Origin of the sequence: Modicisalibacter coralii, from assembly GCF_004117855.1 — a bacterium.
GTDB classification, from domain to species: domain Bacteria; phylum Pseudomonadota; class Gammaproteobacteria; order Pseudomonadales; family Halomonadaceae; genus Modicisalibacter; species Modicisalibacter coralii.
Genome location: NZ_QWBW01000006.1, coordinates 225,349 through 281,326, shown reverse-complemented (window position 1 = coordinate 281,326; position 55,978 = coordinate 225,349). Strand labels below are relative to the sequence as shown.

Genomic DNA, 55,978 nt, shown 5'->3' with positions numbered 1-55,978 from the left:
TGAAAGCCGCGTGGCCGGGCCTTGAGAGCGATTTCCTGCTGCATCCACATGCTCGACTCCCGTTGGGATGAGTGTCGTCTTTCTCGGGGTGACCGGGCGCGTTTTCAAGCCGCTCGGAGCTGGCGATCGCCGCTGCCTGGCATCGCGTCATGTGGCGAGTCGCGAACGCCCGTGCACCGGCGGGCGACCGAGATCGACATGCCGGCTCAAGGCAAGGGAGAGCGTGTCGCCGGCTTCCAGCCGGACGCGCCTGACGATCGCCTGTCGACGATGGTTGGCCCCCGGCAGGCTGACGCTGCCGGCCACGAAGTAATCGCCGGCGGGCAGGTCGCCGACCGTGAAGTAGCCGTCGTCGTCGGTTTCGGCATAACGGGTGTGTTGGCGGGCGCGCGGGTCGGGCGGCTCGATCGTCAGGCCGGCCTCGATGGCCCGGACCTCTTCTTCGGCGTAGCGCGTCGCCGGGGCGATGGCCACCGTCTCGCCGACGCTGGGCACGCACTTGCCACACGGGTGATGCAGGAACAGCCGGCCGCGCAGGACGCCATCGCCCCTCGTCGCCAGACGGGCGTATTCATCGGCGGGGAAGGGCTCCTTGCGGCGCAGTGTCGGGGTCTCGCCCTCCAGGGTGGTATCCACGTGCGCATCATCGGGGTCGCCTTCGGCGCGCAGGGTCTGGTGACTCGAGAGTACCAGGCCCAGCGTGACCGCCATCAACCATCTGAACATTGTTGTCTCCCTGGTCGTCGGGTTGCCGCGCGCGGTTTGCGATGCACCCTTAGAGGGCAATTGTCCGGCGAGGTTCGCTGCGAGCCTCCTTCAGGCGACGATTCGGGATCATGCGACGGCGTGGACCGGGTTCGGGGTTTGCTCCTATGCTTAGGCTCCGAACGGATTTTCCTTTTTTCATCAACGACTCGAGGTTGCCATGAGCGAGACCCGCATCGAGCGCGACAGCATGGGCGAGCTGGAAGTCCCGGCCAATGCCCTCTACGGTGCCCAGACCCAGCGTGCCGTGAACAATTTCCCGGTCAGCGGCCAGCCGATGCCGGCGGCCTTCATCCGGGCCGTGGCGCGGATCAAGCGCGCCGCCGCCGAGGTCAACCGCGACCTCGAGCTACTCGATGCCGAGCGCGCCGAGGCAATCGTCGTCGCGGCCCAGCAACTGATCGATGGCGAGCATGGCGATCAGTTCCCCATCGATATCTTCCAGACCGGCTCGGGCACCTCGTCGAACATGAACGTCAACGAGGTGATCTCGCACCTGGCCTCGCGGGACGGCCTCGAGGTCGGCCCCAACGACCACGTCAACATGGGCCAGTCGAGCAACGACGTGGTACCCACGGCGTTGCATCTCGCTGCGGCGCTGATGGTCAAGGAGCACCTGCTGCCGGCGATGGAGTATCTCAAGGCGACCATCGAGCGCAAGGCCGACGAGCTCGACGACGTGGTCAAGACCGGGCGTACCCATCTGATGGATGCCATGCCGGTGCGCATGAGTCAGGAACTGGGCGGCTGGGCGAACCAGGTCGGGCAGGCGATCGAGCGCCTGCACGACGTTCAGCAGCGGCTCGGCCGGCTGGCCCAGGGCGGCACCGCCGTGGGCACCGGGGTCAACGCTCATCCCGAGTTCGCCCGGCGCATGGCCGACGCGCTGGGCGCCCAGACCGGCCTGGATCTGCGTCCCAGCGACAGTTTCTTCGCCAGCCTCGGCTCGCAGGACACCGCGGTCGAGCTTTCCGGCCACCTCAAGAGCTACGCTTGCGCGGTGATGAAGATCAGCAACGATCTGCGCTGGATGAATTCCGGCCCGCTGGCCGGGCTCGGCGAGATCGAACTCGAGGCCCTGCAGCCGGGCAGCTCGATCATGCCCGGCAAGGTCAATCCGGTGATTCCCGAGTCGGCGGCGCAGGCGGCGGCGCAGGTGATCGGCCTGGACAGTGCGATCACCGTGGCGGGGCAGAGCGGCAACTTCCAGCTCAACGTGATGCTGCCGCTGATCGCCAGCAACCTGCTGACTTCGCTGACGCTGATGACCAATGTCAGCCGCTTGCTCGCCGACAAGGCCATCGCCACCTTCAACGTGCGCCGCGAGAGCGTCGCGGAGCCGCTGTCGCGCAACCCGATCCTGGTCACCGCGCTCAATTCGGTGATCGGTTACAACGCCGCGGCCCAGGTCGCCAAGAAGGCCTATCAGGCGGGGCGGCCGATCATCGATGTCGCCGAGGAGGAGACCGACCTGTCACGGGATGAGCTCCAGCGGCTGCTCGACCCGGCGAAGCTCACCGAGGGCGGGATCCCCGAATGATGTGAGCGCGCCGTCACGCCACGCGATCAAAGAGCCGGCGCTTGCGCCGGCTCTCTCGTGTCTGGCAACTGATAGCGCCGTCGGGCGTCAGCAGGCCTCGCCGTCGCCCTCGCGACGCGCTTTCTGGATGGTCTCGGCGGCCTGTTCGCGCTCCTCGCGGTCGGCCTCCGGGGTGTCGTTCTCGTCGGCGCGGCCCGGGCGGTAGCAGAGGGTGGCGAGGATCGGAAAGTGATCCGAACCGAAGGCTTCGAGGCGTCGCATCCCACGCAGGGTGAAGTGTTCGCTGACGAAGATGTGGTCGAGCGGCCAGCGCAGAAAGGGGTAATCGGCGTGGAAGGTGCTGTGCATGCCGCGCCCCCGGCGCGGGTCGAGCATCCCGCTGATATGGCAGAAACGCCGGGTGGTACCCGACCAGGCGACGTCGTTGAGATCGCCGAACAGCAGGGTGGGCTGCTCGTGCTGGTGGATGCCCTTGCCCACCAGCAGCAGTTCGGCATCCCGCCACAGCGACTCGTCGCTCTCGCTGGGTGCCGGCGGGCGCGGATGCACGGCATGGATGCGAATCTTCGCGCCGCAGGCCATCCGTAGCCAGGCATGGATCGACGGGATGTCGCTCTGTATCAGCCATTTGACCTCGACGTCCTCGAGCGGCTCGCGCGAGAACAGGTGCATGCCGTAGAGGTTGTCCAGCGGCACCTTGACGCTGTAGGGCCAGTCGCTGTCCAGCGAGTCGCCGAGCTGCTCGCCCCACCAGGCGTCGGATTCCAGCGTCAGTATCAGGTCGGGGCGTTCGGCCTGGATCTGGCGCAGCAGGCCTGCGGCGTTGCGATTGGGGGTGAGCACGTTGGCGACCAGCAGCGTGAGGTCGCGCCAATCACCGTCGTCGCTGGCATCGGTGACCTGCTTGCGCCACAGCGGCGTCCAGGGAAGGATATGCCTGACCTGGATGGCGATCACCAGCAGACAGGCGGCGATCGTGCCGATACGCCAACTTCCCGTGCTCAGCCAGAGCGCGAGCAGGCCGACCACGAGCCCCGCCACGGCCAGCTGCAGGCGTGGGAAATCGAAGCCCCGCACCCACCAGTGTCGCAGGTGCAGGAAGGGTATGAGCGTGGCGATCAGCAGTAGCGCGGCGACGATCGCCAGGCCGGCGTCGATCATGGTGGGCTCCCGGGCGGGCGTGACAGGGTTGGACGCTCACCAATAACACGAACGCCGGCGCGCTGTAACCGTCAGGCGACGCACGAAGCCTGCGGCTGCCGCTCGCTTCACTATTGGATGAAGGTCGAGGGGCGAGTCATGAAGTTCAAAGGGAACGGTTATTGAAGAGCAGACTCACGCTCCTCGGCGACACGTTCTTTGGCCCGGTCACGGGCGGCATTGAGTTCGTTAAGGAACTGCTGCCCCTGTTCACCGTAAGTGTCGATGTACCACTTGCGAATTGGCTCGGCGTAGCTGCGGAACTGCTCCATCTCTTCGTCGTTGGGCACGTACAGTTTGCCACCCGACTTCTTCCATGCCGCATAGGCTTCGAGCTCCTTGCGTGGCTGCATGCCGAACTGGACGACGCTCATAAGCGCAGACCCATCCACTACGATGCGCTGCTGTTCTGGGGTCAACGACTTGAATTTCTGATTGCCCATCAGCCACATCGAGGCCATATAGGCATGGCCGTCGAGGGTGATGTACTTGAGAACTTCCTGAAAGTTCATGTTTATGATGTCCGAAATGGAGTTCTTGGTGCCATCGACAACACCGGTCTGTAGTGCCGTGTATACATCAAGCCAAGGGATTGGCGTTGGTGAGCCACCCATATCCCGAACAAGACGTTGTTGGATTTCGGACTCTATGGTGCGGATGCGAAGCCCCTTGATATCTGCTGGTGAATGTATTTCATGATCGACGTTGGCAAAGTTCCGCCAGCCGCCGGTCTGAGTCATGGTCATCAGACGAATACCTTGGCCCGTTGCATCGAGAATTTCGCCACGTAGATAGTCAGTGAACTCCGGGTCCGACAACATGCCCATGGCTGTGCGGTCGTCGGGGAAAGTGTAGGGGATGTCCATGCCTTGGATCGGTGGATAAATACCGGCGACACCGCCTGCGGTTGCGGTGAATAGGTCGACGATACCGGCTTGCATGGCTTCGAAGCATTCATTCGCCGAGCCGCACAGTTGGGGGCCAACGAAGATGTTGACATTGACTTCGCCGCCGGTATGACTTTCCACGTAGTTCTCGAAGACCTGGGCGGCGTCGTACTCTTCATCCTGCTCATTGGCCAGCAAGACCACGTTGAGGTCCACGGCGTGAGCCATGGAGGCGGTACTCAGGGTAGAGCCCAACAGAACGGCGCTGGCGATTTTCTTCATCTTGTTGCTTGGTATTTTCATTATTGTGTCCTCTCATGCGGTTGGGGGGGATGCTTATGTGACGTAACCGAGAGATCGGGGGATGGCGAGCACCAGGTCCGGCACATAAACCAGGGTGAAAAGAATGCCGACTTCAACTAGAAAAAGAGGCATCATCTCCCAGGCAATCCTTTCAATTTTTTCGTTACTTATGCTGCCGACAACGAACAGTACCAGGCCCATTGGAGGTGTGATAAGGCCCATGATTAGTGTCACGCTCATGACGACTGCGAAATGAATGGGGTCAACGCCGACCCCGGTCATGACCGGGGCCAGGATAGGACCTAGGATCAAGATGGCGGGGCCAGCATCCATGATGGTACCGACGCCTAGCAGGAAGAGAACGACCAAGAAGAACAGCAGAGCGGGGTCGTCGGTGATACCTAGGATGAAACCGCTCACCAGTTGAGGTGTGCCCTTGAGGCTGACAAGTGAGGCGAAGGCGACTGCTGCACCGACCAATAGTAACACCACGGCCGAGCTGAGTGCTGCCTTGCCGAAAAGTTTCGGTAGATCACTTAACTTGAGGTCGCGTGTAACGAACAGGCCGAGAATCAAGGCATAGAAGGCTGCTATTGCGGCACCTTCCGTGGGAGTGAAGATACCGCCTACAATACCGCCAATGAGAATCACCGGCGTCAGAAGTGGCATAAAGGCGGCGATGAAAGCTTGCCATTTCTCGCTCCAGCTAGCCTTGGGCAACGGCTCGGGGAATTCCTTGAAGCGGGTCATCACGGAGATGGTGATCATCAGGCCCACTCCAATCAGGATCCCGGGCAAGATGCCGCCGGCGAACATGCCCGCGACCGACACATTCATGATGAAGGCATAGAGAATAAAGATGCCGCTTGGCGGAATTATGCTAGCAATCACCGCCGAGGCCGCTGTTACTGCCGCCGAGAAGCGGTTGGTGTAGCCCGACGACTTCATGGCCGGGATCATTACCGAGCCCAGTGCCGAGGCATCCGCCACCGCCGATCCTGAGCCGCCCGCCAGCATCAGCGAAGAGGTCACCGACACCTGGCCGAGGCCGGCGCGACGATGCCCGATCAGAGTCTCGGCGAAGCGCACGATGCGCGAGGTGACCCCGCCCGCCGTCATCAGTTCGCCGGCCAGGATGAAGAAGGGAAGCGCCATCAACGGGAAGCTATCGATGCCTGCGAACAGCCGTTGAAACAGCAGGTCGAGAAACACGACCCTGCCCTCCAGTACCAGACTGATGCCCGGGGCGATCAGCATTAGAAAGACGATCGGCATGCCGGCGATCAGCAGTCCTGCAAAGATCCAGAGATAGGCGAATGTCATGGTTCAGGCCTCCGCCTTCTGGTGATCGATATCCTGATCGCGTGATGCGAGCTTGGCTGCTATCTGGGGTGAGGTCAGGGAGAGCATCGCGCGCAGTAGCCGCTCAAGCGAGCACAGCGAGGTTAGGGTGAAACTGACTGGTAGTACGTAGTAGACCTGGGCCATGGGGATCCCGAGTGCCAGGCTATGGGTGGTGGCGCCGCGCTCGATACGGTCAAAACTGAGTTGAATGCACCAGATCAGAGTGACGAGGATGGCGGCCTCGAGCAGCAACTGCAGCAAGTACCATGGCCGCGAGCCCCGGAACCACTCGGTGCACAGGTCGAGGCTCACGTTGAGGCCTTTCTTGTGCGCTGTAGGAAAGAACAGGAAGGCCATCCATACCATCAGATAGCGCGATAGCTCCTCGGTCCAACCAAAGCTATGGCCGAAGGCATAGCGATAGACGACGTGAACGATCATCACGACCAGCATCGCGGCCAGCAGTAGCGTGGCTGTGCTACCGGCCCAGCGCGTCGTCTGTCGGTTGATGCGGTCAAGGAAGGTTACGAGGGTTGGCATGCATTGTCTCCGGGACTCGCCGTGGTCTAAGGGGCCAAGCCTAGCGGCGCTTGCGTTTTTGTTGTCAGGGAGCGGCGTCGCGGCATCTATTTCGTAGCGCTACGAAAATGCTAGATTTGTCGGTTGGGAAGTGTCAACCCGACCAAGGGACGATAAGTCGTCAAAAGCATTGTACTAAAGTCTTAATTTAGGGCGGTTCGTAGGTTTTAATTCCATTTGGATGTGAGCTTCGAGACTGACGTGTTGACAGTGATTGGTCGTTGGAACAATATTTTCGTAGCGCTACGATTTTGATTGTCATGTCTATCATGGCGGGTAACCGAGAGGCCAGGTAATGCACAGGGACCGACGCACCATTGACCAATTGCGCAGTCAGCGCTGGTACAGCGGCCAGGACATGCGGGGTTTCGCCCACCGGCAACGCACTCAGCAGATGGGGCTGCGTCGAGAGGAGTTCATGGACAAGCCGGTGGTCGGCATCCTCAACACTTGGAGCGATCTGAGTCCTTGTCATGCGCATCTGCGAGATCGCGCTGACGCCGTCAAGCGAGCGGTGTGGGCCGCTGGCGGTTTTCCGGTGGAATTGCCTGCAATGTCATTGGGCGAAGTGATGGTCAAGCCTACGACCATGCTGTATCGCAACTTCCTGGCGATGGAAGCCGAGGAGCTGTTGAGATCTCATCCGATCGATGGAGTGGTGCTGCTGGGCGGTTGCGACAAGACCACCCCGGGGTTGCTGATGGGTGCCATCAGCATGGATATTCCGACGATCTTCTGCCCGGCGGGGCCGATGCTCAACGGCAAGTGGAAGGGCAAGACCCTGGGCGCTGGTACCCATACACGCAAGTACTGGGATGAATTGCGCAGCGGTAATATCACGCAGGCGGAGTGGGTGGATCTAGAATCGCGCATGACCCGCTCCAACGGCACCTGTAACACCATGGGTACGGCCTCCACCATGACCTCCATCGTCGATGCCATGGGCCTGACCCTGCCCGGTGCCTCCAGCATCCCGGCGGCGGATTCCGGCCACACCCGCATGGCCTCCGAATGCGGCTCACGCATCGTCGAGATGATCTGGGAAAATCTCAGGCCCTCGGACTTCCTGACTCGCGAGAGCTTCCTCAATGGCGCCCGCTGCTACATGGCCATGGGTGGCTCTACCAACGCCGCCGTGCACCTGATCGCCCTCGCTCGTCGCGCCAATGTCGAACTCTCCCTCGATGATCTGGATGTCGTGGCTCGGGAGATCCCCGTACTCGCCAATATCTTTCCCTCGGGCGAGTACCTGATGGAAGATTTTTTCTATGCCGGTGGCCTGCCGGCGCTGCTCAAGCGTCTCGCGGGCCATCTTTCCCTCGAAGCTGGGGGCGTTTCCGGCAAGACGCTTGGTGAGTGGGTTGCGCCCGCGGAATGCTATGACGCGGACGTCATTCGCCCTTTCAATGAACCAGTCACGCCGGGCGCGGCGCTGGCCGTGCTACGCGGCAATCTGGCCCCCAACGGGGCGGTCATCAAGGCCAGCGCCGCCAATCCTGAGCTGGCCCGCCATCGCGGCCGCGCCGTGGTCTTCGACAACCACGCCGATCTGGTGGCGCGTATCGATGACCCGGCCCTGGAGATTACCGCCGACTCGGTGCTGGTATTGCGCAATGCCGGGCCCAAGGGAGCGCCCGGCATGCCCGAATGGGGCGCTCTGCCGATTCCCAAGAAACTCCTGGCCCAGGGCGTACGCGACATGTTGCGGATCTCTGATGCGCGCATGAGCGGCACCCATTACGGCACCTGCGTGCTTCACGTGTCGCCCGAGTCCTCGGTGGGCGGCCCGCTGGCATTAGTGCGCGATGGCGACGAGATCGAGCTGGACATCGAGGCCCGCCGGCTCGAACTCTGCGTCGCTCCTGGGGAGCTCGAGGCACGACGCGATGCCTGGCGGGCCCCGAGCCCGCGAATCGATCGCGGCTATACCGCGATCTTCCAGGAGCATGTGACCCAGGCCGATCAGGGATGCGATTTCGACATCCTTCAGGGCGGTCAACGACAAGACGAACCCGAAATCTTCTGAGGTGACGACATGACGCTTCCCGTGAATCATTTCAAACAGTGGCTGGACGCACCCAAGGTGCCGGTAGGAACCTGGCTGATGACCGCGAGCCCCAACGTGGCCGAGGCCATCGGGTTCGCCGGTTTCGATTATGTGGTGCTCGACATGGAGCACGTGCCAGTGGATGTGCCTCAGGCCATCGCCATTATGCAGGCCGTGGCCGGCACTCCGGCGGAACTGGTGGTGCGTCTGCCCTGGAATGACCCGGTGATGGTCAAGCGAGTCCTGGATAGCGGTGCTCAGACGCTGATGTTCCCCTATATCCAGAATAGTGAGGAGGCACGTCAGGCGGTAGCCTCTACCCGCTATCCTGGTCGCGGCTTTCGCGGCGTGGCGGCGGTGCATCGGGCCAGTCGTTATGGAACCGTCAAGCGTTACCTCCAAGAGGCCGACCGCGAGATCGGCGTCATCCTCCAGCTCGAAACGCCGGAAGCCGTGGCGGCTTTGCCGGAGATCGCCGAGGTGGAGGGGGTCGATGCACTGTTCATCGGCCCGGGCGACCTATCCGCCGCCATGGGGCACATCGGAGACATCCGTCATCCGGAAGTGCAGGGCGTGATCGGCGAGGTTGTTAAGGCCTGTCGGGGGCGCAACTTGCCCTGCGGCATCGTCGGGGCGGACCCCGAGCTGGTGAGCGAGTATATCGCCAAGGGATTCGCCTTCGTGGCCATCGGCTCCGACATGAGCCTGATGATGTCCCGGGCCCAAGAGTATCTCGCCGCTCTGCACGGTGAGACCGCCCCCGCCGAGAATAACGGCGTCTATTGAGCATGACCGAGCTTCTCACGCTGTCTTCGCCGACCTGGCAACTGGCCCTGACTCCCCCCCTCGGCGGGGGCGTGTCTCGGTTAGCCTTGGCCGGTCGGGATGTCCTGCGCCCCCTTGGGCCCGGCCTAGCGGGGGCGGAGGCGGAGGCGGTACGCCAGAGTGGCGGCTACATGCTGGCGCCGTATTCCAATCGTATTGCCGATGCCGTCTTTCCTTGGGAGGGTGAGACGGTGCGGCTGACACCCAATTTCGGCGATCATCCCCATAGTCTGCACGGGCTAGCCTGGCAGCGCGCTTGGGCGGTGGAATCCCGGGGAGCGTCTGAAGCTAGCTTGGTGTTCGACCATCCTGGCGATTCTGACTGGCCCTGGCGCTGCCGGCTGCGTCAGAGCTGGCGCATAGAAGGCCACTGCGTCCGCCTGATGCTCGAGGTCGAGAACCACGACGATCGGGATATGCCGGCGGGGCTAGGTTGGCACCCCTATTTTCTGCGCGACGGCCTAGAAATGGCGTTTTGCTGCGAGGGGGTATGGCTGAACGATTCCCGCCAGCTCCCCGAGCGGCATGTGCCCGTCCCCGCCGACTGGGACTTCAGCGTGCGGCGGCCGGTGGGGTCGCCAGGCCTGGATCACTGCTTCACCGGCTGGGCGCGGGAGGCGCGCCTGGCCTGGCCGGCTCGCGGCTTCGCCGTGACCCTGACGGCCTCGGAGGCGCTATCCCACCTGGTAGTCTTCACTCCCGAGGGCCGCGATGTCGTCGGCATCGAGCCGGTCAGCCACGCCAACGACGCCCTCAACATGGCCGATCCCGCCGCCGCCGGCATGCGTCGCCTGGCGCCCGGCGAACGGCTGGTCGGCCACATTCACCTGACAGCCGAGATCGTATCATGACCGCTTCCCCGTTCCGCTCCGTGCTGTCGGCCCGAGCCGCCCTCGGCGAGTGCCCGGTCTGGGCCGGCGACGAAGGAGTGCTCTACTGGGTGGACATCGAGGCGCCGAGCCTCAACCGCTTCGACCCCGCCAGCGGCGAGAACGCCGTCTACCCCATGCCCGAGCACATCGGCTGCATCGGCCGTCGCGAGCAGGGCGGCTTCATCGCCGGGCTGCGCTCGGGCCTGTGGCTGCTCGACGACGAGGCGCGCCCGCTGGAATGCCTGGCCCGGCCGGTGGCCGACACCGCCATCAGTCGCTTCAACGACGGCCGCGTCGATCCCTGGGGGCGTTTCTGGGCGGGCACGATCCACGAGCCCAGGGACGAACCCCTGGCCAGCCTCTTCCGGGTCGATGCCGACCTGAGCTGCCGGCGCCTCGCCGGCGAGGTTCTGGTGTCCAACGGCGTGGCCTTCAGCCCCGACCGCCGCTGGGCCTACCACTCCGACACGCCCAAACACGTGATCTACCGCTATCCACTGGATCCGGACAGCGGAGAGATCCTCGGCCCGCGCGAGGTCTTCCACCGCTTCCCGTTCGGCAACGGCCGCCCGGATGGCGCCGCCGTCGACAGCGAGGGCCATTACTGGTCGGCACTGTTCGAGGGCGGTCGCGTGGTCCGCCTGTCTCCCGCGGGCGAGATCGTCGCCGAGTATCCGGTCCCCGCCCGCTGCCCGACCATGTGCGCCTTCGGCGGCGAGGATCTCAAGACCCTCTATGTGACCAGCGCCCGCCATGGCCGTCCGGCCGAGGAACTCGCGGCCTATCCCCGGTCCGGGGATCTCTTCGCCATGCGCGTCGAGATCGCCGGGCGTCCCGAACCGCTGTTCGCCGGCTGAGGCCGGCCCGCTTTCATGACTCAACAGGAGCCCAACATGCTCAATCTCCAGGACAAGGACCTGCTGCGCCAGGCGTGCCTGATCGACGGCGACTGGGTGGGAGCCGACGAAGGCGCCACCGATGACGTCACCAACCCCGCCGACGGCGGCGTGATCGGTCGCGTGCCGCGCATGGGCGAGGCCGAGACCCTGCGCGCCATCGAGGCGGCCGAGCGCGCCATGGTCGAGTGGCGGGGAAAGACCGCCAAGGAGCGTGGCGTGCTGCTGCGCCGCTGGCACGATCTGATGCTCGAGCATCGTGAGGACCTGGCCGCGCTGATGACCGCCGAGCAGGGCAAGCCGTTGGCCGAGGCCCGAGGGGAGATCGGCTTCGCGGCGAGCTTCCTGGAATGGTTCGCCGAGGAGGGACGTCGTACCTACGGCGAAGTGATCCCCAGCCCCATGGGCGATCGTCGCATGCTGGTAGTCAAGCAGCCGATCGGGGTGTGTGCCGCCATCACCCCATGGAACTTCCCGGCCGCGATGATCGCCCGCAAGGCGGGCCCGGCGCTGGCCGCCGGCTGCAGCATCGTCATCAAGCCGGCGGGGCAGACGCCCTACTCGGCGCTGGCCATGGGCGAGCTGGCCCAGCGCGCCGGCATCCCGGCTGGTGTGGTCAACGTGGTCACCGGCGACGCCAGGGGGATCGGGGGCGCCATGACCGCGAGCCCCAAGGTCCGGAAGTTGACCTTCACCGGTTCCACCGGCGTCGGAAAACTGTTGCTGCGGCAGTGCGCGGACACCGTCAAGAAGGTATCCATGGAGCTTGGTGGCAACGCGCCCTTTATCGTTTTCGATGACGCCGATCTGGATCAGGCGGTCGAGGGCGCGATGCAGGCCAAATTCCGCAATGCCGGTCAGACCTGCGTTTGCGCCAACCGCCTCTTCGTCCAGGACGGTCTCTATGATGCCTTTGTTGAGCGCTTGTCCACCAAGGTCGCCGAACTCAAGGTCGGTCCGGGCCACGAGGCGGGGGTCACCGTTGGTCCGTTGATCGACACGGCGGCTGCAGACAAGGTCGAACAGCAGCTGCGTGATGCCTTGGCCAAGGGCGCAAAGTTGCATTATGGCGGCGAACGGCTGGCCGGCAACTTCCTCTCGCCGGCGGTGATTGCTGACGCCACCCCGGACATGGAGTGCTTTTCAGAAGAAACCTTCGGTCCTCTGGCGCCGGTGTTCCGTTTCCGCGATGAGGGCGAGGTATTGCGCTTGGCCAACGACACCGAGTACGGCCTGGCCGCCTACTGCTACACCCGTGATCTGGGCCGAGCCTGGCGTATGTCAGAGGAACTGGACTACGGCATGGTGGGTATCAATAACGGTCACGTCTCCACCTGCGAGGCCCCCTTCGGCGGCGTCAAGGAATCGGGCCTGGGGCGCGAGGGCGCCCGCCAGGGCATCGAGGACTACCTCGAGACCAAGTACGTCAACATGGCCATCTAGGAGGCGAGACCGTGAGCGAACAGCCCCAGGTTCACTACTATTCCCTGCGAGACAAGACGGTGTTCGTCTCCGGAGGCGGCTCCGGCATCGGGGCCGCCCTGGTGCGCGCCTTCGCCGGGCAGGGCGCCCGGGTCGCCTTCGTCGACATCGACGCCGATGCCTCCGAAGCGCTGGTGGCCGAGCTGGCCTCGGCCGAGGTGCGCTTCCACGAGTGCGACATCCGCGACATCGAGCGCCTCCAAGCGGTGATCGCCGAGGTGGAGCGCGAAATGGCGCCCATCGACGTGCTGATCAACAACGCCGGCCTCGACGATCGTCACTCCCTCGAGGAGCTGACCCCCGAGTACTGGGACAACTGCCAGGCCATCAACCTGCGCCACCACGTCTTCGCCACCCAGGCGGTGCTGCCCGCCATGAAACGGCGGGGCGAGGGCAGCATCATCAATCTCGGTTCGATCTCATGGATGCGCGGTCGTCCCGGCATGGTGGGCTACACCACCGCCAAGGCAGCCGTCAATGGGCTTACGCGGACCCTGGCCCAGGAAATCGGTATTCATGGGATCCGGGTCAACGCCCTGGTGCCGGGTGCCATTCAGACCGAGCGCCAGGAGAGGCTTTGGCTGACCCCGGAGCTCAACCAGCGCTTCCTTGATCAGCAAGCGCTGAAATTTCGCCTTCAGGTCGAGGACGTGGCGCGCATGGCGCTGTTCCTCGGTTCCGATGAGAGTCGCGGCTGTACCGGCCAGAACTTCGTGGTTGATGCGGGCCTGACGCTCAACTGAGCCTTTCCATTTCCGGCCGGTCGTAGATCTTACGGAAACCGCCTGTCTTCATTATTACCAACAGGAATTCATCATGATGCGCGTCATCACCGCGTCGCATGCTATCAGTGTCTACCACGGCGATACCCTGCTGTTCCGTCACGCCGAGGATGCACCGGCGATCTATGTCGGGCGTGGGCAGGCGACCTTCGACATGTACCGCGGCAACTTCGAGATCGCGGACTACCTGGAAGTCCGCGAGCCCCTGGTTCACCTGGACCTGTATGAGGAGAAGCGGGGATACCGGCTGGCCTTCCGCCGCCATGCAGGGGATGCGCTGCAGCTCGAGTTGTGGCTCGAGACGACGGCAGACGGCGCGACCCTGACCACCCGTTACGCTGCCGCGGGCATCAATCGCACCTGGTGGCGGTTGGTTGCCGAACCTGACGAGCGGGTTTGGGGCTGCGGCGAACAGATGTCCTACCTCGACCTGCGCGGTCGCCATTTTCCGCTGTGGACATCGGAACCCGGTGTCGGTCGCGACAAGAGCACCTATGTCACCTGGCGCTCCGACGTGGAGAATCGCGCCGGCGGGGACTACTACCACACCAACTATCCGCAGCCGACCTTCCTGTCGTCGCGCCATTACGCCTGCCATCTGGAGACCAGCAGCTACGCGGACTTCGACTTCCGGCACGACGACTTCCACGAGCTCCAGGTGTGGGACGTGCCGGTGCGTCTCGAGCTGTACGGCGCGACCCGCTACCTGTCACTGGTCGAGAGGCTCGGCGCACGATTCGGCCACCAGCCGCGGCTGCCTGAATGGGTCTACGACGGGGTCATTCTGGGCCTCAAACGAGGCAAGACTCATGCCCAGGAGCGGCTCGAGCAGGCGTTGGCCAGCGACATGGCCGTGTCCGCGCTTTGGTGCGAGGACTGGGCGGGAATTCGTGAAACCAGCTTCGGTGCCAGACTCTTTTGGGACTGGAAGGCCTCCGAGAGCCGCTATCCGGACCTGGCTGAATGGTGCCGAGAACTTGAATCGCGCGGGATTCGCTTCTTGGGCTACGTGAATCCCTATCTGTGCGTGGACGGTGAGCTCTACCCTGTGGCTCGCGATCACGGCTATCTCGCTACCACTGCGGGGGGCGAGACGGCTATCGTGGACTTCGGCGAGTTCGACTGCGGCGTCGTGGACTTCACCAATCCCGAGGCCTGTTCCTGGTTCAAGGACACTATCCTCAAGGCCAACATGCTCGACATCGGTCTGAGCGGGTGGATGGCGGATTTTGGTGAGTATCTGCCGGTGGGCGTGACGCTGGCCAACGGCGTCGCGGCGGAAGTCGAGCACAACCGCTGGCCGACCCGTTGGGCCCGGGTCAATGCCGAGGCCCTTGCCGAGCGTGGCAAGACCGCAGAGGCGACCTTCTTCATGCGCGCCGGCTACACGGGGGTTCAGGCTTTTTGTCCGTTGCTGTGGGGTGGTGATCAGTCGGTGGACTTCTCCCGCCATGACGGCATCGGCACGGTGATTACGGCGGCACTGTCCTCGGGGTTGCTGGGCAATGCGTTTCATCACAGTGACATCGGCGGTTACACGAGCCTGTTTGGAAACGTTCGTAGTGCTGAACTGTTCAAGCGCTGGGTTGATCTGGCGACTTTTACACCCGTCATGCGCACTCACGAGTGCAATCGCCCCGCCGACAACTTGCAGTGGTTCGACAGCGCCGAGTTGACTGAGCACTTGGCGCGCATGAGTCGTGTCTATCGCCACCTGTCTCCGTACCTCAAGGTGTTGGTCGAGGAGGGCGCCGAACGAGGCATCCCAGTACAGCGCCCGCTGTTCCTGCACTTCGAGGACGATCCCAAGGTCTATGGCATCCAGACTCAGTACCTATACGGGCCGGACCTTTTGGTGGCGCCGGTGATAGAGGCTGGTGTCGCGGCGCGCGATGTCTACCTGCCGGCTGGCGAGACATGGGTGCACCTCTGGAGCGGTACTGTCGAGTCGGGTGGCCGCCGGCTGGAGGTTGGTGCACCCGATGGGCGTCCTCCGGTGTTCTTTCGGCAGCGGAGCGCCTGGAGAACGCTTTTCGAGACCGTGCCGGGGCATGATTGATGGACATGCTGGAGCAACACCTGGCGTTGTTGCTGGTGGTGGCCCTGGCGACCTACGCTCAAACCATCACTGGCTTCGCCTTTGGTCTGATCTTCATGGCCGGCGTTGTATTGTTCGGCATCGCTCCGGTGACTCTAGGAGCCATCCTCATCAGCGTTCTGAGCCTGTTCAACTGTGTGGTGGCGCTATACGGCAAGCGTGCCACACTGGATCGTCGCGTCGTGCTGATCAGTGCTTTGAGCGGTATGGTCACTGTTTTCTTGGGTGTCTGGGCGTTGGAGTCTCTGAGCGGTGACTATGTAGGCTGGCTCGAGGTTATCCTGGGGGGCTCCATAATCACCAGCAGTCTGATGCTGGTGTATCACCCCAAGCCCCGGCGGCACCGCTCGCCGGATTGGAGCTTTGCGTTGTTCGGTGGGTTATCGGGCTTCATGGGGGGGATGTTCTCGACGTCGGGGCCGCCCATGGTTTTCCAGCTCTATCGGCAACCATTGGCGCCGGCCGTCATTCGTGACTGTCTCCTCATGGTCTTTGCCATCAATAGTCTCCAGCGTCTGACTATCGTTGCCTTTCAGGGGGCGCTCGATTTGCAGGTGCTCGGTGTTGCAATGGCAGCGATTCCGGTGGTGGTGTTCTTTACCTGGCTGGGCCGCCGCTACCCGCCTCCCTTATCGGCACGCAGCCTGAGACGACTGGCCTTCATCCTGCTATTGGGCTCCGGTGTCAGCCTATGTATCTCGGGCCTGAGATGATGAAGTCAGCCAGGAGCCAACATGTCCTCCCAAAAGGGGCGGGGCTCAAGGAATAGTGAGCCCGACGCGCCGGGTTGAACTTTCTCGCACCAGAAGCTCGAAGCCCAGGTCGACTGTCGTCTCGGCGGCTTTTCCTTGCAGGCTATCGAGTAGGCTCATCGCCACTCGGTCTCCAATTTCTTGGCGTGGCGGGCGTACGGTCGATATGGAAGGTAGACAACAATTGCTGAAGTCCATGTCGCCAAAGCCTACCAGTGCAATATCCTCGGGGATACGTATGCCTCTGGCCTGCGCCTCGGCAATGGCGCCCAGGGCCAGGACATCGTTCGAGAACACGATGCCGTCTATATCGGGTTGTTCGGCGAGTAGCGCTCTCAGCGCCTTGCGGGCGGCTTCGGCCATCCGATCAGTGCCGGTATCGATAATTTGGCAGTTGGAACTGCCGAGTAGATCCTGGCAGGCAGTTCTCAAGCCCGTTGCACGAAGCCGGGCGCGATTGTCGATGCTGAGGCGGGCGCCGATGAAAGCCAGGCGGCGGCACCCCGACTCGATGAGATGACGTGCTTGGGCTCGCCCGACATCTTCGTGGGAAAAGCCGACCATGGTGTCTAGGGCATTGGAGCCGAGTTCCCACATTTCCACCACAGGCAGTGCGGAACTGGTCAATATGCGACGAGTTTCCCGACTGTGTTGCAGCCCGGTCAGCACCATGGCACTAGGCGACCAGGACATGAAGGCCCGCACCAGCGACTCTTCCTGCTCTTCGGAATACTCGCTGTGACCAAGCAGTAGCTGGTAGCCATGATGGCTCAAGGCCATTTGCATGCGACTGACGGTCGAAGAGAACATCGAGTTGACCAGAGAAGGCACGACGACACCGATGACGCGAGTTTGTGCGGCGGCCAGGGCACCGGCCATCAGATTGGGGACATAGCCCAGCGTGTCGATAGCATTCTGGATACGCCGACCGAGGGCATCGGACACTTCGGCGGGGCGGCGCAGGTAGAGCGACACAGTGCTGGCCGAGACGCCGGATAATTTTGCGACGTCCGTCATGGTGACACGCTTGGTGCTGCGCCGGGAGCGCTGTTGGCTGCTCATGGTGGTTGCTCGATTGGAGTGGCCGGGTGTCGAGGACGACTTCCGGTTGAAATGTTTACTGTCTTTGGGGATGCTAGATGAATCCTACCATATCCCTGAGTGGCCACGTCCAAGGTAAGCCCGAGCTGAAAAAAGCCCCAAGGCTTCAGGAGCCATGGGGCAAAGATCGACATGTCAGCGAGTGGGGCGCCTGTGCCCCACCCTCATGCTGATATTCAGAACCAGGTTTCTGCTTGGACGCCGAAGCTCCATTGACCGCCGGTATAACCCTCCTGGCCGAAGGCATCATCGGTCGCGAATTCATTCAACTCGTCATCCCAATCCGTGTAGGAAGCGAAGACTCGCAACTCGGGGCGCTGCCAGAAGCCGCCCACCGCAGGCTTGAAGGTCGGGGCGATGGTGAATTTGGTAAAGTCACCGTCAACGGCGCGGCGTCCCTTGTAGCCTTGCGGATCGAGATCCATGGTCTGGTAACTGGCTTCATACTGCATTTCGAAGTTCTCGCTGATCTCGTTGGCGATGCGAGTGTTGAACGAGGCCCAGCGGTAGTCGTCACCGCGAACGAAGCGATCCTGGCTGACCTCGGTCAGCAGCGAGGGGGCGATGCGCCAGTGGGGCGCTAGATAAGTGGTGCCGTAAACCGCCAGTCGCGTGGCCTGCGCGTCATCTAGCAGCTCGCCGTTGGCGCCGATTTGCTTGACCTCTGCACCCAGTCCTTCACCGTGCAGCAAGGCGGCCATGAAGGTGCCCTTGCCGAGGCCGAAGAAGCTGTCACCACGGTAGGCCAGCATGCCGTGAACGCCGCTGTCTGCGGCAGTGCCAGGGCCATCGACGATACGCTTATCGTTATCATTGGCGGAGAGCGCGCTGAACATGAACTCCCAATTTCCGATGTAGTTGTTGGTGGTTAGCACCAGGCTATCGGTATCGGCACTGATCTCCGTGTTTTCGGGGTTGACGCTGAAATCATCGAAGCTGCGGCCATAGAGCGTGAAACTGCTCCGCCAGTCGTCAGCTAGCTGGACATCATAGATACCGCCGCCCAGGCCCGCCAGCTTGACCACATCGCTGTCGATCCAGTGTATATCGAATTTGTCGCGATCGAGGCGCTTGCCGGCCCACAGTGTGGCGTTTTCGAATGCCGTGCCCTTGAAGCTGGGCAGCGCGGAGAGTTCAACGAATACCTGCCGGACATTGAGATTGGATTCATTGGCGGTCCAGTCGTTGCTGGTGGTCACCGAGTCTGCGAGGGCGAACTGGAAGCGCTGCTTGGTGCCGTTCTCGTAAGTCTTGAGATGGTTAAAGCGGGCATGCACGTAGGTATCCGGCTCGTTGCCCAGGCGGCCCACGGCGCCTCCCACGGTGCCGGCGGGGGTCACATAGGGGCCGCCGGGCAGGCTTTTGCCGTCCTTCCCCAGCAGCAGACCAGAGCGCGCATAAGCGCTGAAGGTGAAGCCGTCGTCGCGACTGGATTGTTTCTCGAGAGCTGCGATTCTTGCGTCGTAGTTTTCGGCAGCGTCCTGTTCGTTGAGACGGTCTTCCGCGGCTTGGGCGCGCTGTTCAGCGTCTGCCACGCGTGCCTCTAGTGCTGCCAGTCGTGCTTCGAGATCATCATCATTGGCCAAGGCATAGGGGCTGATGGCGATCGAAGCGAGGGTAGCGGCTAGAGGAGCGAGGTAAAAGATTCTGGTCATGAGGGTGTTCCAGTGTGGCGAGTATTGTTGTCTTGTCGTGTTTCGAGCTTGTTTCGTAGCGCTACGAACACAGCCAATATCGTAGCGCTACGATATAGCCGGTACATGATACTTTAGTATTATAAATCAGGCATTTTAGGCTTCTTTGTAATCTATTTCTGGTTGGATTGTTCTGAATAATAGCGTTGCGAAATGGGTGGTTTTGTGAGGTGTCGTACTATCCGAATGGGGCGGGGGGTTCACAACGGGTCGTTTACATGGATCCAGCCGGGAAGACTGGAGGTGCGTACCAGCGCTCCAGGGGTGGGGCGAAAAGCATCAGGCTATGGGGCTCGCGCCATATGGCTGAGCCATGCTGGTCGCTCGTCTCATCGATCATTCCACGAAACCAAGAACGCTGACACAAGCTGAGGGTGCCAGTGTGAGAGCGATCACCCATGGGGGCATCGCTCCCGAGAGGAGGGTGCGTCGGTCTTTGCCGCTGTACGTTACGCACGCAACTTTATCGCGACAGGTGCCGGGGCTAGTGGGATGAATCAGCACGTAGCCCCTATGAGAGTTCGTCGCAGCGAGGCTAGAGCCTCCCGGCCTCACTGCACCGGTACAACCATCATAGTCCTGAGGCCAATCTGGACGAACTAACCTTCCATTCGTCGAGTGGGGAAACCTGATGGGTCAACACAATGAGCTAGCCAGAGCCGCATGGCTGGTGCCCATGTAGGAACGAAGTCGGTCAATCTGGCTCTGTGACAGCCGCAGGTAGAGCTTGCTGCGGCGCCAGAGCACGTCCTCGGCGCTGGCGGCCCATTCGCGATCGACCAGGTAGTCCACTTCCCGCTGGGTCAGGCCGGCACCGAAGTCCTCGCCGAGGTCTTCCTGCGACGTGCAGCCATCGAGGAATTCCCGGCACAGCGAGCCGTAACTGTGGGCGAAGCGCCGTGCGCGGGACTTGCCGAGGAAGGGGTAGTCGCGTTCCAGATGCGCCTGGAACGCGGCGGCGTCGCCGATGTCGCCGCCGGGCAGCGGTGCCTCGGCCGTCCAGGCCTTGCCCATGTGGGGCAGCGTGGTCTCCAGGGTGGCCAGCGCCGCCTCGGCCAGTCGGCGGTAGGTGGTGATCTTGCCGCCGTAGATCGACAGCAGCGGGGCACCCCGCTGGTCCAGGTCGAGCGTGTAGTCGCGGGTCATCGCCGAAGGCGAGGTGGACTCGTCGTCGCACAGCGGGCGCACCCCGGAGAAGTTGGCGATCACCTCGTCGCGGCTCAACTGACGCACGAAATGCCCGTTGACGACATCGAGCAGATAGTCGATCTCGTCGTCGGTGATCGAGACCTGGGCGGGATCGCCGCGATAGCGCACGTCGGTGGTGCCGATCAGGCTGAAATCCTCTTCGTAGGGCAGCACGAAGACGATGCGCCCGTCGCGGTTCTGCAGGATGTAGGCCCGTTCGTCGGTATTGATCCGCGGCACGACGATGTGGCTGCCCTGGATCATGCGAATGCCGTACTGCGATTGCCGCTGGGCGTTTTGCTTGACGAAGGACTCCACCCAGGGCCCGGCGGCGTTGATCAGCACCCGGGCATGGCGTTCGAAGCGGCGGCCGCTGGAGGTGTCCTCCAGGGTCAGCCGCCAGTGGCCGTCGACCTCGCGGGCCTCGACGCAGCGCGTGCGAACCAGTACCTCGGCGCCCTTGTCGCGGGCCTGCATGGCGTTGAGTACCACCAGACGGGCGTCGTCCACCCAGCAATCGGAGTATTCGAAACCGCGGCTGATCGACGGCTGGAGCGGGCTGGTCGCGCCGAAGCGCAGGCTGGTGGAGCCCGGCAGGCTGTCGCGCTTGCCCAGGTGATCGTAGAGGAACAACCCCGCTCGCAGCATCCACGCCGGGCGCAGGTGCGGGCGGTGGGGCAGGATGAAGCGCAGCGGCCAGATGATGTGCGGGGCCTTGGCGAGCAGGACTTCACGTTCGCGCAGGGCCTCGCGGACCAGCCGGAATTCGCGGTGCTCGAGATAGCGCAGGCCACCGTGAATCAGCTTGCTGCTCGCCGAGGACGTGGCCTGGGCCAGGTCGGCCTGTTCACAAAGTGACACGGACAGGCCGCGCCCGGCGGCGTCATTGGCGATGCCCGCCCCATTGATGCCGCCGCCGACGACGAAGACGTCGAGAAGTGGTTGTGAGGTGCCCATGATCGCTCCGCTTGAGTGAGGTGGCGGACGAGGCGCGTCCCGGCCTCGCTGTTGTTTTCGTTTATGAACTTATACTAGTCGAAAACGAACATCAATGCTCGCATGAGATCGGGCGGCGGCGGTAGGCCGCCGTCTGGGGTGGGGGACCGGGAAGCGAGGACGCGTCAGGCCAGGGCCGGGGCGTCGTCGACGCGGGGCGCGAGGGGGGCGTCGGCGATATGCAGCGCCACGTCGTGTGCCTCGATCAGGCGCAGGATCGGCTCGGGGGGCTGGCGATCGGTGAACAGGGCGTCGATCTGGCTGATATTGCCCTGGCGGACGACGGCATTGCGATGGAATTTCGAATGGTCGGCGGTCAGGAATACCTGACGCGAGTTGCGGATGATCGCCTGGGCGACGCGCACCTCCTGATAGTCGAACTCCAGCAGCGAGCCGTCCTCGTCGATGCCACTGATGCCGATGATGCCGAAGTCGACCTTGAACTGATTGATGAAGTCGATGGTCGCCTCGCCGATGATGCCGCCATCCCGGGAGCGCACCTGGCCGCCGGCGACGATCACGTTGAAATCCTCGTTGTGCTGCAGGATCGCCGCCACGTTGAGGTTGTTGGTGATCACTTCCAGGCCGCGATGCGCACGTAGCGCCTCGGCCACGATCTCGTTACTGGTGCCGATGTTGATGAACAGCGAGGCGTGATCGGGAATCTGCGCGGCGAGCAGGTCGGCGATGCGCCGCTTGGCCTCGAGATTGAGTGTCTTGCGCGTGGTGTAGGCGGTGTTGACGGTACTCGATTCGAGGCCGGCGCCACCGTGCACGCGGCGGATGAGGCCTTCGTCGGCGAGGGCGTTCAGGTCGCGACGAATGGTCTGCGGGGTGACGCCGAAGTCGCGGGTGAGCTGCTCGATGGAGGCATAGCCCTGGCGCTTGACCAGGGCGATGATGGCATCGTGACGTTTCTGCTGGGTCATGACGAGAGGCCGCGTCGTTGAATGGGGCGTTGTGCGTCGCATCCCATCTTATCAGGGCCCGTCGTCCGTGGGGATGGGCGATGACGCGCGCCGGCCGGGAGGTGGCGGCGTCGATGGCGGTGTCACGTGTGTTCGGAAACGAACATTCCGCGTTTCGCCCGGCCTGACCGCTGCCCGCGTCGCCGGGTATCGCCAAGCGCTTGAGTTACGACGAGAAAGCGTGCTTGAGGGGTTGCATTTCCGCTGGGCATGGGTAGAATACGCATCCGTTGCCGGCGACGTCTCGCCGACAGCGACTGCCCGAAGGACCGTAGCTCAGTTGGTTAGAGCGCCACGTTGACATCGTGGAGGTCAGCGGTTCAAATCCGCTCGGTCCTACCAGGGCATCGAACAATCCGCTTTTCAGGACCATAGCTCAGTTGGTTAGAGCGCCACGTTGACATCGTGGAGGTCAGCGGTTCAAATCCGCTTGGTCCTACCAGTATCGCCGAAGACGCCCGATTCGCCTGTCGAATCGGGCGTCTTTGCGTTGGGCGTCCCTTGACGCTTCCTTCGCGGTCTTTCCTTGCTCCGCCTCAACGTCCTGCGCTCTGGCGGTGCTTCAGGTGCCGAGATGCGTGTCGGCAAACTCGGCGATCTCCTCCAGGGCACGGTTGGCCGGCGCCAGCAGCGGCGCAAAGCCGACGAAGACGTGGGGCATGTCGTCCCACAGGCTGAGTGTCACCGGGCTGCCGCTCTGCTGGGCCTGTTCGGCGTAGCGCCGGCTGTCGTCGAGCAGGATCTCCGCCTCGCCGCACTGGATCAGCGTCGGCGGCAGGCCCGTCAGGTCGCCTTCGAGCGGCGAGACCCGCGGGTCGTCGGTCTTGGCGGCCGGTGTCGGGCCGAGATAGAACTGCGAGATCAGCGGCAGCAGGTCGGGATCGAGGATCGCCTCGACCCGGGCCTTGCGATGCAGTGAATCGCTCTCCCAGTTGAGGTCGGTGGCCGGTGAAAAGGCCATGGCCGCGTCGGGCATACGGCGCTGCTCTTGCTTGAGGACGTTGAGGCAGGCCAGCGTCAGGTTGCCGCCGGCGCTGTCGCCGGCGAGCAGCAGGCTGCCCTGCGGATAGCTGTCGCACAGCCACTGCCAGGCATCCAGGCAGTCCTCGAGCCCGGCGGGGAAGGGGGCCTCGGGGGCCAGGCGGTAGTCGACGGCGATCACCTCGGCGCGACAGGCACGCGCCAGACGCGCGGTCAGCGGTCGGTGGCTGGCCGGACTGCCGGCCATCCAGCTGCCGCCGTGCAGGTACAAGAGCCGACGCCCCGAGGCGAGATCGACGTCGTCGGGGCGTACGCGCTCCGCGGCGATCACTTGCCGGCCCCGGGTGGGGATCAACAGTGGCTCGACCCGACAGCCGGCATCCAGGATCGACGCATCGGCGGCGAAGTACAGGTCCAGCAGGCGCCGCTTGACGGCGAGGTTGTTGCCGCTCTGGGCGTTGAGCGTGCGCAGCCGGTCGAGATGGGCGAGGACGGCGTCGAGCCCCGTGGGGGTGACGCCGGAGGGCGGGGTAGACATCGGCTCTCCTCGATGTTCGATGAACGACGAACTCAAGGGACAAGCATGGTGGCGATCGCTGCATTCGGCAATGTGGACCCCGGCAGGGCGACCGCCGGCTATCAGTCTGTCGCCAGATCGCTGGCCGCCAGATCGCTGGCCGCCAGGTCGCTGGCCGCCACGAAGACGGCGACCAGCCGTTCGAGGCCGGCCTGGTCGGCGGCGTCGAAGCGGGCGGGATGCGGACTGTCGAGATCGAGCACGCCCCATAGCCGGTCATCGGCGACGATCGGCACCACCAGCTCGGAACGCGACGCGGCATCGCAGGCGATGTGATCGGCCACGGCATGGACGTCGTCGACACGCTGGGTCGCCCGGGTGCGGGCCGCCGCGCCGCACACGCCCTTGCTGAAAGGGATCGGGTTGCAGGCCGGCTTGCCCTGGAAGGGGCCGAGCACCAGGGTCTGCGGGCGGCGTTGCAGATAGAAACCGGCCCAGTTGAGTCCCTCGACTTCCTGCATCAGGAAGGCGCAGGTCTGGGCGGCATTGGTCAGCCAGTCGCGGGTGTCGAGCAGTGCCTGCAATTGGCGCTCGAGCAGGGCATAGTCGGTCATTTAGCCTCCAGGAAAACGCACCGGGCCGGCGATGGCCGGCCCGGTCTGACATAGGTCGTGAGCGCTGGATTATTTCCAGCCGGGCACGGCGCCACCCTTAAACAGCTCCTCGGCCTTATCGATCACCGCCTGGCTGTGATAGGCCTCGACCAGCTCCTTGATCGCCTCGCGATCCTGATCGCCGCCACGCACCACGATCAGGTTGACGTAGGGCGACTCGGGGCCTTCCTTGATCAGCGCGTCGTCCAGGGTCAGGCCGGCGGGCTGGGCGAAGGTATTGTTGATGAAGGCCATGTCGACGTCCGGCAGGATGCGCGGCAACTGGGCGGCCTCGATCTCGCGGAACTCGAAGTCGTGCGGGTTCTCGGCGATGTCGATTGGCGTGGCCTCGAGATTGGTCGGGTCGTTGAGCTGAATCAGCCCCTTGTTGTGCATCAGGATCAGGGCGCGGCCCTCGTTCGACGGGTCGTTGGGCAGGGCGATGGTGGCGCCGTCGGGCAGCGCGTCGATGCTGTCGTACTTCTTGGAATAGGCGCCGATCGGGTAGACGAAGGTACGCCCGGCGATGGCGAAGTCGTAGCCGCGGTCGCGCACCATCGACTTCATGTACGGCTCGTGCTGGTAGGCGTTGGCGTCGAGGCTGCCATCGGCCAGCGCGGCGTTGGGCGTCACGTAGTCGGTGAACTCGACGATCTCGACGTCGAGGCCGTACTTGTCCTTGGCGATCTGCTTGGCGACCTGCATGACGTCGGTTTCCGGGCCGGCCACGGTGCCGACCTTGATCTGATCGTCGGCGGCGTTGGCGGTGCCGGCGAGCAGCCCCAGCCCGAGCAGTGTAGCGGTTCCCAGCGTCTTGGCGATAGCCTGTTTCATGGTGCGTCTCCCTTGCGGTCCGGCGAGCGGACATCGGCCTGAAGGTGAATCGTGATACGCGATTTTACGCTATAAGTAGAAAATTTCTAATGCCTTTTTGTTATGGGGTCGATCGTTCGGCCCCGTTGCCGCCGTTCGCCGGCTTCCGCGCCGTGGGGCGCGGCGGGCAATGCACGACGCGTATCGAGGCACGGGCGCCGAGCTTTGTTATCCTCGGGGTTTTCCTTCATGAAGCGGATAGGCTGCATGGCAAGCGTGGCTGCGAAGCGGCGGCCCTACCAGGTCGCGGAAACGATCAAGAGCTGGATCGTCGACAGGCAGCTCAAGCCGGGGGATCGCCTGCCCAGCGAAGCGGAGCTGATCGAGACGCTGCAGGTGTCCAAGGGCACGATCCGCGAGAGCACCCGCATCCTCGAGGCCCAGGGCCTGGTGGAGACCCGCACCGGGCCGGGCGGGGGGGCCTTCGTGCGCGAGATGAGCGAAGCCAAGGCGATCGCACTGCTCAGCAATTACCTGTTCTTCCGCGATATCTCGATCGGCGACATCTACCAGATCCGTCTCGCCCTTGAGCCCGAACTGGCCGCGTCGCTGGCGGGCCAGGTGGATGCCGAGGACCTGGCCCGCCTGCGCGCCAGCCTGCACAGCTACGCCGAGCCCGCCGGCAATGACGAGGAGGAACGCCAGCAGCACATCGACTCGCTGAATTTCCACCTGATGCTCGCCGAGCTGGCGGGCGGCAACCCGCTGCTGTGTTTCATCATCCGCTTCACCACCCAGGTGCTGTCGGACCTGACCATCTACCGGCGCCTCTACGAGCCCGCCACCCACGACCTGGGGCAGTCGGGCTGCCGCTATCACGCGGCGATACTCGATGCCATCGAGGCCGGTGACGCTCGGCGCTCGCGTGAGATCATGCGCGAGCACCTGCTCTCCGCTCAGGCGGTGATGAACGAGCAGGAGGCGCAGGTGCGCCGAGGGTTCCTGGCGGAGACCTGAGAGGGCGTTAACAAAATGTCTGCGCTCGACAATACGGCGTTAAAATCGGCCTCAAAATGCTCATTTACCTCGTGTAAACTCCGCTTTTTCGTCCGATTTTGCCTTGTCTTGCCTTCGCTCGACGACTTTGTAAACACCCTCTGAGCCGCGTCTGGAGTGTGGCGAAGTGGGCGATCAGTTCCGGGGCAGGCGCCCGGGCAGGGCCTGGAGGAACGTCATCAGCACCCGCGTGGCCGCGTCGGCGTCGGCGGCGCTGATGGCCTCGTCGGGGTGGTGGCTGAGGCCGTCGCGACAGCGCACGAAGAGCATGCCGATGTCGGTCAGCGCGTGCATCGCCAGGCCGTCGTGGCCGGCGCCGCTGAACAGCCGTTCGGCGGGCTCGCCGCTGGCCTCGCAGGCGGCCTCGAGGGCCTCGACCAGCCAGTCGGCACACTCCACCGCTTCGGCCTGGTAGGTCGACTCGATCGTCACCTCGAGATCGCGCTCCGCCGCCAGTCGCCGGCAGTCGTCGAGAATCGCCTCGCGGCCGTGGTGTCTCACCTCGGCGTGCGGCGAGCGAAGTTCCAGGGTGAAGGTCGTCTCGGCGGGGATCACGTTGACCGCGTCGGGGCGTACTGCGAGCTTGCCCACCACGCCGACGAGGTCGTCGGTGGCATTGAGCCGGCGGTCGACCGCGACGATCATTTCCGCCGCACCGACCAGGGCGTCGCGGCGTCCGGCCATCGGCGTGGTGCCGGCATGGCCGGCCTTGCCGGTCACCGTCACCCGGTGGCGCTCGATGCCGGTCAGCGACGTGACGATTCCCACCGCGTGATCGCGGCGTTCCAGTACCGGGCCCTGTTCGATGTGTACCTCGCAATAGCCCAGTACCGAGGCCGGGTCGCGGGCCAGGCCCGAGATGCGCTCGGGGTCGCCGCCAAAGTCGGCAAGTGCCTCGCCGAGACTCGTGCCATCGGCATCGCGGGCCGCGAGGCTCGCGGGATCGAAACCGCCGGCCAGTGCCCGGCTGCCGATCAGGGTCGACTGGAAGCGCGTGCCCTCCTCGTCGCCGAAGGCCGCCACCTCGATGCCATAGGGCAGCGTGATGCCGGCCTCGCCGAGTGCCTCGAGAGCCAGCAGCGGCAAGGCCACGCCGAGCATGCCATCGTACTTGCCGCCCTCGATCACGGTGTCCTGGTGCGAACCGAGGATCAGCGTTTTCTCGCCGGCCTGGGCCCGCGGGCAGCGGCCGACCAGGTTGCCGGCGGCGTCGAGTTCGGGGCTCAGCCCGGCCCGGCGCATCCACGCCTCGATCAACGTCAGCACGCCGCGATGCTCCGCGGAGCAGAACAGCCGCGTGACACCGGGGCCGGGCTGGGAGTGGCGTGCGGCTTCGTCGAGCCGCGCGATCAGGGTCTCGCCGAGGGGCGCAACGGAGCTCGTGGTCATGGTATCTCCTCGAATGACAGGCGCCGGTGGCGATGATGGGCCGGGCCCGGCGCCGTGAAAGGGGATGAACGTCGCGTGACGGCCGGTGTCGTGGTCGCCGGCGCGGCGGTCATCGCTGCGGCAGGGCATCCAGAAAACGGCCGAAGTCGGGATCGCGAACGCGCGCCGCCAGCGCGCGAAGCGCGTCGATCGGGTCGGGTTCGGCCCAGTCGACGCGCAGGTCGATGGGCGCGGCGTGGAAGGACTCGATGCGCAGTGCCGCCGAGCGGGTGCCACGAACGTCGCCGCCGGCAGCCAGCGCCGCTTCCAGGGCGTCGATCAGGGTTTCGAGCAGGGTCGTCTGGTAGCCGTCGCGATAACGCGGTGCGGTAGCGTTCTCGATCACCGCGTCGGGGTCGTCGCAGGTCCGTTCGAGGAAGCGCCGCAGCAGGGCATCGATGACCCCGGGGCCGGCGAGCAGGTTGCCGGCCGCGGCGAGGCCCGGATAGCACACGCCGGCCACCACCGGGTGGTTGCCGGTGCCGCTGTGCAGGGCGGCCCGGCCCCGGGCATCCATCACCAGGCATTGCCGGCAGTCGGCGCCGTCATCGGCGCTGACCACGCCGTCCAGCGCGTCGCTGGCCGTGGCGCCGGTTTCCAGGGCCCGGCGCACGCCGTCGGGATACCAGGGGTTGGTGTACAGCCCCTGGGTGGCGCAGGCGCCCAGTCCGCGCCAGGCGTGGTGGACGTAACCGCCCACCGCCACGCCGCCGGTGGCGGTCAGGGCGGCGGCGGTGCCGCTCGCCGGGTCGACATGCAGCAGGGACAGGGTCATGACGCGTTACCCGAGGTTGAGAGAGCGTTTACAAAACAGTCGAACGACGGCAAGACAAGGCGAAATTGTGCGGAAACGCGCAGTTTACGTTGGGATAAATGAGCATTTGAGAACAATTTCAACGCTGTATTGCCGAGTGCAGACATTTTGTAGGCCCCTCTCAGTAGCCGGTCAGGTGGCCGATGATCAGCCCCACCCAGGACAGGCCGTAGACCAGCACCATGAAGGGCAGGATCGCCTTGAGCCACTTTTCGTAGGAGACCCGGCCCAGGGCCAGCATCGCCAGGGTGCCGCCGGAGGTGGGCACGATCAGGTTGGTCAGGCCGTCGCCGACCTGGAAGGCGGTGATCATCAACTGCCGGCTCATGTCCACCAGGTCGGCCACCGGGATCAGGATCGGCATGGTCACCAGCGCCTGACCGGAGCCTGACGGCACGAACAGGTTGATGACCCCCTGGACGACGCTGGCCATGATCGCCGAGAAGACCGGCGGAATGTCCTGGATGAGCCCGCTCAGGGCGTGGACGATGGTGTCGATGATCTGGGCCTGCTGCAGGATCACCTGGATCGAGGCCGCGACGCCGATCACCAGTGCACCGGGCGTGACGCTGGCGGCACCTTCCATCATCTGCTTGACGATGCCGTTGGCCGAAAGGCCGTTGATCGCGCCGATCAGGATCGCCAGCAGCAGGAACATGCCGGCGATCTCGTTGATGTACCAGCCGGCGGTGAACACGCCGACCAGCATCGCCGCCAGCCCGCCGATGAATACCAGCAGGGTCAGGGCATCGCGCCGCGACAGGCGGTAGGCGTCGAGCGACTGGCTCATCGCCTTGCTGTCATCGGGTTCGGTGAAGTCCATCTTCACCACCCACTTGCAGATGTACAGCGACAGCAGGCCCAGCGAGGCCACGACCATCAGGGTGCGCAGCCAGGCGCCGGAGAAGGTCGGCAGCTCGGCGATCCCCTGAGCCACGCCCACGGTATAGGGGTTGATCGGCGACAGGGCGAAGCCCACGCCGATGCCGCCCACCGCCATGGTGGTGCCGACCAGGCTGGAGCAGCCGATGGCGCTGGCGATCAGCACGGCGATCGGTACCAGGGCGATGTTGTTCTCGAAGCCCACGGCGACGCCGAAGAAGCCGTAGATGAAGGTGCCCACGGTGATGATCAGGTTGCGGCGTTCGACGCCGACCTTGTGGACCGCCACGCCGATGGCGTTCTCCAGGGCGCCGCTGCGCTGCAGGATGTGGAACAGTCCGCCGGCGATGAACACGATGAACAGGTATTGCGACGCCGCGATGAGCCCCTTGGGCACGGCGACGAAAATGTCGAAGGGCGGAATGGCCGCGATGTCGGAGAGGTAGTGAAAGGAGCCCGGGACCACCGCGGTGCGGCCGTCGCGCGCGACGCGCTCGAACTCGCCGGCGGGGATGAAGAAGGTCAGTACGTAAGTGGCCACCAGGATCAGAAAGATCAGGACCATGGGGTCGGGTACCGTGCGGTACCACTTGGCGCGCCGGGGCAGCGCCGGATCTTGGGGTTTCATGTGATTGTCCTTGTTGGAAACTCGCTCGCGAGGGTTGCCCGGTCGATGGCCAGGGCGGTTGCCATCGCCGGCCGGGACGGCGTGCGGCAACGGGTCGCTCCGCCGGCCGCCGATCTGTCTGGCAATTTATCATGATAAATTGCCGGGTCAAGGCGGAGCCCGGGAGAGGAACCGAGAGAGGGCCGAGAAAGGTACGCGCAAGGCCGGTGCCTCGAGGCGCCGGGGAGGGGGAAGATCAGTGGGGCGGCGCGTCACGCGCGATGACGCGCCGCCGAAAGGGCGGTGTCAGCCCTCGGCGGTCACTTGTGGTCGCTCTTGCGGACCAGATAGTCGCCGAGCATCTGGAAGCCCTGCACCAGCACCACCAGGATCACCACGGTGATCAGCATGATGGTGGGGTTGAAGCGGTTGTAGCCGTAGCGGATGCCCAGGTCGCCGAGACCGCCGCCGCCCACCGCGCCGGCCATCGCCGAGTAGCTGATCAGGGTCACCACGGTGATGGTCAGGCCGGTGATGATCCCGCCGCGGGCTTCCGGCAGCAGCACCTTGGTGATGATCTGCAAGGGCGTGGCGCCCATCGACTGGGCGGCCTCGATCAGCCCCGGCGGCACCTCGTTGAGGGCGCCCTCGACCAGCCGGGCGACGAAGGGGATGGCGGCGATGGTCAGCGGCACGGCGGCGGCGTTGGTGCCGATCGAGCTGCCCACCAGGGCTCGCGTGAAGGGGATGATCGCCACCATCAGGATGATGAAGGGGATCGAGCGACCGACGTTGGTGACGATGCCCAGCACCCGGTTGGTCAGCGGCTGGGCGAGAATCTGGCCCGGGCGGGTGACGTAGAGCAGCACGCCCAGGGGCACGCCCAGCGCGGCGGCGATGAGTCCCGAGACGGCGACCATGTAGAGGGTGTCGAGGGTGGCTTCGAGGATCAGTTCAAGCATCGCGCTGGACATGGCCGAGCACCTCCACTTGCAGGTCGTGGGATTCCAGGTAGGCGAGTGCCTCGCGGGTCTTCTCGGCGCTGCCGATCAGTTCGGCGATCATCAGCCCCAGGGTGCGGTCCTGGATCGACTCGACCTTGGCCTCGAGGATGCTGACGTCGATCGCGCAGTCCCGGGCGAGCCGCGAGATCAGCGGCGTCGACACCGAATCGCCGGTGAAGGCCAGGCGTACCACCGGATGGGTGTCGGGGCCGGGCCGCGCCTCGAGACGTTCGACCAGCGCCTGCGGCGGTTCCAGCTCGAGGAAGGCATTGAGGAAGTCGCGGCCCAGGCGGGTCGCCGGGGCGGTGAAGAAATCGCCGACGTCGGCCTCCTCGACCAGTTCGCCCCCCGAGATCAGCCCGACCCGGTGACAGATCGACTTGACCACCTCCATCTCGTGGGTGATCAGCAGGATGGTCAGGCCCAGCTTGCGGTTGATGTCCTGGAGCAGCTCGAGGATCGCGGTGGTGGTCTGCGGGTCGAGCGCCGAGGTGGCCTCGTCGCAGAGCAGCACCTTGGGCCGGCTGGCCAGCGCCCGGGCGATCGCCACGCGCTGCTTCTGGCCGCCGGAGAGCTGGGCCGGGAACATGTCGCGCTTGTCGGTGAGCCCGGTGAGTTCCAGCAGCGGTTCGACGCGCTCGCGGATCTCGCGCCGGGGGACGCCCATCAGTTCCAGCGGCAGGGCGACATTGGCGAACACGCTGCGCGACGAGAGCAGGTTGAAGTGCTGGAAGATCATGCCGATGCGGTGGCGGGCCCGGTTGAGGGCCGCCGTGTCGAGGGCGGACAGCTCCTCGCCGTCGACGAACACCCGGCCGGTGGTGGGGCGTTCTAGCAGGTTGACGCAGCGGATCAGGGTCGACTTGCCGGCGCCGGAGAGGCCGATCACGCCGTGAATCGCGCCCTGGGGAACATGCAGGTCGGTCGGCTTGAGGGCACGCACCGCGCGGTCGCCCGTGCCGTAGGTCTTGGAAACGTTGTCGAGTGTGATCATGGTCCGGGTCGAGTCGCGGCGACGATCGGGGACCGGTTGGTACGGGCGAAGCGAGGGTGAAAAAAAGGCCACCCAAATGGGTGGCCATCAACGCTGGACACACCCTTTTAGCTGCACTTTCCGAGACACGGGCGTCGCAACGCCGGCCTCGGAGGCGCCCGCAATCCGGGAACAAATCGGCGCCTGAAGAAGATTCGCGAAATTCTAGAGAGCGCCTTCGGGACTGTCAACGACTTTGGTATAAGCTGCAAGAGTGGGCGCAGAATCGCAGAAAAAACGCATGCCAGGAGCGCCATCATCGGTCGTTTGTTCTGCCTGACTGCTGACGGGCTCGCCGTGGCACGGCGGAATGGACGCCCGCGGGCGGTTTTCCTAGACTGGCCGCCTCGTCACGGGGAGGCAAGACATGTTCACGGGTATCGTGCAGGGCACCGCCGAGCTGGTCGCGGTGGAAGACAAGCAGGACTTTCGCACTCATGTGCTGGCGCTGCCGGCCGGCTGTCGCGAGGGCCTCGAGCTGGGCGCCTCGGTGGCACACAACGGCTGTTGCCTGACCGTGACCGCCATCGACGGCGAGCGGGTCAGCTTCGATCTGATGCGCGAGACCCTGCGGCTGACCAACCTGGGGCAGCTGGTCATCGGCGATCGCGTCAACATCGAGCGTGCGGCACGCTTCGGCGACGAGATCGGCGGCCACGCCATGTCGGGCCACGTGATCGCCATGGCCGAACTCTGCGAGATCGACGAGGCCCCCAACAACCGGCGGTTATGGTTCGAGCTGCCGCCTCCCTACGGACGTTTCCTGTTCGAGAAGGGCTACATCGGTGTCGACGGCATCAGCCTGACCATCGGCGAGGTGCGCGAGCGGCGCTTCTGCGTCAACCTGATTCCCGAGACCCTGGCGCGCACCACCCTGGGCGACCGGGCTCCCGGGGACCGGGTCAATATCGAGATCGACCCGCAGACCCAGGCGATCGTCGAGACCGTCGAACGGGTCCTGGCGGCGCGTCAACTCGGCTGACCCCCTTAGCCGTCTAGCGTGGCCACGGCGTTGACTGCCGGCGTGGCGCGTTCGCATGACCTGTCGCTACAGTCACTGTTTCGAGCCATGGCCGGCAGCGGCGGGTGCCGGCCATGGCTCGCGTCGCCTCGGGCCATTGGGTACCATAGGCGGCTTTTCGTGCTGCTCCCCGAAACCAGAGTTCGACTGCGCAGGGTTGACCCATGTTGAAACGACAACTGAACAATTATTTCAAGCTGGACGAACACCACACCGATATCCGCACCGAGGTCATCGCCGGTATCACCACCTTCCTGACGATGGCCTACATCATCTTCGTCAACCCCAGCGTGCTTTCCCAGGCGGGCATGGACCAGGGCGCGGTCTTCGTCGCCACCTGTCTGGCCGCGGCGATCGGCTGTCTGATCATGGGGGCCTGGGCCAACTATCCGGTCGCACTGGCCCCGGGGATGGGGCTCAACGCCTTCTTCACCTACTCCGTGGTGATGGGCATGGGCAAGAGCTGGGAGGTGGCGCTGGGGGCGGTCTTCCTGTCGGGGGTAACCTTCTTCCTGCTCAGCGTGTTCCGTATCCGTGAATGGATCATCAACTCGATTCCGCTGTCGTTGCGGCTGGGGATCGCCGCCGGGATCGGGCTCTTCCTGGGGATCATTGCCCTGGAGAACGCCGGCATCGTCGTCGCCCAGCCGGCGACCCTGGTGACCCTGGGCGATCTCTCGCAGCCGGCGGCGCTGTACACCCTGGGGGGCTTCTTCGCGATCACCGCGCTGTCCCACCTGCGGGTCACCGGCGCGGTGATGATCGGCATCCTCGGCGTCACCCTGGTCGGCATCCTGCTCGGCCACAACCAGTTCGGCGGCCTGGTCTCGGCGCCACCCTCCATCGCGCCGGTGATGTTTCACCTGGATATCGCCGGGGCGCTCGACGTGAGCATGCTCAGCGTGATCTTCGCCTTCCTGTTCGTCGATCTCTTCGACACCGCGGGGACGCTGGTGGGCGTCGCCCATCGCGGTGGCCTGCTCGACAAGGAGGGCAAGCTGCCGCGGCTCAACCGCGCGCTGATGGCCGACAGCACCGCGACCATCAGCGGTTCGCTGCTGGGTACCTCGTCCACCACCAGCTACATCGAGAGCGCCTCGGGTATCGCCGCGGGCGGGCGCACCGGCCTGACCGCGGTGGTGGTGGCGATCCTGTTCCTGGTCAGCCTGTTCTTCGCGCCGCTGGCCGGCTCGATCCCGGTCTACGCCACCGCCGGCGCGCTGCTCTACGTCGCCGTGCTGATGTGCGGCAGCCTGGCCCACGCCGACTGGGACGACGTCACCGAAGCGGCACCGGTGCTGATTGCCGCGCTGGCCATGCCGCTGACCTATTCTATCGCCAATGGCATCGCGCTGGGCTTCGTCAGTTTCACCCTGATCAAGCTGTTCTCGGGGCGTTATCGCGACCTCAACCCGGCGGTGGTGGTGCTTTCTGTGCTGTTCATTGGCAAGTTCTTGTTCCTCGATGGAGGCCATTGATGAGTAGTATCTACGGGGACTACATCAAGTCCGTGATCCGCACCGTGCCCGACTGGCCTCAGCCGGGGGTGAACTTCCGTGATATCACGCCGGTGCTGCAGAACAGCGCGGCCTTTCGCAAGTTGATCGACAGCTTCGTGCACCGCTATCAGGAGATGGATCTCGACGCCATCGCCGCGATCGACGCGCGGGGCTTCATCATCGGCGCGCCGGTGGCCTATGAGCTGGGCTGCAGCTTCGTGCCGGTACGCAAGAAGGGCAAGCTGCCGTTTCGGACGCTCAGCGAGACCTACACGCTGGAGTACGGCGAGTCGACGGTGGAGCTGCACTCCGACGCCTTCCGCGAGGGCGATCGCATCCTGGTCATGGATGATCTGATCGCCACCGGCGGGACCATGCTGGCCGCCGCCAAGCTGATCCAGCGCAGCGGCGGTCAGGTGGTGGAAACCGCGACGATCATCGATCTTCCCGAACTGGGCGGTTCCCAGAAGATTCGCGACGCCGGCCACGGCGTGTTCGCGGTGTGTTCCTTCCTCGAGAGCGACTGAGTCCGACTCGGCGCTCGATTGACTCGACCACCCGGGGTAGGCATGCCGGGGGTCGAGCCTTGCCAACAGGTGACTCTCGTCATGTCAGCCAATCGCTACCAGCAGCATTTCACCGTCTCCTGGGATCAGCTCCACCGCGACGTGCGCGCGTTGTGCCACCAGCTCGTCGAGCGCGATTTCGCGGGGATCGTCGCCATCACCCGTGGCGGCCTTATCCCCGCGGCGCTGATCGCCCGTGAACTCAATGTGCGGCTGATCGATACCGTGTGCATCAAGAGTTACGACCACATGGACCAGAGCGAGCTGGACGTGGTCAAGGGTGTCGACCACGACGGCGAGGGCTGGTTGCTGGTCGACGACCTGGTGGATACCGGCAAGACGGCCCGGGCGGTGCGCGAGATGCTGCCCAGGGCGCATTTCGTGACCGTCTACGCCAAGCCGGAAGGGCGCCCGCTGGTCGACCAGTACCTGACCGAGGTGGCGCAGGATTGCTGGATCCAGTTCCCCTGGGACATGGGCATCGCCTATGTCGAGCCGCTGGTCGATCAGGTGCGCAGCGCCGCCACCGACGATTGATCCTTCGAACGAGCCAACGCCAAACGCGAGGCAGGCGATGACGCAGGTTCCCCTTCCCGAGAGCTGGGCCCGCCACCTGGGCGGTGAATTCGATGCCCCCTACATGCACGCGCTGCGCGATTTCCTGGCGCGCGAGAAGGCGGCGCGCAAGGTGATCTATCCGCACTCCGCGAACTGGTTTCGTGCCTTCGAGCTCACGCCGCTGGATCGCGTGCGGGTGGTGGTGCTCGGCCAGGATCCGTATCACGGCCCCGGCCAGGCCCACGGGCTGTGCTTTTCGGTCCGCCCCGGCGTGCCCACGCCCCCCTCGTTGCAGAACATCTACAAGGAACTCGCCGCCGACGTCGCCTTCGCGCCGGTCGATCACGGCTTTCTCGAGAGCTGGGCGGAGCAGGGCGTGCTGCTGCTCAACAGCGTGCTGACCGTGGAGCGCGGCAATGCCGGGTCGCATCGCAATCAAGGTTGGGAGACCTTCACCGACCGCGCCATCCAGGTGGTCAACGAACAGTGCGACGGCGTGGTCTTCCTGCTCTGGGGCAGCTACGCCCAGAAGAAGGCTTCGTTCGTCGACCGTCACAAGCATCGGGTCCTGCACGCCCCGCATCCCTCACCGCTGTCGGCGCATCGCGGCTTCTTCGGGCAGCGCCATTTCTCGCGCGCCAACGCCTTTCTCGCCGAGCGCGGGCGCGGCGCCATCGACTGGCAGTTGCCGGCCGTCGTCTGATCGCGTCGGGCGAGCCGGCGATGGCGACTTAACCCGCCGGCCCCGGCGCGCTAGAATGGCGCGCGATTTCGGGGCCCCGGCCCCGACCCGCTTTCCAACCTGCCTCGCAAGGGACCCCCGCCATGAGCGTTCATGCCATCCAACACCCGCTGGTCAAGCACAAGCTCGGCCTGATGCGCGCCGCCGAGATCAGCACCAAGAGCTTTCGCGAACTGGCCGGCGAGGTCGCCAAGCTGTTGACGTATGAAGCGACCCAGGATCTCGACCTCGAACCGCAGACCATCGAGGGCTGGAACGGCGGGCCGATCGAGGTCGAGCAGCTCAAGGGCAAGAAGGTCACCATCGTGCCGATCCTGCGCGCCGGGCTGGGCATGCTCGAGGGGGTCACCGACCTGATCCCCAGTGCGCGCATCAGCGTGGTGGGGCTGTATCGCAACGAGGAGACCCTCGAGCCGGTGCCCTATTTCGAGAAGTTCACCAACGACCTCGACGAGCGCCTGGCGATCGTCATCGACCCCATGCTGGCCACCGGCGGCTCGATGGTCGCCACCCTGGACATGCTCAAGGAGCGCAACTGCCCGCTGATCAAGGTGATCGTGCTGGTCGCCGCGCCGGAAGGCCTGCGCCGGGTCCAGGAAGCGCATCCCGACGTCGAGATCTACACCGCGGCGATCGACGAGCGACTCGATGAAAATGGCTATATCGTGCCCGGCCTCGGGGATGCCGGCGACAAGATCTTCGGCACCCGCTGACAGCGCCCGCCAAGCCTCATTCGCGCCCCACCGTCCTCGACGTCTGGGGCGTTTTTTCGACTCAAGCCCGAGCCGCTTCGCGAGAGAGCGGCCGACACCGACGGAGCCTTCATGTCATCCGATAGCGTTGCCCCGGCCTCCCGGGCCGATTCCCCGCTGCGCACCCTGATCACCGGCGCGCAGATGCTCTTCGTCGCCTTCGGCGCCCTGGTGCTGGTGCCGCTGCTGACCGGGCTCGATCCCAGCGTGGCGCTGTTCACCGCCGGAGTGGGCACGCTGGTCTTTCATGGCGTGACGCGCCGTAGCGTGCCGGTCTTCCTGGCCTCGTCGTTCGCCTTCATCGCCCCCATCCAGGGCTCGGTGACGAATTTCGGCATCCCGGCGACGCTGGGCGGGCTGTTCGCCGCCGGGCTGGTCTATGTGGTGATCTCGCAGTTCGTGCGCCTCAAGGGCACTGGCTGGCTGCATCGGCTGCTGCCGCCGGTGGTGGTGGGGCCGGTGATCATGGTGATCGGCCTGGCGCTGGCGCCGGTGGCGGTGGACATGGCCACCGGCGAGACCAGCGAGGCCATCGGTTATGGCCAGGCGATCGTCCTGTCCATGGCCAGCCTGCTGGTGACGCTGCTGCTGGCGGTGTTCGGCCGCGGTCTGCTGCGGCTGGTGCCGATCCTCGGCGGCATCCTGGTCGGCTATTCGCTGGCCCTGGTCATGGGGGTGGTCGACCTCGGTGCGGTGCACCAGGCGGCGTGGTTCGAGATACCTTCCTTCGTCGCGCCGAGCTTTCACCTGTCGGCGATCCTGTTCATGTTGCCGGTGGCCATCGCCCCGGCGGTCGAGCACATCGGCGACATGATCGCCATCGGCTCGGTGACGCGCCGCGACTATCTGGTCAAGCCGGGGCTGCACCGCACCCTGCTGGGCGACGGCCTGGCCACGTCCACCGCGGCGCTGTTCGGCGGGCCGCCCAACACCACCTACTCCGAGGTGACCGGGGCGGTGACCCTGACCCGCAACTTCGACCCCCGGGTGATGATCGTCGCCGCTTTCGTGGCGATCCTGCTGGCCTTCGTCGCCAAGCTCGGCGCGCTGCTGCAGAGCATCCCGGCGCCGGTGATGGGCGGCATCATGACGCTGCTGTTCGGCTCGATCGCGGTGGTCGGCATGAACACCCTGGTGCGCGCCGGCCAGGCGCTGACCGCGCCGCGCAACCTGGTGATCGTGTCGTTGATCCTGGTCTTCGGCATCGGCGGCATGCAGATCGGCGGCGGCCAGTTCGCCCTGCAGGGCGTGAGTCTCTCCGCGGTGGTGGGCATCCTGCTCAATCTGGTGTTGCCGGCGGCAGAGGAGGAGGCGGCGCCCTGACAGCTCAGCGGTGATGACGGGTGTCGCCCCCGTCGGTGAAGCTCGGCGGGTTGTTGGCACTGACGATCACGCAGTCCTCGTCGCCGACATTGCGGAAGCGGTGGGGCCGGCGCGAATCGAAGTAGTAGGCGTCGCCGGCGTGTAGCCGGCGGGCTTCGCCGTCGACCCACAGTTCGATCGAGCCCGAGACCACCACGCCGCCTTCCTCGCCCTCGTGGGTGAGCATGTCCTCGCCGGTATCGGCGCCGGGCGGATAGTGCTCGTGGATGATCGACATGCGCCGCTCGGCGCGTCCGGCGGCGACCAGGCGCCAGGAAAGCACGCCGTCGCCGATGTCGACCAGGTCCTCGGCGGCGTAGAACACCGGCTCGCGCTCGCGCGTCTCGATGGCGAAGAACTCGCTGATCGACAGCGGCATGGCGTCGAGGATCTTCTTCAGCGAACTGACCGAGGGACTGACGCTGTTCTGTTCGATCAGCGAGATGGTGCTGTTGGTCACCCCGGCGCGCTTGGCCAGCTCGCGTTGGGAAAGACCCCGGGCCTGGCGCAGTTGCCGCAGCCGGGCGCCGACATCGAAACCGCTCATGGGCGTTCCTTGTGCATTATCCTCGACGGCATGATAGCCGGTTTACCCGAGGCGACGAAGACTGCCATGCTCCGTTCGGGCGGCAGCCGAGCGCGCCGCCCGGCTGGACGCGCGGGGCCGAAGGCAGCCATCCTGAGGGCGATGGCCGGCGGTGTTCGCGAGTGTCGACTGGCCCGTCCGGACCATTTCTGGCGCCTGCGAGTCGGGCCATCGAAACGTTGACAGGCAGAACCATGGAGCATCCAGAGATTACCGGCGTGGTGCTCGCCGGCGGCCAGGGCCGACGCCTGGGCGGCGTCGACAAGGGCTGGTATCACTTTCAGGGCCGGCCGCTGATCGAGCACGTCGTGACCCGCCTCGAGACGCAGGTGCCGCGATTGATGATCAACGCCAACCGCTCGCTCGAGGCTTACCGCGCCCTGGGCTTTGCGGTGATCGAGGATCGCCGGCCCGGCTTCGCGGGGCCGTTGATGGGCATCTGGAGCGCGCTGTGCGCCGCCGACACGCCCTGGGTGGTGGTGGTGCCCTGCGACACGCCGTGTCTGCCCGGTGACCTGGTCACCCGCCTTCACCAGGGGATCGGTGGGAAGGCCATCGCCGTGGCCCACGACGGCACGCGAGCGCACCCCGTGATCGCCCTGATCCGTCGCGATCTGGCCGACGACCTGGCGATCGCGCTGGCGGCGGGAGAGCGCAAGGTCGCGCGCTGGTACGCGCGTCACCCCTGTCGTTACGTGAACTTTGCCGAGGGCCCGGCGGCCTTCGCCAATCTCAACACGCCGCAGGACGGGGCGGCGCTGGCGCCGGATGCGACACAGTGACTCGCCGCCGTCCATGCCCCGCAACGCGGCCCCTGGCGTCGGCGATTTCCGGTATCCTTGGCCGATGGCCCGTGTCGGGCGCCACGATCAGCCGCGGTCCCGCTGCGGGCCGTCAATTCCGGGAGTGCCATGCGACTCGATCTCGACAACGAATCCCTGCCGCTGCTGGGCATCGCCGCCTGGAGCGGGACCGGCAAGACCACCCTGATCGAGGCCCTGCTGCCGCGATTGCGTGCCGCCGGGCTCGCCGTGGCGGTGATCAAGCACGCCCACCACGACATCGAGGTCGACCGGCCGGGCAAGGATAGCCATCGCCTGCGGATGGCGGGTGCCGCGCCGATGCTGGTCGCCTCGCGGGAACGCCTGGCGCTGACCATGGAAACCCCCGATCGGGCGGCGCCGGACCTTGCCCGGCTGATCGACCAGGTGCGTCCGTTCGAGCCCGACCTGGTGCTGATCGAGGGCTTCAAGCGCTGGCCGTTGCCGCGGCTGGAACTGTACCGGGCGTCGCTGGGCCAACCGATGCTGGCCGTCGGGGACCCCTGGGTCCGGGCGCTGGCCAGTGACGCCGCCGTCGAACTGCCCCCGGGAGTGACGCGTCTCGAACTCGACGACATCGAGGCGCTGGCCCGCTACATCGCTGCCTGGCCGGCACGCTGGCCGGCGTGCCGTCATCCGCGCGGGGAGGTCCCGGCATGACTCTGTCCTGTTTCGACCTCGGCGAACGGCTTCTGAGTGTCGAGGAGGCCCAGGCGGCGCTTGGCGAGTTGACGCCCGCCCCGCTGGGCACGGAGACGCTCGATCTGGCCGTCGCGCTCGACCGGGTACTGGCCGAACGCGTGTCGTCGCCGATCGACGTCCCCCAGAACACCAATTCGGCCATGGACGGCATCGCCGTGGCCTGGACGGGCAGCGAGACGTTGCGGCTGGTCGGCGAGGTGCTGGCCGGCTCGCGCTTCGCCGGGACGCTCGAGGCCGGCGAGGCGGTCACCATCACCACCGGGGCGCCGCTGCCGCGCGGCGCGGACAGCGTGATCATGCGCGAGCAGCTGGACATCGATGCCGCGACCGCGCGGGTGCGGGTCCGCGAGCCCGATACCGTGCGACGCGGCCAGAACGTGCGTCAGGCCGGGGAGGACATCGCCCGCGGCAGCCTGGCGGTGGCCGCCGGCACCCGGCTCAGGCCGCAGCACCTGGGATTTCTGGCCTCGCTGGGGCGCGCGCGGGTGACGGTCCATCGCCGGCCGCGCGTGGCGCTGTTCTCGACCGGGGACGAGGTCACCGCGCCGGGGGCGACGCTACCCGACGCCGGCATCTTCGACGCCAACCGCTTCTCGCTGCGCGGCCTGATCGAACGGCTCGGCGGCGAGGTAGTCGACCTGGGCATTCTCGCCGACGACTGCCGGGCGATTCACGACGCGCTCGAGGCGGCCGTGCGCGATGCCGACATGGTGATCACCAGCGGCGGTGTGTCGGTGGGCCAGGCGGACTGGGTCAAGATGGCGCTGCAGCGTCTGGGCCGGCTGGGCTTCTGGCGTATCGCCATGCGCCCGGGCCGGCCGCTGGCGTTCGGCGTGCTGGGCCCACGCGAGGTGCCGTTCTTCGGCCTGCCGGGCAATCCGGTGTCGGCGATGGTGACCTTCCTGCAGTTCGTCCAGCCGTTGCTGCGCCGCCTGCAGGGCGAAACGGCCTGGCGTGCCCGGCGACTGGTCGCCGTGGCCGACGAGCCATTGTCGAGTCGCGCCGGGCGGGTCGACTTCCACCGTGGCATCTATACGGGCGGTCCGGACGGTCGACTGTCCGTGACGACCACCGGGCCCCAGGGGTCGGGCATGCTGTCGTCGATGCTGGCCGCCAACTGCCTGATCGAAATCGACGCCGCGCGGGACCACGTCGCCGCGGGCGATACCGTGACCATTCAACCCTTCGGGGAACTGACATGAGCCTGACTCATCTCAACGCACGCGGCGAGGCCCACATGGTCGACGTCGGCGACAAGGCCACGACGCAGCGCGAGGCGGTGGCCTCGGGGCGCGTCCACATGCGCCCCGAGACCCTGGCATTGCTTGCCGAAGGCGGTCTGCCCAAGGGGGACGTGCTGGCTACCGCGCGCATCGCCGGTATCCAGGCGGCAAAACGCACCCATGAATTGATCCCGCTGTGCCATGCTCTGGCGCTGACCAAGGTCACTGTCGACTTCGATCTCGACGAGGCATCGAGCTGCGTCGAGGTCTCGGCGACGTGCCGCCTGGCCGGACGGACCGGGGTCGAGATGGAGGCGCTGACGGCGGTCTCGGTGGCCTGTCTGACGCTCTATGACATGTGCAAGGCCGTCGACAAGGCGATGATCATCGGCGACATCCAGCTCGAGTCCAAGCGGGGCGGCAAGTCGGGCGACTATACGCGTGCCGAGTCATCGGAACCGCTTGCCGGGGGCCGTGAGGCGGCACCCATCGTTACCGGCGAATGCCAGGAAGGCTGCATCGAGGTCACGCCGCGCACCGGCGAGCCCGTGATTCGCGTCAAGTGCCTGGCGGAGTTGCGCGAGCGGCTGGGGATCGGCGAGCTGGACATGCCGCTGGAACGGCTGCGCTCCAGTGACGTCGCCGGGCTCAAGGCGGCGCTGGCCGAGCGTGACCCGCGCTTTGCGCTGCTCGCCGAGCGGCGCGTGCTGTGTGCCGTGAATCAGGTGATGAGCGGTGAGGAGACCCAGCTCACCGATGGTGACGAGGTGGCCTTCTTTCCGCCGGTGACCGGAGGTTGAGCATGATTCGTATCCAGACCGAACCGTTCGACCCGGGCGTCGAGCAGGCGGCATTGCTCCGCCGGCGTCATGACATCGGGGCGGTCGTCTGCTTCACCGGCCTGGTGCGGGACTTCAACGAATCCCCGGATGTCACGGCGCTGACGCTCGAGCATTATCCCGGCATGACCGAGGCCTCCCTCGGCGAGATCGTCGCCGAGGCCGGGTGTCGCTGGGCGCTCGATGGCGTGCGCCTGATCCACCGGGTCGGACGCCTCGAACCCGGCGACCCCATCGTGCTGGTCGCGGTGGCCAGCGCTCACCGCCGTGCGGCCTTCGAAGCCTGCGATTTCATCATGGATTATCTCAAGACACGTGCGCCGTTCTGGAAGAAGGAACACACCACGCACGGCCACTATTGGGTGTCCGAACGCGATACCGATCACGCCGCCGCCAGGCGTTGGGAGGAAAGATGACGGCATTGATCGACGACTTTCAGCGAGCCGTTCGCTACGTGAGGATTTCGGTCACCGACCGCTGCGACTTCCGCTGCGTCTACTGCATGAGCGAGGAGATGACGTTCCTGCCGCGCGAGCAGGTATTGACGCTGGAAGAACTGGCCCTGGTGGCACGGGCCTTTACCGAGCTGGGGGTCGAGAAGATCCGGCTGACCGGCGGGGAACCGCTGGTTCGCCGCGGCATCACCGATCTGGTCGACGAGATCGGCCGGCTCGACGGACTGCGCGATTTCACCATGACCACCAATGGCGCCGGGCTCGGCAAGCATGCCCGGTCGCTGCGCCAGGGCGGGCTCGATCGGCTCAATGTCAGCCTCGATTCACTGGATCCCGAGCGTTTTCGGCGACTGACCCGCACCGGTAACCTCCAGCGGGTGATCGATGGCATTCGTGCCGCCCAGGATGCCGGCTTCGAGCGCATCAAACTCAATGCCGTGATTCTCAAGGGGCGCAACGACGACGAAGTGCTCGATCTGGTCGACTTCGCCCGTCGCGAACGACTCGATATCAGTTTCATCGAGGAGATGCCGCTGGGCGATGTTTCCGACCATTCGCGCGGCGAGACCTACTGCTCCAGCGACGAGGTCCAGCGGCTGATCGAAACGCGATACACCCTGATTCCGACCACCGAGTCGACCCTGGGGCCGTCGCGCTATTTTTGCATGCCCGGCAGCCAATCACGGGTCGGGTTCATCTCGCCGCACAGTCACAACTTCTGCGCGACCTGCAATCGTGTCCGGGTCACGGTCGAAGGGCGCTTGCTGCTGTGTCTGGGCAATGAACACTCGGTCGATTTGCGCTCGGTCATGCGGCGTTACCCCGGTGACATCGAACCCCTCAAGGAGCGCATCATCGCGGCCATGCCCCTCAAGCCCGAGCGCCATCATTTCTCCACCGATGGCGACGTCCAGGTCGTACGATTCATGAACATGACGGGTGGCTAATTGCCACTCGCCTCTTTCTCCTCCTGAAAAACTCGTGATCGCCGATGCCGGTGTCGTTCAACGATACCCGGCAATCAACTTCACTTGCTTATTACCTGCTCACGAATATACTTTTTACATTCCCATGCCGTTTTGGGTTTTTTACATCGCTTTGAATGGAGGAGGATGATGTCCAGCGAATCCTTGGAAAAGATTGCTCGCAACAAGAATGTGGCGCGAGCAGCCGCGCGTCAGTTGAGCATGGAACAGTTGCACAAACTGGCGGAAGTCATCGGCGAGGTCATTGAGCAGAAGCAGGAAGAAGAGCGGCGTCGTCAGGAAGAGGAGTCGGTCAAGGCGCGTAAGCTGGAAGAAATTCGCGAAGCCATCAACGATGCGGGTCTGTCGCTCGACGATCTGGTTTCCGAGCAGCCCAAGCGGCGTCGTGGTCGTCCCCCCAAGAACGAAAAAGCCTGAGTGTCGGGCCCATGCCCCGGTGACGAATCGCTTCGTTGCCGGGGCGCCCCAGGCCGGGAAAAAGCGGACGTCGACGTCCGCTTTTTTTCGTGCCGGCGGGACGGGCAGTGTCGACTGTGACGAAAGGGCGGGGCGCCCCGGAGCGGGCGTCAGCTGAAAGCCTCGGCGGCCGAGAGTTGCAGGTGTACCGCGGGCGGCCGACGCATATGGTCCGCGAGCCAGTGCCGCAGGCGTGCCTTGAGCTGGGCGCGCAGTTCGGCCAGCGTTTCGCTGTCCGATTGTTCGAGGGTGTCGTCGAGCCAGACGACGAACGCGGTTTCATCGAGCGGTGACGGGCCGCTGTAGTCCAGCAGCAGCCGACCCACGCGCTGCCAGCCCCCGGATTCCATGGCGATCACGGGCAGTACCAGGTGCAGATCGCCATCGCGGGCATGGCGGTCCTGGGGGGCGCTCTCCAGATCGCGGAGTGAATGCACGTTGTCCTGATGTACGATACGGGGCGTCAGGGCGATGTGTCGCTCCACGCTCAGTCCCTGTCTGTCGAGGCGGATCAGATCCCCGTTACCGGGTAGCAGCGGGGCGTCGATGCCCAGTTCCTCGGCGATCTCCCGATGAGCCTGCTGGTGACGGTGTTCGCCGTGCACGGGCAGCAGTCGGCGCGGCCGGACCCATTCGTAGAAGGTGCGCAGCTCGTCGCGTGCCGGATGACCGGAGGCATGCAGTGCCGGGTACCGGGATTCTTCCAGGACCGTCACGTCGAGGTGGCGCAGGCCGCGCTGCAGGCGCTCGATATGGCGTTCGTTGCCGGGGATCGCCTTGGCCGAGAAGATCACCGTGTCGCCGGGCTGGAGTTCCAGGTCCGGGTGGGCGTGGCGGGCCAGGCGCGACAGCGCGGCACGCGGCTCGCCCTGGCTGCCGGTGGCGATGATCAAAACCTCCTCGGCCGGCAGGTAGCCCATGTCGCGGACCGGCACGAGGGGCGGGAAATCCTCGAGATAGCCCAGGCTCCGGGCGATGCGCACCATGCGCTCCATCGAACGCCCCATCAGGCCGACGCGACGTCCGCAGCGTTTCGCCGCCCTGCCCAGCGCCAGCACCCGCGCCAGGTTGCTGGCAAAACACGAGACGATCACCCGTCCGGGGCATTCGGCCAGGGTGGTCTCGAGGGCGCGGGCCACGTCGCCTTCGCTGCCCGACCAGCCGGGTTGCAGGGCATTGGTGGAATCGCCCACCAGCAGGTCGACGGGGGCGATGGCGCGAAAGCGGGTCTCGTCGACCGGCTCACCGATCAGCGGCTCGGGGTCGAGTTTCCAGTCGCCGGTGTGCAGGACGCGGTGTTGCGGCGTGGACAGCAGCAGCGCGCAGCTCTCGGGAATCGAATGGGTCACCGGCAGGTAGCGCAGCATGAACGCGCCGCACTCCAGGGCATCGCCGGGCTCGACGACATGGATCGCCTCGCTCGACAGGCCGCGCTCGTGAAACTTGGCGCGCAGCAGACCGGCGGCGAGCGGCGTGGCGTAGACCGTACAGCCCCACTGCGGCCACAGCCAGGCGGCGGCGCCGATGTGATCCTCGTGGCCGTGGGTGATGACCAGCGCTCGCGGCACGATGCCCAGGCCCGACAGCGGCTCGATATCGGGGACTTGCAAGGGGCCGTCGGGGAGGTCCTGACGAATCATCATCCCGCAATCCACCGCCAGCCAGTCGTCGCGATAGCCGTAGAGATTGAGGTTCATGCCGATTTCGCCGCTGCCTCCCAGCGGGAAGAAATACAGCGGTGGGCGCGGGCGGGGACGGACATGGACTCGGGAGTGCAGCATTATCGACACGGTATCGTCATGGAGATTGCACTATACGGGATGGCCCGCCGGGGCCACAACGAACGTGAGGGAAACGCTGCCTAAATAGCTGCGCGGGCCAATCACTTCGTTGTGCGGTGCTGGAACGCCAGCCCGGTCGGAATCCTCACCTATACCCCATAGGCTCCGGTTCCTGTGCGCCGTACGCCTCGTGCTTGACACCGCTCGCTGATTTATTCAGCGCTTCCTTAGCCAAGCGGCGGCGATTCGTTACAATGTCGCCTCTTCATCATCGCCTCTTCAGCCGATTCAACGGATCATTCATGGCTCATTTCTATCGTCTCGTCGTTTCCTGCCCCGACCGCGTGGGTATCGTGGCTCGCGTTTCCGGTTTCATCGCCGCCCAGGGCGGCTCCATTACCGAAGCCAATCAGCATTCGGACCTGGCCACCGGGCGTTTCTTCATGCGCTACGAGATCCGTTTCGATTCGCCGAGCGACGCCGCGGCATTGAAAGCGGCCTTCGAGCCGATCGCGGACAGCTTCGAGATGACCTGGGCGCTCAACGACATTGCCCGGCGCAAGCGCGTGGTGCTGATGGTCTCCAAGGCATCGCACTGCCTGGTCGACCTGCTGTATCGCTGGAAGACCGGCGAACTCGATTGCGAGATTCCCTGCGTGATTTCCAACCATGACGATCTGCGCCCCCTGGTCGAATGGCACGATATCCCCTTCCATCATGTGCCGGTCGATCCGCTCGACAAGGCCAGCGCATTCGCCGAGACCCAGCGACTCATCGAGGCGGTGGACGCGGACAATGTGGTACTGGCGCGTTACATGCAGATCCTGCCGCCGTCGCTGTGCGAGCGCTACGCCGGTCGGGTGATCAATATCCACCACAGCTTTCTGCCCTCGTTCGCCGGGGCGCGTCCCTACCATCAGGCCTACGACCGTGGCGTCAAGCTGATCGGTGCGACCTGCCATTACGTCACCCAGGAACTCGACGCCGGGCCGATCATCGAACAGGACGTGCATCGTATCTCGCACTGTCATACCGCCGAGGATCTGGTGCGTTTCGGGCGCGACATCGAGAAGGCTGTCCTGGCTCGCGGGTTGCGCTGGCACCTGCAGGACCGGGTGCTGATCCACGGCAACAAGACGGTGGTCTTCGCCTGAAAACCCGCGTGTTCGCGCCCGTACTCAAGCCACTGAAGTGCGGGCGTGGTGATGCCGTCCGCTCGCCGCCCGGTCAGGAAAACAGCGTCAACTGACGGGCATCCTCGGGCGGGCGCAGGCGGACCCCGACGCCCAGCAGACGCACCGGGCGACTGCCGCGCGCCCAGGCCTCGTCGAGCAGCCTGGCATAATGCCCGGGATCGACGCCGTGGCCGGGCGCCTCGAGGGTGGTCAGGGTGAAGTCGTTGAAGCGCACCTTGACGAAGACCCCCTTGATCGCCGGATTGCCGTGACGTTCGAGGCGCGTCTCGAGGCGGGTGATGAGCTCGGGCAGGGCGGCCTGGCAGGCCGCGAGATCGGGCAGGTCGTGGTGGAAGGTGTTCTCGGCGCTCACCGACTTGCGTTCGCGCTCGACCCGTACCGGGCGTTCGTCGATGCCGCGGGCGAGTTCGAAGAGGCGGCGGCCGAACTTGCCGAACGTGTCGATCAGCGATTCCAGCGGCCAGGTCTTCAAATCGGCGCAGGTGCGGATACCCAGGGCCTCGAGACGGGCCGCGGTGGCCGGGCCCACGCCGTGCAGCTTGGCGACGGGCAGGGCGGTGATGAAGTCGTCGACGGCCTCGGGGGTGATCACCGTCAGGCCGTCGGGCTTCTCCCAGTCGCTGGCGATCTTGGCGAGAAACTTGCTGGGTGCCACGCCCACCGACACCGTGATACCGGTGCGCTCGAGCGCTTGTTGCTTGATCCAGCGGGCCATCCAGGTGGCGCTGCCGCGAAAGCGCTCCACCTCGCTGACGTCGAGATAGGCCTCGTCGAGCGACAGGGGCTCCACCAGCGGGGTGAGTTCGTGGAAGATCGCCTGAATCGCCTGCGAGACCGCGCGATAGCGGGGAAAGTCCGGCGGCAGCACCGTCAGGCCGGGGCACAGGCGCAGTGCCCGCGCGGTGGGCATCGCCGAGCGCACGCCGAAGGCGCGCGCCGGATAGTTGCAGGTGGCGATCACGCCGCGCTGCGCAGTGGTGCCGCCGATGGCCAGGGGGATATCGCGCAGGGCCGGGTCGTCGCGCATCTCCACGGCGGCGTAGAAGCAGTCGCAGTCGGCATGCAGGATCTTGCGCATGCGCGGACGATCGCCTCAGCCGAGCGCCTGGCCGTTGCCGCCGCGAATCACGCCCACCCCGACACCCTCGATTTCCAGGTGATCGTGGCGCAGGTCGACCTCGATCGGCGCGAAGTCGGCGTTCTCGGGCAGCAGGGTGACGCGATGTCCCTCGCGGCGAAAGCGTTTGACGGTGACGTCGTCCTCGAGCCGGGCGACCACGATCTGGCCGTCGCGGACCCGATCGGTGCGGTGCACGGCCAGCAGATCGCCCTCGAAGATCCCCACGTCGCGCATCGACAGCCCGCGCACCCGCAGCAGATAGTCGGCGCGGGGCGAGAAGAAGTCCGGCGACAGCGGGCAGTAGCGATCGATGTGCGCGGCCGCGAGGATCGGGCTGCCGGCGGCGACCTCGCCGACGATCGGCAGGCCGCTGTCGAGCTCGGCCTCGGCGGCGGTGGCCGGTTCCGTTTCCTGTGCCGGCAGACGGATACCGCGTGAGGTGCCGGGGATCATGCGGATCGCCCCCTTGCGATCGAGCGCGCGCAGATGCTCCTCGGCGGCATTGGGAGAGCGAAAGCCCAGGGCGCGGGCGATTTCCGCACGGGTCGGCGGATACCCCAGCTCGTTCATGGTCTTGACGATGAAGTCGTAGACGTTCTGCTGGCGCGGGGTGAGTGAGCGGGTCATGCGGCCTCCGCTGGTCGCTGGAATCGAAGCTGTGGCTGGGCGTGTGGTTAAGTATACAGCATGGAATTGTATCCAGTAATTCTCGCCGGGGAAATCAGGGGCGGTACGAAACCTCGTCGAGTTCGGTCAGTTTGCCTACCCAGCCCAGTCACGGCGATCCGATGCGTTTGAAACAGCTTGGATTGTTGTCACTGTGTAAGCAGCGTAGAATTTCGGAAATGTTTTAAACAATCGTTTATAAGCAAGCAGAGATATGCCATGGCCCAGACCGATACGGTGACCCGCATCCTCAATACGGCCGAGGTGCTGTTCGCCGAGCGGGGATTCGCCGAGACCTCGCTACGCAACATCACCAGCAAGGCCAAGGTCAACCTGGCGGCGGTGAACTATCACTTCGGTTCGAAGAAGGCCCTGATCCAGGCGGTCTTCGCCCGCTACCTGGACCCGTTCACCGAACGTTTCCACGCCACCCTGGATGCGCTCGAGGCGGAGTACCACGGCAAGCCGATCCCGCTCGAGGTCCTGCTCGAGAACATGGCCCGCACGGTCCTCGAGGTGCCGGCCGAGCGCAACAGCCTGAAGGTCTTCATGCGTCTGCTCGGGCTCGCCTATACCCAGGCCCAGGGGCATCTGCGCGGCTACATCCAGCAGCACTACGGCAGCGTCTTCACCCGCTTCGCCGAACTGGTGCGCCGGGCCACGCCGGAGTTGCCGGACGCCGAGCGTTTCTGGCGGTTGCACTTCATGCTGGGCACGGTGATCTTCACGCTGTCGGGGCTCGACGCCCTGCGCGACATCGCCGAGCAGGATTACGGTGAGCACGTCAGCGTCCGTGAGCTGATCCGTCGCCTGCGACCGGTGGTCGTGGCGGGCATGAACGCACCCCTTCCCGAGCCGCCCCAGGCGTTGGCGGGGTGAGCATGCGCACGCCCCGACTCGATGAATTGCCGCCCGAGGCGGGCCCCTGGCTCGAGGTCGATGTCGAACGCCAGTGCCTGACGCTGTGGCGGGGGCGCGAGGCGCTCGAGACCCATGCGGTGTCGACGGCCGCCGCCGGCCCGGGGCAGCGTGAGGGCAGCGGCGGTACGCCGCTCGGCTGGCACTACGTGCGGGCGGTGATCGGCGGCGACCAGCCCCTGGGCAGTGTCTTTCGCGGACGTCGGCCCACCGGGGAGATCTTTTCACCGGCGCTCGCCGAGGCCCATCCGGGGCGCGACTGGATCCTGTCGCGCATCTTCTGGCTGTGCGGCCTGGAGCGCGGTATCAATCGTGGCGGTGTCGTCGACTCGCAGCGCCGCTATATTTACCTTCACGGCACCCCGGGCAGCGAGCCGATGGGCCGTCCGGCGTCCCACGGCTGCATCCGTGCCCGGGATGCGACGCTGGAGCGTCTCGTCGCGTTCGCCGAGCCGGGGACGCCGGTATGGCTGCATGACTGACGGCAATGGCTGTTGCTCGGCGACGCCATTGGTCTAGAATCGGCTCCCTTCACAGCCAAGGACATCGACCATGACCCAACCGATCGGTCCGGTGATGCTGGATCTCGAAGGCACCACCCTGACCCGTGCGGAGCGGGAACTGCTGGCGCGACCCGAGGTGGGCGGCGTGATCCTCTTCTCGCGCAACATTGTCGACGCCGCTCAGGTGCGCGAACTGTGTGCCGCGGTGCGCGGCGTGCGCAGCGATCTGCTGCTGGCCATCGACCAGGAAGGCGGGCGTGTCCAGCGCCTGTGCGAGGGCGTCACGCGCTTGCCGTCGATGGGCCGACTGGGGCGCTGTTATCCGGACGATCCACAGCGCGCGCTGCAGTTCTGCCACGATGCGGGCTGGCTGCTGGGGCTCGAGATGGCGGCATGCGGGCTGGACCTGACCTTTGCGCCGGTGCTCGATGTCGATACCGGCCTTTCCAGCGTGATCGGCGATCGCAGCTTCGCCGCCGACCCGCAGGCGGTGGCGGCGATGGGCGGGGCCTTCGTCGAGGGGCTGCACGAGGCGGGCATGGTCGCGGTGGGCAAGCATTTCCCCGGCCATGGTGGGGTGGCCGCCGATTCCCACCGCGAGCTGCCGGTCGATGCGCGGCCGCTGGACGCGCTGCGCCAGCACGATCTGATCCCCTTTGCCGCCCTGGCCGGGCGCCTCGAGGGGGTGATGCCGGCGCATGTCGTCTACTCGGCCTTCGACAGCCGGCCTGCCGGATTCTCGCCGAACTGGCTGGGCATGCTGCGCGAGGAGCTGGGCTTCAAGGGCGCGATCTTCTCCGACGATCTGTCCATGGCCGGGGCGCATGTCGCCGGCGGACCCGCCGCACGCGCGCTGGAGGCGCTCAAGGCCGGCTGCGACATGGTGCTGGTGTGCAACGATCGCCAGGCCGCGCTCGAGGTCGTCGAGGCCTGTACGGGACACGCCTCCAAGCGGCCGGCCAAGCTGCGTTACGGTCGGGCACGCCCCGAAATCGACTCGTTGCCGGCGCTGAGTCGCTGGCGGCGGATTCACGCGCGCCTCGAGGCGCTGGTCGAGACGCCACCGGGTAACCCGCAGGATCGCTGAGCATGCTGGAACTGCTGTCGCCCCTCGAGCAATGGGTCGAGACGCGCACGGGCCTGCCGGCGCCGCTGGTGACGCCGGCGGTGATCCTGGTGGTCGCGCTGGCCGCCGACCTGTTCACCCGACTGGTCATCTGGCGCTCCGTCCATCTGCTCGAGAAGACCCGCAATCGCTGGGACGACACCCTGCTGCTGGCCTTGCGGCGCCCGCTGTGGGTGAGCATCTGGGGGATCGCGGTGATCGCCCTGGCGGCGCTCGCCGCCCAGCGGCTGGACAACGCCTGGCTGACCGGGCACGCGCCCACCGCCCTCTGGCTGTTCGTGCTGGTGATGATCGGCTGGTTCGGGATTCGTCTGACCCGGCAGATCGAGCGGCGTCTGGTGTTCCCGCCGGCGCGGCATCCCGGCACGCCGCTGGATGCCTCGACGGCGTCGGCGATCAGCAAGCTGGTGGGGGCGACGATCCTCACCCTGGTCACGCTGGCCGCCCTGCAGGCGCTGGGCATGTCGCTGTCGGGGCTGCTGGCCTTCGGTGGCGTCGGCGGTCTGGTGGTCGGGTTCGCGGCGCGCAACGTGCTGGCGAATTTCTTCGGGGGGCTGGCGATCCACCTCGACAACCCGTTCAAGGTCGGCGACTGGATCTGCTCGCCGGACCGCGAGATCGAGGGCGTGGTCGAGGATATCGGCTGGCGCCTGACACGGATTCGCACCTTCGACTCGCGGCCCTTGTACGTGCCCAACATGATTTTCGGCTCGATCGCGGTGGTCAATCCCTCGCGGATGCTCAACCGGCGCATCCACGAGAGCGTCGGCCTGCGCTATCGGGATCTCGACCGGATCGGCGACGTGGTGGGGCGTATCCGCACGATGCTCGAGCAGCACGAGGGCATCGATCGGGACAATCTGCTGCTGGTCAATTTCCAGACCTATGGCGCCTACTCGCTGGATATCCTGATCCATGCCTACACCCGCACCACCGACTGGGGCGAGCACCAGGCGATCAAGCAGGAGGTGCTGCTGCGCGTCGCCGACATCGTCGACGAGGCCGGCGCGGCGATCGCCATGCCCGCGCGGGAGTTGCACATGGCCGATCCCTTTCCCGGACAGGCGTCCGCGGCGGACGACCGGGAACCCAACCAACAAGAGGCGCGCACGCATCCCACGCGCGGCGAACGCCCGCCTTCCACGCTGGATACATCGCGCCGCCAGTCCGCTCCCGAGGAGCGTCGCGCTCGCGGCCCCCTAGCCAGAGATACCGACCAGGATGCCGATGTCTGAATTCGATACCCACCACCACGATTCGCTGAACGCCATGCGCGAGATCATGGACAACGCCGACTGTCTGATCACCCAGGAGGACGTCGAGATGGCGCTGGATCGCATGGCCGCCTCGATCACCGAGGCGCTGGGCGACACCTTGCCGGTCTTCTACTGCGTGATGAACGGTGGGCTGATCACCACCGGCCATCTGCTGACCCGCCTGGGCTTTCCGCTCGAGGTCGACTACCTGCACGCTACCCGTTACCGCGGCGGGTTGCGGGGTGGCGAGCTGTTCTGGCGCGTCTCGCCGGAGATCCCCATGGCCGGCCGCCACGTGGTGATCGTCGACGACATCCTCGACGAGGGGGCGACGCTGGCGGCGATACTCGATTACTGTCACGAGGCGCAGGCGGCCAGCGTCTCCACCGCGGTGCTGGTGGACAAGCGCCACGAGCGCAAGGCGGTACCGGGGCTCAAGGCCGATTACTGCGGCCTGGAGGTCGAGGACCGTTACGTGTTCGGCTTCGGCATGGACTACAAGGGCTACTGGCGCAACGCGCCGGGCATCTTCGCGCCCAAGGGGCTGTAATAGAAGCGGCAGCAACGCAAGCGGCGTTCAGCGCACGACCATCAGCGAGGTGACAGCATGCTGGCGATCATCGGCGGTACCGGTCTCACCGCCTTGCCCGGGCTGGAAGTGATCAAGCGCCATTCGGCGGAAACGCCGCTGGGGGCGGCGTCGGCGGGAGTCGTCCAGGGCGCGCTGCAGGGCCGTGAGGTGCTGTTCCTGGCGCGTCATGGTCACCCGCACAAGCTGCCGCCGCACCGCATCAATTACCGGGCCAACCTCTGGGCGCTCAAGCAGGCCGGGGCCTCGGGCATCGTCGCCGTCAATGCGGTGGGCGGTATCGACCCGGCCCTGGCGCGGGGGGCCCTGGTCGTGCCCGATCAACTGATCGATTACACCATGGGGCGTGAATCGAGCTATTTCGATGGCCGTTTCAAGCCGATGAAGCACATCGATTTCTCCTGGCCCTACAGCGAGACGTTGCGTGAACGCCTGCTCGAGGCCGGCGCCACCGCGGGTGAGCCGCTGGAGGACGGGGGCGTCTACGGCTGTACCCAGGGGCCGCGGCTGGAGACCGCCGCCGAGATCGCCCGCATGGCGATGGATGGCTGCCGCCTGGTGGGCATGACCGGCATGCCCGAGGCGGCGCTGGCCCGGGAGCTGGAGCTTGCCTATGCCTCGCTGGCACTGGTGGTCAATCCGGCCGCGGGGGTGAGCGATCGCGAGATCGACATGACCGACATCGATGCTGTCGTGGCGGCGGGGATGGCGCGGGTGCGGCGCGTCATCGAAGCGTTGCTCGCCTGAGCCACGAGCCGGTGTCGATTGACGCCGGCTCGATGATTGTTGCTTCACTGTTGCCGCAGCCCGCAGCCCGCAGCCCGCAGCCCGCAGCCCGCAGCCCGCAGCCCGCAGCTCGCAGCCGTTAGAGCCCCAGTTCGTGGGTGGCCACCTCGCGCATCTTGAACTTCTGGATCTTGCCGGTGACGGTCATCGGGAAGGCATCGACGAACTTCACGTAGCGCGGCACCTTGTAGTGGGCGATACGGCCCTGGCAGAAGGCCCGCAGCGCCTCCTCGTCGAGGTCGGCACCGTCGACGAGCTTGACCCAGGCCATCACCTCCTCGCCGTATTTCTCATCGGGGACGCCGATCACCTGGACGTCGGAGATCGCCGGGTGGGTATAGAGAAAGTCCTCGATCTCGCGCGGATAGATGTTCTCGCCGCCGCGGATGATCATGTCCTTGATACGACCGACGATCGCTACATAGCCGTCGTCGTCCATCTGCGCCAGGTCGCCGGTATGCATCCACCCGGCGGCGTCGATCGATGCCTCGGTGGCCGCCGGGTTGTCCCAGTAGCCGAGCATCACGCTGTAACCGCGGGTGCACAGTTCGCCGCGTTCGCCACGCGGCACGATGCGCCCGGTGGACGGATCGATCAGCTTGACCTCCTGGTGAGGGTGGATGGTGCCGACAGTGGTCACGCGCTTGTCGAGCGGCGCATCGGTCTGGGTCTGCAGGCTCACCGGGCTGGTCTCGGTCATGCCGTAGCAGATGCTGACTTCCTTCATGTGCAGCTTGTCGATCACCTGACGCATCACCTCGATCGGGCAGATCGAGCCGGCCATGATCCCGGTGCGCAGCGACGAGAGATCGAAGCGGGCGAACTCGGGATGCTCGAGTTCGGCGATGAACATCGTGGGTACGCCATAGAGAGCGGTAGCCCGCTCCTCGGCGACCGTGGTCAGCGTGGCCAGGGCGTCGAAGCCTTCGCCGGGGTAGATCATCGCCGCGCCGTGGGTCATGCAGCCCAGGTTGCCCATCACCATGCCGAAGCAGTGATACAGCGGTACCGGGATCACCATGCGATCCTCGGCGGTGAGGTTGATCCGCTCGGCGACGAAGAAGCCGTTGTTGAGAATGTTGTGGTGCGACAGCGTGGCGCCCTTGGGCGCGCCGGTGGTCCCCGAGGTGTACTGGATGTTGATCGGCTCGTCGAACTGCAGCGAGCCCTGCAGCGCTGCCAGGCGGTCGGCATCGACGGCGTCGCCTTGCGCCTGCAGGGCGTCCCAGGTGAGCATGCCGGGCAGCGCCCAGTCGTCGTCGAGACATACCACGCGCGCGAGCTCGGGCAGGCGTTCGCCGGCCAGATCGCCATCGTGGGCGGCGTTCAGCTCGGGCACCAGTTCGGCGATCATGTCGGCAT

54 protein-coding genes and 2 tRNA genes (2 of these 56 running past the window's edge) are annotated in these 55,978 nt (G+C 65.5%); 33 read left to right on the top strand and 23 right to left on the bottom strand.

All coding sequences use genetic code 11. From position 1 onward, the window contains the following. Both D0901_RS01840 and D0901_RS01835 read right to left on the bottom strand, forming a co-directional pair. Positions 1-50, bottom strand: partial view of a secondary thiamine-phosphate synthase enzyme YjbQ gene (locus D0901_RS01840; RefSeq protein WP_129138579.1) — the start only. The gene continues 370 nt to the left of window position 1, outside the view; the window shows 50 of its 420 coding nt (coding positions 1-50); its start codon is at positions 48-50; its stop codon lies off the left edge, out of view. Positions 51-147: 97 nt separating this feature from the next. Further along, positions 148-726 (bottom strand): carboxypeptidase-like regulatory domain-containing protein, encoded by a 579-nt coding sequence (locus D0901_RS01835; RefSeq protein WP_129138578.1) that lies wholly within the window; start codon positions 724-726, stop codon positions 148-150. 199 nt (positions 727-925) lie between these two features. On the opposite strand from D0901_RS01835, the gene D0901_RS01830 reads away from it, so the two are divergent. Further along, complete coding sequence (locus tag D0901_RS01830) at positions 926-2,305, top strand: class II fumarate hydratase (protein WP_129138577.1); 1,380 nt, start codon at positions 926-928, stop codon at positions 2,303-2,305. A gap of 87 nt (positions 2,306-2,392) precedes the next feature. On the opposite strand, the gene D0901_RS01825 is transcribed toward D0901_RS01830, so the two are convergent. From D0901_RS01825 to D0901_RS01810, 4 genes are all read right to left on the bottom strand, one after another. After that, on the bottom strand, positions 2,393-3,466 hold the full coding sequence (locus tag D0901_RS01825) for an endonuclease/exonuclease/phosphatase family protein (protein ID WP_129138576.1): 1,074 nt from the start codon (positions 3,464-3,466) through the stop codon (positions 2,393-2,395). A gap of 158 nt (positions 3,467-3,624) precedes the next feature. Further along, entirely contained in the window at positions 3,625-4,695 is a 1,071-nt protein-coding gene (locus D0901_RS01820; protein WP_129138575.1) for a TRAP transporter substrate-binding protein, read from the bottom strand. A 33-nt stretch (positions 4,696-4,728) separates the two neighbouring features. Next, positions 4,729-6,018, bottom strand: a complete 1,290-nt coding sequence (locus D0901_RS01815; RefSeq protein ID WP_129138574.1) for a TRAP transporter large permease — start codon at positions 6,016-6,018, stop codon at positions 4,729-4,731. Between the two features lie 3 nt (positions 6,019-6,021). Further along, complete coding sequence (locus D0901_RS01810; RefSeq protein WP_129138573.1) at positions 6,022-6,579, bottom strand: TRAP transporter small permease; 558 nt, start codon at positions 6,577-6,579, stop codon at positions 6,022-6,024. A gap of 334 nt (positions 6,580-6,913) precedes the next feature. Here D0901_RS01810 and araD point away from each other — a divergent pair, with 334 nt between their 5' ends. From araD to D0901_RS01770, 8 genes are all read left to right on the top strand, one after another. Then, positions 6,914-8,644, top strand: a complete 1,731-nt coding sequence (gene araD, locus D0901_RS01805; RefSeq protein WP_129138572.1) for an L-arabinonate dehydratase — start codon at positions 6,914-6,916, stop codon at positions 8,642-8,644. Positions 8,645-8,653: 9 nt separating this feature from the next. After that, positions 8,654-9,451: an HpcH/HpaI aldolase family protein gene (locus D0901_RS01800; RefSeq protein WP_129138571.1), complete on the top strand. Its 798-nt coding sequence runs from the start codon at positions 8,654-8,656 to the stop codon at positions 9,449-9,451. Positions 9,452-9,453: 2 nt separating this feature from the next. Continuing rightward, positions 9,454-10,341 carry an aldose 1-epimerase gene (locus D0901_RS01795; RefSeq protein WP_129138570.1) on the top strand — a complete coding sequence of 296 codons (888 nt, stop codon included), beginning with the start codon at positions 9,454-9,456 and terminating at the stop codon, positions 10,339-10,341. After that, complete coding sequence (locus D0901_RS01790; protein WP_129138569.1) at positions 10,338-11,219, top strand: SMP-30/gluconolactonase/LRE family protein; 882 nt, start codon at positions 10,338-10,340, stop codon at positions 11,217-11,219. Before D0901_RS01795 ends, D0901_RS01790 begins: the two co-directional genes overlap by 4 nt. A 36-nt stretch (positions 11,220-11,255) precedes the next feature. Then, positions 11,256-12,701, top strand: coding sequence for an NAD-dependent succinate-semialdehyde dehydrogenase (locus tag D0901_RS01785; protein WP_129138568.1), 1,446 nt, complete (start codon positions 11,256-11,258; stop codon positions 12,699-12,701). Positions 12,702-12,712: 11 nt separating this feature from the next. Next, on the top strand, positions 12,713-13,483 hold the full coding sequence (locus tag D0901_RS01780) for an SDR family NAD(P)-dependent oxidoreductase (RefSeq protein ID WP_129138567.1): 771 nt from the start codon (positions 12,713-12,715) through the stop codon (positions 13,481-13,483). Positions 13,484-13,553: 70 nt separating this feature from the next. Then, a complete protein-coding gene (locus D0901_RS01775; protein WP_267899201.1) occupies positions 13,554-15,581 on the top strand; it encodes an alpha-glucosidase in 2,028 nt (675 codons plus the stop codon). A 5-nt stretch (positions 15,582-15,586) separates the two neighbouring features. Further along, positions 15,587-16,333 carry a sulfite exporter TauE/SafE family protein gene (locus D0901_RS01770; RefSeq protein WP_233440321.1) on the top strand — a complete coding sequence of 249 codons (747 nt, stop codon included), beginning with the start codon at positions 15,587-15,589 and terminating at the stop codon, positions 16,331-16,333. 45 nt (positions 16,334-16,378) lie between these two features. Here the strand turns inward: D0901_RS01770 and D0901_RS01765 are convergent, their stop codons facing one another. The 4 genes from D0901_RS01765 to D0901_RS01750 form a co-directional block, all read right to left on the bottom strand. After that, positions 16,379-17,434, bottom strand: a complete 1,056-nt coding sequence (locus D0901_RS01765; protein ID WP_129138564.1) for a LacI family DNA-binding transcriptional regulator — start codon at positions 17,432-17,434, stop codon at positions 16,379-16,381. A 215-nt stretch (positions 17,435-17,649) separates the two neighbouring features. Beyond that, positions 17,650-19,128 (bottom strand): carbohydrate porin, encoded by a 1,479-nt coding sequence (locus D0901_RS01760; RefSeq protein ID WP_129138563.1) that lies wholly within the window; start codon positions 19,126-19,128, stop codon positions 17,650-17,652. Positions 19,129-19,803: 675 nt separating this feature from the next. Continuing rightward, positions 19,804-21,312, bottom strand: a complete 1,509-nt coding sequence (gene glpD / locus D0901_RS01755; RefSeq protein WP_129138562.1) for a glycerol-3-phosphate dehydrogenase — start codon at positions 21,310-21,312, stop codon at positions 19,804-19,806. 164 nt (positions 21,313-21,476) lie between these two features. Further along, positions 21,477-22,280: a DeoR/GlpR family transcriptional regulator gene (locus D0901_RS01750; RefSeq protein ID WP_129138561.1), complete on the bottom strand. Its 804-nt coding sequence runs from the start codon at positions 22,278-22,280 to the stop codon at positions 21,477-21,479. A 304-nt stretch (positions 22,281-22,584) separates the two neighbouring features. On the opposite strand from D0901_RS01750, the gene D0901_RS01745 reads away from it, so the two are divergent. Next, a tRNA-Val gene (locus tag D0901_RS01745) sits at positions 22,585-22,661 on the top strand. 23 nt (positions 22,662-22,684) lie between these two features. Next, positions 22,685-22,761: transfer RNA gene (locus D0901_RS01740), tRNA-Val, on the top strand. A 120-nt stretch (positions 22,762-22,881) separates the two neighbouring features. Here the strand turns inward: D0901_RS01740 and D0901_RS01735 are convergent. The 3 genes from D0901_RS01735 to D0901_RS01725 all read right to left on the bottom strand — a co-directional run bounded on the left by D0901_RS01735 (position 22,882) and on the right by D0901_RS01725 (position 25,304). Then, positions 22,882-23,838: an alpha/beta hydrolase gene (locus D0901_RS01735; protein WP_162500798.1), complete on the bottom strand. Its 957-nt coding sequence runs from the start codon at positions 23,836-23,838 to the stop codon at positions 22,882-22,884. Between the two features lie 101 nt (positions 23,839-23,939). Further along, complete coding sequence (locus D0901_RS01730; protein ID WP_129138559.1) at positions 23,940-24,431, bottom strand: GAF domain-containing protein; 492 nt, start codon at positions 24,429-24,431, stop codon at positions 23,940-23,942. Positions 24,432-24,500: 69 nt separating this feature from the next. Then, complete coding sequence (locus tag D0901_RS01725; protein WP_129138558.1) at positions 24,501-25,304, bottom strand: MetQ/NlpA family ABC transporter substrate-binding protein; 804 nt, start codon at positions 25,302-25,304, stop codon at positions 24,501-24,503. A 246-nt stretch (positions 25,305-25,550) separates the two neighbouring features. On the opposite strand from D0901_RS01725, the gene D0901_RS01720 reads away from it, so the two are divergent. After that, the gene (locus D0901_RS01720) at positions 25,551-26,300 is read left to right on the top strand and encodes a FadR/GntR family transcriptional regulator (RefSeq protein ID WP_129138557.1); all 750 of its coding nucleotides are present in this window, start codon (positions 25,551-25,553) and stop codon (positions 26,298-26,300) included. A 174-nt stretch (positions 26,301-26,474) separates the two neighbouring features. Here the strand turns inward: D0901_RS01720 and D0901_RS01710 are convergent, their stop codons facing one another. The 5 genes from D0901_RS01710 to D0901_RS01690 all read right to left on the bottom strand — a co-directional run bounded on the left by D0901_RS01710 (position 26,475) and on the right by D0901_RS01690 (position 32,068). Next, positions 26,475-27,728 carry a M20 family metallo-hydrolase gene (locus D0901_RS01710; RefSeq protein ID WP_129138555.1) on the bottom strand — a complete coding sequence of 418 codons (1,254 nt, stop codon included), beginning with the start codon at positions 27,726-27,728 and terminating at the stop codon, positions 26,475-26,477. A gap of 109 nt (positions 27,729-27,837) precedes the next feature. Next, positions 27,838-28,542, bottom strand: coding sequence for a DUF1028 domain-containing protein (locus D0901_RS01705; RefSeq protein ID WP_129138554.1), 705 nt, complete (start codon positions 28,540-28,542; stop codon positions 27,838-27,840). A 160-nt stretch (positions 28,543-28,702) separates the two neighbouring features. Continuing rightward, on the bottom strand, positions 28,703-30,091 hold the full coding sequence (locus D0901_RS01700) for a YfcC family protein (RefSeq protein ID WP_129138553.1): 1,389 nt from the start codon (positions 30,089-30,091) through the stop codon (positions 28,703-28,705). 299 nt (positions 30,092-30,390) lie between these two features. Further along, positions 30,391-31,044: a methionine ABC transporter permease gene (locus D0901_RS01695; RefSeq protein WP_129138552.1), complete on the bottom strand. Its 654-nt coding sequence runs from the start codon at positions 31,042-31,044 to the stop codon at positions 30,391-30,393. After that, complete coding sequence (locus tag D0901_RS01690; protein ID WP_129138551.1) at positions 31,025-32,068, bottom strand: methionine ABC transporter ATP-binding protein; 1,044 nt, start codon at positions 32,066-32,068, stop codon at positions 31,025-31,027. Before D0901_RS01690 ends, D0901_RS01695 begins: the two co-directional genes overlap by 20 nt. A 406-nt stretch (positions 32,069-32,474) precedes the next feature. On the opposite strand from D0901_RS01690, the gene D0901_RS01685 reads away from it, so the two are divergent. The 7 genes from D0901_RS01685 to D0901_RS01655 all read left to right on the top strand — a co-directional run bounded on the left by D0901_RS01685 (position 32,475) and on the right by D0901_RS01655 (position 38,568). Then, positions 32,475-33,089, top strand: coding sequence for a riboflavin synthase subunit alpha (locus tag D0901_RS01685; RefSeq protein ID WP_129138550.1), 615 nt, complete (start codon positions 32,475-32,477; stop codon positions 33,087-33,089). A gap of 203 nt (positions 33,090-33,292) precedes the next feature. After that, positions 33,293-34,606 carry an NCS2 family permease gene (locus D0901_RS01680; RefSeq protein WP_129138549.1) on the top strand — a complete coding sequence of 438 codons (1,314 nt, stop codon included), beginning with the start codon at positions 33,293-33,295 and terminating at the stop codon, positions 34,604-34,606. Further along, entirely contained in the window at positions 34,606-35,154 is a 549-nt protein-coding gene (locus D0901_RS01675; protein WP_129138548.1) for an adenine phosphoribosyltransferase, read from the top strand. Before D0901_RS01680 ends, D0901_RS01675 begins: the two co-directional genes overlap by 1 nt. Positions 35,155-35,235: 81 nt before the next feature. After that, the gene (gene gpt, locus D0901_RS01670; protein ID WP_129138547.1) at positions 35,236-35,730 is read left to right on the top strand and encodes a xanthine phosphoribosyltransferase; all 495 of its coding nucleotides are present in this window, start codon (positions 35,236-35,238) and stop codon (positions 35,728-35,730) included. Between the two features lie 37 nt (positions 35,731-35,767). Beyond that, positions 35,768-36,454 carry a uracil-DNA glycosylase gene (ung, locus tag D0901_RS01665; RefSeq protein WP_129138546.1) on the top strand — a complete coding sequence of 229 codons (687 nt, stop codon included), beginning with the start codon at positions 35,768-35,770 and terminating at the stop codon, positions 36,452-36,454. A gap of 122 nt (positions 36,455-36,576) precedes the next feature. Beyond that, the gene (gene upp / locus D0901_RS01660; protein WP_129138545.1) at positions 36,577-37,206 is read left to right on the top strand and encodes a uracil phosphoribosyltransferase; all 630 of its coding nucleotides are present in this window, start codon (positions 36,577-36,579) and stop codon (positions 37,204-37,206) included. Between the two features lie 111 nt (positions 37,207-37,317). Next, positions 37,318-38,568, top strand: coding sequence for a uracil-xanthine permease family protein (locus D0901_RS01655; RefSeq protein ID WP_129138544.1), 1,251 nt, complete (start codon positions 37,318-37,320; stop codon positions 38,566-38,568). A 4-nt stretch (positions 38,569-38,572) separates the two neighbouring features. On the opposite strand, the gene D0901_RS01650 is transcribed toward D0901_RS01655, so the two are convergent. Then, positions 38,573-39,154 (bottom strand): cupin domain-containing protein, encoded by a 582-nt coding sequence (locus D0901_RS01650; protein WP_129138543.1) that lies wholly within the window; start codon positions 39,152-39,154, stop codon positions 38,573-38,575. A 233-nt stretch (positions 39,155-39,387) separates the two neighbouring features. Between D0901_RS01650 and mobA the strand changes: the two genes are divergently transcribed. From mobA to D0901_RS01615, 7 genes are all read left to right on the top strand, one after another. Continuing rightward, a complete protein-coding gene (gene mobA, locus D0901_RS01645) occupies positions 39,388-39,975 on the top strand; it encodes a molybdenum cofactor guanylyltransferase MobA (protein ID WP_129138542.1) in 588 nt (195 codons plus the stop codon). Between the two features lie 129 nt (positions 39,976-40,104). After that, on the top strand, positions 40,105-40,674 hold the full coding sequence (gene mobB, locus D0901_RS01640; RefSeq protein WP_129138541.1) for a molybdopterin-guanine dinucleotide biosynthesis protein B: 570 nt from the start codon (positions 40,105-40,107) through the stop codon (positions 40,672-40,674). Further along, complete coding sequence (moeA, locus tag D0901_RS01635) at positions 40,671-41,918, top strand: molybdopterin molybdotransferase MoeA (RefSeq protein WP_129138540.1); 1,248 nt, start codon at positions 40,671-40,673, stop codon at positions 41,916-41,918. The genes mobB and moeA overlap by 4 nt, the downstream gene beginning before the upstream one ends. Continuing rightward, positions 41,915-42,739, top strand: coding sequence for a cyclic pyranopterin monophosphate synthase MoaC (moaC, locus tag D0901_RS01630; protein ID WP_129138539.1), 825 nt, complete (start codon positions 41,915-41,917; stop codon positions 42,737-42,739). Before moeA ends, moaC begins: the two co-directional genes overlap by 4 nt. Before the next feature lie 2 nt (positions 42,740-42,741). Then, the gene (moaE, locus tag D0901_RS01625) at positions 42,742-43,194 is read left to right on the top strand and encodes a molybdopterin synthase catalytic subunit MoaE (protein ID WP_129138538.1); all 453 of its coding nucleotides are present in this window, start codon (positions 42,742-42,744) and stop codon (positions 43,192-43,194) included. Further along, positions 43,191-44,180 (top strand): GTP 3',8-cyclase MoaA, encoded by a 990-nt coding sequence (gene moaA / locus D0901_RS01620; RefSeq protein ID WP_129138537.1) that lies wholly within the window; start codon positions 43,191-43,193, stop codon positions 44,178-44,180. The genes moaE and moaA overlap by 4 nt, the downstream gene beginning before the upstream one ends. A 168-nt stretch (positions 44,181-44,348) precedes the next feature. Beyond that, positions 44,349-44,636: an H-NS family histone-like protein gene (locus D0901_RS01615; protein ID WP_129138536.1), complete on the top strand. Its 288-nt coding sequence runs from the start codon at positions 44,349-44,351 to the stop codon at positions 44,634-44,636. A 149-nt stretch (positions 44,637-44,785) separates the two neighbouring features. Here the strand turns inward: D0901_RS01615 and D0901_RS01610 are convergent, their stop codons facing one another. Beyond that, positions 44,786-46,372, bottom strand: coding sequence for a ribonuclease J (locus D0901_RS01610; protein WP_129138633.1), 1,587 nt, complete (start codon positions 46,370-46,372; stop codon positions 44,786-44,788). Between the two features lie 386 nt (positions 46,373-46,758). Between D0901_RS01610 and purU the strand changes: the two genes are divergently transcribed. After that, a complete protein-coding gene (gene purU / locus D0901_RS01605; protein WP_129138535.1) occupies positions 46,759-47,610 on the top strand; it encodes a formyltetrahydrofolate deformylase in 852 nt (283 codons plus the stop codon). Positions 47,611-47,683: 73 nt separating this feature from the next. Here the strand turns inward: purU and dinB are convergent, their stop codons facing one another. Further along, positions 47,684-48,730: a DNA polymerase IV gene (gene dinB, locus D0901_RS01600; RefSeq protein ID WP_129138534.1), complete on the bottom strand. Its 1,047-nt coding sequence runs from the start codon at positions 48,728-48,730 to the stop codon at positions 47,684-47,686. Positions 48,731-48,745: 15 nt separating this feature from the next. Continuing rightward, entirely contained in the window at positions 48,746-49,399 is a 654-nt protein-coding gene (gene lexA, locus D0901_RS01595; protein ID WP_129138533.1) for a transcriptional repressor LexA, read from the bottom strand. A gap of 258 nt (positions 49,400-49,657) precedes the next feature. Between lexA and D0901_RS01590 the strand changes: the two genes are divergently transcribed. The 6 genes from D0901_RS01590 to D0901_RS01565 all read left to right on the top strand — a co-directional run bounded on the left by D0901_RS01590 (position 49,658) and on the right by D0901_RS01565 (position 54,577). Then, the gene (locus D0901_RS01590; protein WP_129138532.1) at positions 49,658-50,317 is read left to right on the top strand and encodes a TetR/AcrR family transcriptional regulator; all 660 of its coding nucleotides are present in this window, start codon (positions 49,658-49,660) and stop codon (positions 50,315-50,317) included. A 2-nt stretch (positions 50,318-50,319) separates the two neighbouring features. After that, positions 50,320-50,838, top strand: a complete 519-nt coding sequence (locus tag D0901_RS01585) for a L,D-transpeptidase (protein ID WP_129138531.1) — start codon at positions 50,320-50,322, stop codon at positions 50,836-50,838. Between the two features lie 70 nt (positions 50,839-50,908). After that, positions 50,909-51,946 (top strand): beta-N-acetylhexosaminidase, encoded by a 1,038-nt coding sequence (gene nagZ / locus D0901_RS01580; protein ID WP_129138530.1) that lies wholly within the window; start codon positions 50,909-50,911, stop codon positions 51,944-51,946. A gap of 2 nt (positions 51,947-51,948) precedes the next feature. Further along, entirely contained in the window at positions 51,949-53,220 is a 1,272-nt protein-coding gene (locus D0901_RS01575; RefSeq protein WP_129138529.1) for a mechanosensitive ion channel family protein, read from the top strand. Further along, positions 53,213-53,791: a hypoxanthine-guanine phosphoribosyltransferase gene (locus D0901_RS01570; protein WP_129138528.1), complete on the top strand. Its 579-nt coding sequence runs from the start codon at positions 53,213-53,215 to the stop codon at positions 53,789-53,791. The genes D0901_RS01575 and D0901_RS01570 overlap by 8 nt, the downstream gene beginning before the upstream one ends. A gap of 57 nt (positions 53,792-53,848) precedes the next feature. Further along, positions 53,849-54,577 carry an S-methyl-5'-thioinosine phosphorylase gene (locus tag D0901_RS01565; RefSeq protein WP_129138527.1) on the top strand — a complete coding sequence of 243 codons (729 nt, stop codon included), beginning with the start codon at positions 53,849-53,851 and terminating at the stop codon, positions 54,575-54,577. Positions 54,578-54,695: 118 nt separating this feature from the next. Here D0901_RS01565 and D0901_RS01560 read toward each other — a convergent pair whose 3' ends face one another. Continuing rightward, positions 54,696-55,978: the 3' portion of an AMP-binding protein gene (locus tag D0901_RS01560; RefSeq protein ID WP_129138526.1), read on the bottom strand. It continues 430 nt past the right edge of the window; 1,283 of the gene's 1,713 nt are visible here — the last part of the coding sequence; the start codon falls outside the window, past its right edge; its stop codon occupies positions 54,696-54,698.

Bases quoted from the DNA above. Each gene is read 5' to 3' on its own strand.
- D0901_RS01835 (WP_129138578.1), bottom strand. From the start codon at position 726: ATGTTCAGATGGTTGATGGCGGTCACGCTGGGCCTGGTACTCTCGAGT.
- D0901_RS01830 (WP_129138577.1), top strand. From the start codon at position 926: ATGAGCGAGACCCGCATCGAGCGCGACAGCATGGGCGAGCTGGAAGTC.
- D0901_RS01825 (WP_129138576.1), bottom strand. From the start codon at position 3,466: ATGATCGACGCCGGCCTGGCGATCGTCGCCGCGCTACTGCTGATCGCC.
- D0901_RS01820 (WP_129138575.1), bottom strand. From the start codon at position 4,695: ATGAAAATACCAAGCAACAAGATGAAGAAAATCGCCAGCGCCGTTCTG.
- D0901_RS01815 (WP_129138574.1), bottom strand. From the start codon at position 6,018: ATGACATTCGCCTATCTCTGGATCTTTGCAGGACTGCTGATCGCCGGC.
- D0901_RS01810 (WP_129138573.1), bottom strand. From the start codon at position 6,579: ATGCCAACCCTCGTAACCTTCCTTGACCGCATCAACCGACAGACGACG.
- araD (WP_129138572.1), top strand. From the start codon at position 6,914: ATGCACAGGGACCGACGCACCATTGACCAATTGCGCAGTCAGCGCTGG.
- D0901_RS01800 (WP_129138571.1), top strand. From the start codon at position 8,654: ATGACGCTTCCCGTGAATCATTTCAAACAGTGGCTGGACGCACCCAAG.
- D0901_RS01795 (WP_129138570.1), top strand. From the start codon at position 9,454: ATGACCGAGCTTCTCACGCTGTCTTCGCCGACCTGGCAACTGGCCCTG.
- D0901_RS01790 (WP_129138569.1), top strand. From the start codon at position 10,338: ATGACCGCTTCCCCGTTCCGCTCCGTGCTGTCGGCCCGAGCCGCCCTC.
- D0901_RS01785 (WP_129138568.1), top strand. From the start codon at position 11,256: ATGCTCAATCTCCAGGACAAGGACCTGCTGCGCCAGGCGTGCCTGATC.
- D0901_RS01770 (WP_233440321.1), top strand. From the start codon at position 15,587: ATGCTGGAGCAACACCTGGCGTTGTTGCTGGTGGTGGCCCTGGCGACC.
- D0901_RS01765 (WP_129138564.1), bottom strand. From the start codon at position 17,434: ATGAGCAGCCAACAGCGCTCCCGGCGCAGCACCAAGCGTGTCACCATG.
- D0901_RS01760 (WP_129138563.1), bottom strand. From the start codon at position 19,128: ATGACCAGAATCTTTTACCTCGCTCCTCTAGCCGCTACCCTCGCTTCG.
- glpD (WP_129138562.1), bottom strand. From the start codon at position 21,312: ATGGGCACCTCACAACCACTTCTCGACGTCTTCGTCGTCGGCGGCGGC.
- D0901_RS01750 (WP_129138561.1), bottom strand. From the start codon at position 22,280: ATGACCCAGCAGAAACGTCACGATGCCATCATCGCCCTGGTCAAGCGC.
- D0901_RS01735 (WP_162500798.1), bottom strand. From the start codon at position 23,838: ATGTCTACCCCGCCCTCCGGCGTCACCCCCACGGGGCTCGACGCCGTC.
- D0901_RS01730 (WP_129138559.1), bottom strand. From the start codon at position 24,431: ATGACCGACTATGCCCTGCTCGAGCGCCAATTGCAGGCACTGCTCGAC.
- D0901_RS01725 (WP_129138558.1), bottom strand. From the start codon at position 25,304: ATGAAACAGGCTATCGCCAAGACGCTGGGAACCGCTACACTGCTCGGG.
- D0901_RS01720 (WP_129138557.1), top strand. From the start codon at position 25,551: ATGGCAAGCGTGGCTGCGAAGCGGCGGCCCTACCAGGTCGCGGAAACG.
- D0901_RS01710 (WP_129138555.1), bottom strand. From the start codon at position 27,728: ATGACCACGAGCTCCGTTGCGCCCCTCGGCGAGACCCTGATCGCGCGG.
- D0901_RS01705 (WP_129138554.1), bottom strand. From the start codon at position 28,542: ATGACCCTGTCCCTGCTGCATGTCGACCCGGCGAGCGGCACCGCCGCC.
- D0901_RS01700 (WP_129138553.1), bottom strand. From the start codon at position 30,091: ATGAAACCCCAAGATCCGGCGCTGCCCCGGCGCGCCAAGTGGTACCGC.
- D0901_RS01695 (WP_129138552.1), bottom strand. From the start codon at position 31,044: ATGTCCAGCGCGATGCTTGAACTGATCCTCGAAGCCACCCTCGACACC.
- D0901_RS01690 (WP_129138551.1), bottom strand. From the start codon at position 32,068: ATGATCACACTCGACAACGTTTCCAAGACCTACGGCACGGGCGACCGC.
- D0901_RS01685 (WP_129138550.1), top strand. From the start codon at position 32,475: ATGTTCACGGGTATCGTGCAGGGCACCGCCGAGCTGGTCGCGGTGGAA.
- D0901_RS01680 (WP_129138549.1), top strand. From the start codon at position 33,293: ATGTTGAAACGACAACTGAACAATTATTTCAAGCTGGACGAACACCAC.
- D0901_RS01675 (WP_129138548.1), top strand. From the start codon at position 34,606: ATGAGTAGTATCTACGGGGACTACATCAAGTCCGTGATCCGCACCGTG.
- gpt (WP_129138547.1), top strand. From the start codon at position 35,236: ATGTCAGCCAATCGCTACCAGCAGCATTTCACCGTCTCCTGGGATCAG.
- ung (WP_129138546.1), top strand. From the start codon at position 35,768: ATGACGCAGGTTCCCCTTCCCGAGAGCTGGGCCCGCCACCTGGGCGGT.
- upp (WP_129138545.1), top strand. From the start codon at position 36,577: ATGAGCGTTCATGCCATCCAACACCCGCTGGTCAAGCACAAGCTCGGC.
- D0901_RS01655 (WP_129138544.1), top strand. From the start codon at position 37,318: ATGTCATCCGATAGCGTTGCCCCGGCCTCCCGGGCCGATTCCCCGCTG.
- D0901_RS01650 (WP_129138543.1), bottom strand. From the start codon at position 39,154: ATGAGCGGTTTCGATGTCGGCGCCCGGCTGCGGCAACTGCGCCAGGCC.
- mobA (WP_129138542.1), top strand. From the start codon at position 39,388: ATGGAGCATCCAGAGATTACCGGCGTGGTGCTCGCCGGCGGCCAGGGC.
- mobB (WP_129138541.1), top strand. From the start codon at position 40,105: ATGCGACTCGATCTCGACAACGAATCCCTGCCGCTGCTGGGCATCGCC.
- moeA (WP_129138540.1), top strand. From the start codon at position 40,671: ATGACTCTGTCCTGTTTCGACCTCGGCGAACGGCTTCTGAGTGTCGAG.
- moaC (WP_129138539.1), top strand. From the start codon at position 41,915: ATGAGCCTGACTCATCTCAACGCACGCGGCGAGGCCCACATGGTCGAC.
- moaE (WP_129138538.1), top strand. From the start codon at position 42,742: ATGATTCGTATCCAGACCGAACCGTTCGACCCGGGCGTCGAGCAGGCG.
- moaA (WP_129138537.1), top strand. From the start codon at position 43,191: ATGACGGCATTGATCGACGACTTTCAGCGAGCCGTTCGCTACGTGAGG.
- D0901_RS01615 (WP_129138536.1), top strand. From the start codon at position 44,349: ATGTCCAGCGAATCCTTGGAAAAGATTGCTCGCAACAAGAATGTGGCG.
- D0901_RS01610 (WP_129138633.1), bottom strand. From the start codon at position 46,372: ATGAACCTCAATCTCTACGGCTATCGCGACGACTGGCTGGCGGTGGAT.
- purU (WP_129138535.1), top strand. From the start codon at position 46,759: ATGGCTCATTTCTATCGTCTCGTCGTTTCCTGCCCCGACCGCGTGGGT.
- dinB (WP_129138534.1), bottom strand. From the start codon at position 48,730: ATGCGCAAGATCCTGCATGCCGACTGCGACTGCTTCTACGCCGCCGTG.
- lexA (WP_129138533.1), bottom strand. From the start codon at position 49,399: ATGACCCGCTCACTCACCCCGCGCCAGCAGAACGTCTACGACTTCATC.
- D0901_RS01590 (WP_129138532.1), top strand. From the start codon at position 49,658: ATGGCCCAGACCGATACGGTGACCCGCATCCTCAATACGGCCGAGGTG.
- D0901_RS01585 (WP_129138531.1), top strand. From the start codon at position 50,320: ATGCGCACGCCCCGACTCGATGAATTGCCGCCCGAGGCGGGCCCCTGG.
- nagZ (WP_129138530.1), top strand. From the start codon at position 50,909: ATGACCCAACCGATCGGTCCGGTGATGCTGGATCTCGAAGGCACCACC.
- D0901_RS01575 (WP_129138529.1), top strand. From the start codon at position 51,949: ATGCTGGAACTGCTGTCGCCCCTCGAGCAATGGGTCGAGACGCGCACG.
- D0901_RS01570 (WP_129138528.1), top strand. From the start codon at position 53,213: ATGTCTGAATTCGATACCCACCACCACGATTCGCTGAACGCCATGCGC.
- D0901_RS01565 (WP_129138527.1), top strand. From the start codon at position 53,849: ATGCTGGCGATCATCGGCGGTACCGGTCTCACCGCCTTGCCCGGGCTG.